This window comes from Arthrobacter sp. YD4 (assembly GCF_030410515.1).
Lineage (GTDB): Bacteria > Actinomycetota > Actinomycetes > Actinomycetales > Micrococcaceae > Arthrobacter.
On record NZ_JAUHHD010000004.1, the window covers coordinates 1 to 57,671 of the forward strand.

The 57,671-nt window shown below is 69.3% G+C and carries 50 protein-coding genes (1 of these 50 running past the window's edge); 17 read left to right on the plus strand and 33 right to left on the minus strand.

Annotation, left to right across the window (positions count from 1 at the left end; genetic code table 11):
• Positions 1-189: 189 nt before the first annotated feature.
• From QWJ39_RS11195 to QWJ39_RS11220, 6 genes are all read right to left on the minus strand, one after another.
• Positions 190-522 carry a metal-sulfur cluster assembly factor gene (locus tag QWJ39_RS11195; RefSeq protein WP_290257901.1) on the minus strand — a complete coding sequence of 111 codons (333 nt, stop codon included), beginning with the start codon at positions 520-522 and terminating at the stop codon, positions 190-192.
• A 13-nt stretch (positions 523-535) separates the two neighbouring features.
• Complete coding sequence (sufC, locus tag QWJ39_RS11200) at positions 536-1,330, minus strand: Fe-S cluster assembly ATPase SufC (RefSeq protein WP_290257902.1); 795 nt, start codon at positions 1,328-1,330, stop codon at positions 536-538.
• Between the two features lie 106 nt (positions 1,331-1,436).
• On the minus strand, positions 1,437-1,796 hold the full coding sequence (locus QWJ39_RS11205; protein ID WP_290257903.1) for a non-heme iron oxygenase ferredoxin subunit: 360 nt from the start codon (positions 1,794-1,796) through the stop codon (positions 1,437-1,439).
• A 36-nt stretch (positions 1,797-1,832) separates the two neighbouring features.
• A complete protein-coding gene (sufD, locus tag QWJ39_RS11210; protein ID WP_290257904.1) occupies positions 1,833-3,119 on the minus strand; it encodes a Fe-S cluster assembly protein SufD in 1,287 nt (428 codons plus the stop codon).
• A complete protein-coding gene (sufB, locus tag QWJ39_RS11215; protein ID WP_290257905.1) occupies positions 3,119-4,582 on the minus strand; it encodes a Fe-S cluster assembly protein SufB in 1,464 nt (487 codons plus the stop codon). The genes sufD and sufB overlap by 1 nt, the downstream gene beginning before the upstream one ends.
• The gene (locus QWJ39_RS11220; RefSeq protein ID WP_290257906.1) at positions 4,582-5,424 is read right to left on the minus strand and encodes a helix-turn-helix domain-containing protein; all 843 of its coding nucleotides are present in this window, start codon (positions 5,422-5,424) and stop codon (positions 4,582-4,584) included. Before QWJ39_RS11220 ends, sufB begins: the two co-directional genes overlap by 1 nt.
• Before the next feature lie 150 nt (positions 5,425-5,574).
• Here QWJ39_RS11220 and QWJ39_RS11225 point away from each other — a divergent pair, with 150 nt between their 5' ends.
• From QWJ39_RS11225 to QWJ39_RS11240, 4 genes are read left to right on the plus strand one after another with little or no spacing between them, the layout of a single operon-like run.
• Complete coding sequence (locus QWJ39_RS11225) at positions 5,575-6,543, plus strand: ABC transporter ATP-binding protein (RefSeq protein ID WP_290257907.1); 969 nt, start codon at positions 5,575-5,577, stop codon at positions 6,541-6,543.
• Positions 6,540-7,331 (plus strand): ABC transporter permease, encoded by a 792-nt coding sequence (locus QWJ39_RS11230; RefSeq protein ID WP_290257908.1) that lies wholly within the window; start codon positions 6,540-6,542, stop codon positions 7,329-7,331. The genes QWJ39_RS11225 and QWJ39_RS11230 overlap by 4 nt, the downstream gene beginning before the upstream one ends.
• A 7-nt stretch (positions 7,332-7,338) precedes the next feature.
• Positions 7,339-8,283, plus strand: coding sequence for a COX15/CtaA family protein (locus QWJ39_RS11235; RefSeq protein WP_290257909.1), 945 nt, complete (start codon positions 7,339-7,341; stop codon positions 8,281-8,283).
• A gap of 54 nt (positions 8,284-8,337) precedes the next feature.
• On the plus strand, positions 8,338-8,976 hold the full coding sequence (locus QWJ39_RS11240; RefSeq protein WP_290257910.1) for a DedA family protein: 639 nt from the start codon (positions 8,338-8,340) through the stop codon (positions 8,974-8,976).
• Between the two features lie 36 nt (positions 8,977-9,012).
• Here QWJ39_RS11240 and QWJ39_RS11245 read toward each other — a convergent pair whose 3' ends face one another.
• Positions 9,013-9,966, minus strand: a complete 954-nt coding sequence (locus QWJ39_RS11245) for a heme o synthase (protein ID WP_290257911.1) — start codon at positions 9,964-9,966, stop codon at positions 9,013-9,015.
• Between the two features lie 527 nt (positions 9,967-10,493).
• Between QWJ39_RS11245 and tkt the strand changes: the two genes are divergently transcribed.
• From tkt to pgl, 6 genes are all read left to right on the plus strand, one after another.
• Entirely contained in the window at positions 10,494-12,611 is a 2,118-nt protein-coding gene (gene tkt, locus QWJ39_RS11250) for a transketolase (RefSeq protein WP_290257912.1), read from the plus strand.
• Between the two features lie 62 nt (positions 12,612-12,673).
• On the plus strand, positions 12,674-13,792 hold the full coding sequence (gene tal, locus QWJ39_RS11255) for a transaldolase (protein ID WP_290257913.1): 1,119 nt from the start codon (positions 12,674-12,676) through the stop codon (positions 13,790-13,792).
• 5 nt (positions 13,793-13,797) lie between these two features.
• Entirely contained in the window at positions 13,798-15,447 is a 1,650-nt protein-coding gene (locus QWJ39_RS11260; protein WP_290257914.1) for a glucose-6-phosphate isomerase, read from the plus strand.
• A 15-nt stretch (positions 15,448-15,462) separates the two neighbouring features.
• The gene (zwf, locus tag QWJ39_RS11265) at positions 15,463-17,025 is read left to right on the plus strand and encodes a glucose-6-phosphate dehydrogenase (protein ID WP_290257915.1); all 1,563 of its coding nucleotides are present in this window, start codon (positions 15,463-15,465) and stop codon (positions 17,023-17,025) included.
• Positions 17,022-17,963, plus strand: a complete 942-nt coding sequence (locus QWJ39_RS11270; RefSeq protein WP_290257916.1) for a glucose-6-phosphate dehydrogenase assembly protein OpcA — start codon at positions 17,022-17,024, stop codon at positions 17,961-17,963. The genes zwf and QWJ39_RS11270 overlap by 4 nt, the downstream gene beginning before the upstream one ends.
• Entirely contained in the window at positions 17,953-18,771 is an 819-nt protein-coding gene (gene pgl / locus QWJ39_RS11275) for a 6-phosphogluconolactonase (protein WP_290257917.1), read from the plus strand. The genes QWJ39_RS11270 and pgl overlap by 11 nt, the downstream gene beginning before the upstream one ends.
• Here the strand turns inward: pgl and QWJ39_RS11280 are convergent.
• From QWJ39_RS11280 to QWJ39_RS11370, 19 genes are all read right to left on the minus strand, one after another.
• Entirely contained in the window at positions 18,724-19,116 is a 393-nt protein-coding gene (locus QWJ39_RS11280) for an RNA polymerase-binding protein RbpA (RefSeq protein WP_290257918.1), read from the minus strand. The two genes, pgl and QWJ39_RS11280, sit on opposite strands and share 48 nt — an antisense overlap.
• 136 nt (positions 19,117-19,252) lie before the next feature.
• Complete coding sequence (secG, locus tag QWJ39_RS11285) at positions 19,253-19,510, minus strand: preprotein translocase subunit SecG (RefSeq protein WP_290257919.1); 258 nt, start codon at positions 19,508-19,510, stop codon at positions 19,253-19,255.
• A gap of 48 nt (positions 19,511-19,558) precedes the next feature.
• Complete coding sequence (tpiA, locus tag QWJ39_RS11290; protein ID WP_290257920.1) at positions 19,559-20,374, minus strand: triose-phosphate isomerase; 816 nt, start codon at positions 20,372-20,374, stop codon at positions 19,559-19,561.
• A gap of 74 nt (positions 20,375-20,448) precedes the next feature.
• Positions 20,449-21,675, minus strand: coding sequence for a phosphoglycerate kinase (locus tag QWJ39_RS11295; RefSeq protein ID WP_290257921.1), 1,227 nt, complete (start codon positions 21,673-21,675; stop codon positions 20,449-20,451).
• 10 nt (positions 21,676-21,685) lie between these two features.
• Complete coding sequence (gene gap, locus QWJ39_RS11300) at positions 21,686-22,696, minus strand: type I glyceraldehyde-3-phosphate dehydrogenase (protein ID WP_290257922.1); 1,011 nt, start codon at positions 22,694-22,696, stop codon at positions 21,686-21,688.
• Positions 22,697-22,963: 267 nt separating this feature from the next.
• Positions 22,964-23,587 carry a superoxide dismutase gene (locus QWJ39_RS11305; RefSeq protein ID WP_290257923.1) on the minus strand — a complete coding sequence of 208 codons (624 nt, stop codon included), beginning with the start codon at positions 23,585-23,587 and terminating at the stop codon, positions 22,964-22,966.
• Positions 23,588-23,760: 173 nt separating this feature from the next.
• Positions 23,761-24,741 carry a DNA-binding protein WhiA gene (gene whiA / locus QWJ39_RS11310; RefSeq protein WP_290257924.1) on the minus strand — a complete coding sequence of 327 codons (981 nt, stop codon included), beginning with the start codon at positions 24,739-24,741 and terminating at the stop codon, positions 23,761-23,763.
• 9 nt (positions 24,742-24,750) lie between these two features.
• Complete coding sequence (gene yvcK / locus QWJ39_RS11315; RefSeq protein ID WP_290257925.1) at positions 24,751-25,770, minus strand: uridine diphosphate-N-acetylglucosamine-binding protein YvcK; 1,020 nt, start codon at positions 25,768-25,770, stop codon at positions 24,751-24,753.
• On the minus strand, positions 25,770-26,690 hold the full coding sequence (gene rapZ / locus QWJ39_RS11320; RefSeq protein ID WP_290257926.1) for an RNase adapter RapZ: 921 nt from the start codon (positions 26,688-26,690) through the stop codon (positions 25,770-25,772). The genes yvcK and rapZ overlap by 1 nt, the downstream gene beginning before the upstream one ends.
• A gap of 115 nt (positions 26,691-26,805) precedes the next feature.
• Positions 26,806-28,854: an excinuclease ABC subunit UvrC gene (gene uvrC, locus QWJ39_RS11325; protein WP_290257927.1), complete on the minus strand. Its 2,049-nt coding sequence runs from the start codon at positions 28,852-28,854 to the stop codon at positions 26,806-26,808.
• A 74-nt stretch (positions 28,855-28,928) separates the two neighbouring features.
• Positions 28,929-29,597 carry a lysophospholipid acyltransferase family protein gene (locus QWJ39_RS11330; protein WP_290257928.1) on the minus strand — a complete coding sequence of 223 codons (669 nt, stop codon included), beginning with the start codon at positions 29,595-29,597 and terminating at the stop codon, positions 28,929-28,931.
• Complete coding sequence (locus QWJ39_RS11335) at positions 29,584-30,306, minus strand: HAD hydrolase-like protein (protein WP_290257929.1); 723 nt, start codon at positions 30,304-30,306, stop codon at positions 29,584-29,586. The genes QWJ39_RS11330 and QWJ39_RS11335 overlap by 14 nt, the downstream gene beginning before the upstream one ends.
• 191 nt (positions 30,307-30,497) lie before the next feature.
• A complete protein-coding gene (gene uvrA / locus QWJ39_RS11340) occupies positions 30,498-33,398 on the minus strand; it encodes an excinuclease ABC subunit UvrA (RefSeq protein WP_290258249.1) in 2,901 nt (966 codons plus the stop codon).
• Between the two features lie 163 nt (positions 33,399-33,561).
• On the minus strand, positions 33,562-33,954 hold the full coding sequence (locus QWJ39_RS11345) for a GntR family transcriptional regulator (protein ID WP_290257930.1): 393 nt from the start codon (positions 33,952-33,954) through the stop codon (positions 33,562-33,564).
• On the minus strand, positions 33,951-35,690 hold the full coding sequence (locus QWJ39_RS11350; protein ID WP_290258250.1) for an ABC transporter ATP-binding protein: 1,740 nt from the start codon (positions 35,688-35,690) through the stop codon (positions 33,951-33,953). Before QWJ39_RS11350 ends, QWJ39_RS11345 begins: the two co-directional genes overlap by 4 nt.
• A gap of 116 nt (positions 35,691-35,806) precedes the next feature.
• Entirely contained in the window at positions 35,807-37,564 is a 1,758-nt protein-coding gene (locus QWJ39_RS11355; RefSeq protein WP_290257931.1) for an ABC transporter ATP-binding protein, read from the minus strand.
• A gap of 190 nt (positions 37,565-37,754) precedes the next feature.
• Positions 37,755-38,543, minus strand: coding sequence for a trans-aconitate 2-methyltransferase (locus QWJ39_RS11360; RefSeq protein ID WP_290257932.1), 789 nt, complete (start codon positions 38,541-38,543; stop codon positions 37,755-37,757).
• 70 nt (positions 38,544-38,613) lie between these two features.
• Positions 38,614-39,294, minus strand: coding sequence for a serine esterase (locus tag QWJ39_RS11365; RefSeq protein WP_290257933.1), 681 nt, complete (start codon positions 39,292-39,294; stop codon positions 38,614-38,616).
• Positions 39,295-39,936, minus strand: coding sequence for an NAD(P)-binding domain-containing protein (locus QWJ39_RS11370; RefSeq protein ID WP_290257934.1), 642 nt, complete (start codon positions 39,934-39,936; stop codon positions 39,295-39,297).
• Positions 39,937-40,114: 178 nt separating this feature from the next.
• Here QWJ39_RS11370 and QWJ39_RS11375 point away from each other — a divergent pair, with 178 nt between their 5' ends.
• The 3 genes from QWJ39_RS11375 to QWJ39_RS11385 all read left to right on the plus strand — a co-directional run bounded on the left by QWJ39_RS11375 (position 40,115) and on the right by QWJ39_RS11385 (position 44,542).
• A complete protein-coding gene (locus QWJ39_RS11375) occupies positions 40,115-42,661 on the plus strand; it encodes a DEAD/DEAH box helicase (RefSeq protein WP_290257935.1) in 2,547 nt (848 codons plus the stop codon).
• Positions 42,662-42,681: 20 nt separating this feature from the next.
• Positions 42,682-43,179: a GNAT family N-acetyltransferase gene (locus QWJ39_RS11380; protein WP_290257936.1), complete on the plus strand. Its 498-nt coding sequence runs from the start codon at positions 42,682-42,684 to the stop codon at positions 43,177-43,179.
• A gap of 97 nt (positions 43,180-43,276) precedes the next feature.
• A complete protein-coding gene (locus QWJ39_RS11385; RefSeq protein WP_290258251.1) occupies positions 43,277-44,542 on the plus strand; it encodes an alpha/beta fold hydrolase in 1,266 nt (421 codons plus the stop codon).
• Positions 44,543-44,642: 100 nt separating this feature from the next.
• On the opposite strand, the gene QWJ39_RS11390 is transcribed toward QWJ39_RS11385, so the two are convergent.
• The 3 genes from QWJ39_RS11390 to coaE all read right to left on the minus strand — a co-directional run bounded on the left by QWJ39_RS11390 (position 44,643) and on the right by coaE (position 49,217).
• A complete protein-coding gene (locus QWJ39_RS11390; RefSeq protein ID WP_290257937.1) occupies positions 44,643-45,671 on the minus strand; it encodes a TerC family protein in 1,029 nt (342 codons plus the stop codon).
• 176 nt (positions 45,672-45,847) lie between these two features.
• A complete protein-coding gene (gene uvrB / locus QWJ39_RS11395; protein ID WP_290257938.1) occupies positions 45,848-47,935 on the minus strand; it encodes an excinuclease ABC subunit UvrB in 2,088 nt (695 codons plus the stop codon).
• A 40-nt stretch (positions 47,936-47,975) separates the two neighbouring features.
• On the minus strand, positions 47,976-49,217 hold the full coding sequence (gene coaE, locus QWJ39_RS11400; RefSeq protein WP_290257939.1) for a dephospho-CoA kinase: 1,242 nt from the start codon (positions 49,215-49,217) through the stop codon (positions 47,976-47,978).
• A gap of 22 nt (positions 49,218-49,239) precedes the next feature.
• Between coaE and QWJ39_RS11405 the strand changes: the two genes are divergently transcribed.
• From QWJ39_RS11405 to QWJ39_RS11415, 3 genes are all read left to right on the plus strand, one after another.
• Positions 49,240-49,938, plus strand: coding sequence for a YigZ family protein (locus tag QWJ39_RS11405; RefSeq protein ID WP_290257940.1), 699 nt, complete (start codon positions 49,240-49,242; stop codon positions 49,936-49,938).
• Entirely contained in the window at positions 49,922-50,485 is a 564-nt protein-coding gene (locus tag QWJ39_RS11410; RefSeq protein WP_290257941.1) for a GNAT family N-acetyltransferase, read from the plus strand. Before QWJ39_RS11405 ends, QWJ39_RS11410 begins: the two co-directional genes overlap by 17 nt.
• Before the next feature lie 124 nt (positions 50,486-50,609).
• Positions 50,610-51,041: a DUF1810 domain-containing protein gene (locus QWJ39_RS11415; protein WP_290257942.1), complete on the plus strand. Its 432-nt coding sequence runs from the start codon at positions 50,610-50,612 to the stop codon at positions 51,039-51,041.
• Between the two features lie 82 nt (positions 51,042-51,123).
• On the opposite strand, the gene rpsA is transcribed toward QWJ39_RS11415, so the two are convergent.
• The 3 genes from rpsA to polA form a co-directional block, all read right to left on the minus strand.
• The gene (gene rpsA, locus QWJ39_RS11420; protein WP_290257943.1) at positions 51,124-52,605 is read right to left on the minus strand and encodes a 30S ribosomal protein S1; all 1,482 of its coding nucleotides are present in this window, start codon (positions 52,603-52,605) and stop codon (positions 51,124-51,126) included.
• 270 nt (positions 52,606-52,875) lie between these two features.
• Positions 52,876-54,174, minus strand: coding sequence for a GNAT family N-acetyltransferase (locus QWJ39_RS11425; RefSeq protein ID WP_290257944.1), 1,299 nt, complete (start codon positions 54,172-54,174; stop codon positions 52,876-52,878).
• A gap of 88 nt (positions 54,175-54,262) precedes the next feature.
• Complete coding sequence (gene polA / locus QWJ39_RS11430; protein WP_290257945.1) at positions 54,263-57,124, minus strand: DNA polymerase I; 2,862 nt, start codon at positions 57,122-57,124, stop codon at positions 54,263-54,265.
• Between polA and QWJ39_RS11435 the strand changes: the two genes are divergently transcribed.
• On the plus strand, positions 57,123-57,611 hold the full coding sequence (locus QWJ39_RS11435; RefSeq protein ID WP_290257946.1) for a hotdog fold thioesterase: 489 nt from the start codon (positions 57,123-57,125) through the stop codon (positions 57,609-57,611). The two genes, polA and QWJ39_RS11435, sit on opposite strands and share 2 nt — an antisense overlap.
• A gap of 30 nt (positions 57,612-57,641) precedes the next feature.
• Here the strand turns inward: QWJ39_RS11435 and QWJ39_RS11440 are convergent, their stop codons facing one another.
• On the minus strand, positions 57,642-57,671 hold the end of the coding sequence (locus QWJ39_RS11440) for a dihydrofolate reductase family protein (protein ID WP_290257947.1). 519 nt of this gene lie beyond the right edge of the window; 30 of the gene's 549 nt are visible here — the last part of the coding sequence; its start codon lies beyond the right edge, outside the window — the gene reads right to left on this strand; its stop codon occupies positions 57,642-57,644.

A 57,671-nucleotide genomic window follows, 5' to 3' on the forward strand; every position in this document is an offset into this window, starting at 1 on the left:
CCCAGGAACTCAACGGCCGCCCACGCAAAACGCTCGGCTGGGATACCCCGGCCGAGCGTCTGCGTGATTTACTACTAGCTACCTAGCCACCAGCAGTGTTGCAACGACCACTAGAAACCGCCCCTTCGCAGTGAAGGTGGGCGGCCGCCGTCGTGGTTAAGCCGTTGCCCGGAGGCGGTGGGGACGGACCTAGATGTTGAACCCGAGGGCGCGCATCTGGTCGCGGCCGTCCTCGGTGATCCGTTCCGGACCCCACGGCGGCATCCAGACCCAGTTCAGCCGCCAGTCGTCGACGATCCCGTCGAGGGCCTGGCCGACCTGCTCCTCGATCACGTCGGTGAGTGGGCACGCGGCCGTCGTCAGCGTCATGTCGATCAGCAGGGCGCCGTCGTCGTCGGAGTACTTCAGACCGTAGAGCAGGCCAAGGTCCACGATGTTAACCCCGAGTTCGGGGTCGATCACGTCCTTGAGCGCCTCCTCGACGTCCTCGAGGCCCGTGCGGGCCGTATTCGTTTCGGTCATGGCGTAGTCCTTACTAGGCCTGAGCTGCCGCGTCGGCAGCGATGGTTGCGGCTCCGGCACCCTGGACATAGCGGTCGTAGCCTTCTTCTTCGAGGCGGTCGGCCAGCTCCGGGCCGCCCTCCTCGACGACCTTGCCGTCAACGAACACGTGCACGAATTCCGGCTTGATGTAGCGCAGGATCCGGGTGTAGTGGGTGATCAGCAGGGTGCCCATGTTGCCGCCGGACTGGGCGCGGTTGACGCCCTCGGAGACGACCTTCAGGGCGTCGACGTCCAGGCCGGAGTCGGTCTCGTCGAGGATGGCGAACTTCGGCTTGAAGAGCTCGAGCTGGAGGATCTCCACCCGCTTCTTCTCACCGCCGGAGAAGCCCTCGTTGACGTTGCGCTGGGTGAAGTCGGCGTCGATGCGCAGCTGCTCCATGGCGGCCTTGACGTCCTTGGTCCAGGTGCGGAGCTTGGGAGCCTCGCCGTCGATGGCGGTCTTGGCGGTGCGCAGGAAGTTGGTCATGCTCACGCCGGGGACCTCCACCGGGTACTGCATGGCCAGGAAGAGGCCGGCGCGGGCGCGCTCGTCGACGCTCATCTCCAGGACGTCTTCGCCGTCGAGGGTGATGGAGCCGCTGGTGACGTTGTAGCGCGGGTGGCCGGCGATGGTGGAGGCCAGGGTGGACTTGCCGGAGCCGTTGGGGCCCATGATGGCGTGGATCTCGCCGGTCCGGATGGTCAGGCTGACGCCCTTCAGGATTTCCTTGGTGCCCTGCTCGGTGTCAATGCTGACGTGCAGGTCCTTGATCTCAAGAGTGGACATGTGTCGTGTTCTCCTCTGTCCGGCTGCCTCTGCGGCCGGATGGTTCTCGTCGAAAAAGTGTGGGTAGTTGCCGGGTGCGGTGCGATGGACTGCGGTGCGGCGGCGGTCAGCCGGCGTTGGGCGCCTCAGCGCCGTTGAGCACGGTGCTGACGTCAACGTAGACGTTGCCGTCAGCGATGGTGACGGCGAAGACGGGCACCGGGTCATAGGCGGGCAGCTGCAGCGGCTGGCCGGAGCGCAGGTCGAACTGGGAGCCGTGGCCCCAGCACTCGATCGCGCAACCTTCCACCTCGCCCTCGGAGAGGGAGATGTCCGCGTGCGAGCAGGTGTCCCCGATCGCGTGGATCTCCCCCATCGAGTCCTTGACCACGGCTACCGGGTAGTCGTCGATCAGGATCCGCAGGGCCTGCTTGACCTGGATGTCGCTGGCAGTGCATACCAGCTCGCCCTTGGGCTGTTCCGTCATGTGTCCGTCCTGTTCCGTGTCCGCCGCTGCCGCGCCCTAGTTGTCCGTCGCGGCGAGCTCGCGCTCGACGGCGGCCGTGAGGCGTTCCTCGATGGCGGGGACCTTGATCTGCTGGATGATCTCGTTCAGGAAGCCGCGGACCACCAGACGGCGGGCCACCTTCTCCGGAATGCCGCGGGCCATCAGGTAGAACAGGTGCTCGTCGTCGAAACGACCGGTGGCGCTGGCGTGGCCGGCGCCGGCGATCAGGCCGGTCTCGATTTCCAGGTTCGGCACGGAGTCGGCGCGGGCGCCGTCGGTGAGGACCAGGTTGCGGTTGGCCTCGTACGTGTCGGTGCCTTCGGCTTCCTTGCGGATCAGGACGTCACCCACCCAGACGGTGTGCGCGTTCTTGCCCTGCAGCGCGCCCTTGTAGAGCACGTTGGACTTGCAGTTGGCGACGGCGTGGTCGACGAAGAGCCGCTGCTCCAGGTGCTGGCCGGCGTCGGCGAAGTACAGGCCGTACATTTCGGCTTCGGCGCCGGGGGCGGTGAAGCGGGCCGACGGCGTGACGCGGACCAGGTCGCCGCCGAGGCTGACGACGATGTGCTTGAACTTGGCGTCGCGGCCGAGCTTGGCCTGCTGGGAGGAGGCGTGGACGGAGTCGTCCGACCATTCCTGCAGCGAGATGACGGTCAGTTCGGCGCCGTCCTCGACCAGGATTTCGACGTTCTCGGAGACGACGGCGCTGCCCTGGTGGTCCAGGACGACGACGGCCTTGGAGAACTTCTCCGCGGTGATGACGATGTGCTGCGCGGCTGGGGCGTCGCCCTGGCCGGTGAGCACGAGGGTGATCTCGCCCTCGGCCTGGACCTCGGCCGGGATGGTGACGGCGGTCGCGCCGGCGAAGTTCTCCCAGGCGTTGGCGGAGACCCGGTCCTCCGGGATCGCGGCGGAGCCGATGCGGGCATCGCCGCGGTCCACGGACTCAACCCGGACGCTGTCAGGTGCGGTCACGGTAACGGCCGGGGCCGCGCCGTTCAGGACCTCGGTGTGCAGGCCGCGGAGGCGCTTGAGCGGGGTGAACCGCCAGTCCTCCTCCATGCCGGTCAGCGGCTTGAAGTCCGCCAGGGCGTAGGAGGTCAGGCGGCCGGCGCGCGAGCTGTCCGGGACGCCGACGCCGCCGCCGTGCGAGTGGGCCTTGACGGCGTCCCCGCCCAGCGGCGCCTTGGAATCGACGGTGTTCAGCGGGGAGAGGTTTTCGCCCTCCTCGGTGAAGCCGTCGATCAGCGGCTGGGTCGAGGGCGCGCCGATGCGGGCCTTTTCAGTAGTGATGTCAGTCATTAACCGACCGATCCTTCCATCTGCAGTTCAATCAGGCGGTTCAGCTCCAGCGCGTACTCCATGGGAAGCTCACGGGCGATCGGCTCGATGAAGCCGCGCACGATCATGGCCATGGCCTCGTCCTCGCGCATGCCGCGGGACATCAGGTAGAAGAGCTGCTCTTCGCTGACGCGGGAGACGGTCGCCTCGTGCCCCATCACGACGTCGTCCTCGCGGATGTCGATGTAGGGGTAGGTGTCGGAGCGGCTGATGGTGTCCACCAGCAGGGCGTCACAGCGCACGGTGTTGGCCGAGTGCTTGGCGCCCTCGCGGACCTGGACCAGGCCGCGGTAGGCGGCACGGCCGCCGCCGCGGGCCACGGACTTGGAGATGATCGAGCTCTTGGTGTTCGGCGCGATGTGGACCATCTTGGAGCCGGTGTCCTGGTGCTGGCCCTCGCCGGCGAACGCGATCGAGAGGGTCTCGCCCTTGGCGCCCTCGCCGACCAGGTAGACGGCCGGGTACTTCATGGTGACCTTGGAGCCGATGTTGCCGTCGACCCACTCCATGGTGGCGCCCTCTTCGCAGATGGCGCGCTTGGTGACCAGGTTGTACACGTTGTTGGACCAGTTCTGGATGGTCGTGTAGCGGACGCGGGCGCCCTTCTTCACGACGATCTCGACGACGGCCGAGTGCAGCGAGTCCGAGGTGTAGATCGGCGCGGTGCAGCCTTCGATGTAGTGGACGTAGGAGTCCTCGTCGGCGATGATCAGGGTCCGCTCGAACTGGCCCATGTTCTCGGTGTTGATCCGGAAGTAGGCCTGCAGCGGGATGTCCACGTGGACGCCCTTGGGCACGTACACGAAGGAACCGCCGGACCAGACGGCCGTGTTCAGCGAGGCGAACTTGTTGTCGCCCACCGGGATGATGGTGCCGAAGTACTCCTGGAAGATCTCCGGGTGCTCGCGCAGGGCGGTGTCGGTGTCCAGGAAGATGACGCCCTGAGCCTCGAGGTCCTCGCGGATCTGGTGGTAGACCACCTCGGACTCGTACTGGGCGGCGACGCCGGAGACCAGGCGGCTGCGCTCGGCTTCCGGGATGCCCAGCTTCTCGTAGGTGTTCCGGATGTCCTCGGGCAGGTCTTCCCAGCTCGCGGCCTGCTTCTCGGTGGACCGCACGAAGTACTTGATGTTGTCGAAGTCGATGCCGGAGAGGTCCGCGCCCCAGGTGGGCATGGGCTTGCGGTCGAAGTACTTCAGGCCCTTGAGGCGAAGGTCGAGCATCCATTCGGGCTCGTTCTTCTTGGCCGAGATATCGCGGACGACCTCCTCATCGATGCCACGGCGGGCGTTGGCGCCGACGTCGTTCTTGTCGGCCCAGCCGTACTCGTAGGTGCCAATTCCGTGCAGCTCGGGGTTCTTTTCCAGAATCTCCGAGATCACAGTGGATTCAGCAACCTTCTTCTCTGATAGTTGGTCCGTCATCACGGCCTTTCTTGCAGATGGTTGGATACTTCGTCCGGGTTGCCCGGAGCGTCGGGACCGGTGGTCCCGACGGCGGCCGGACGGCCCGTAGGTATGTGGGTGGTGCAGACGTGGCCGCCGCGCGCCAGGGTGGAGAGCCGGCGGACGTCGACGCCGACCAGCCGGGAGAACACCTCGGTCTCCACGTCGCAGAACACGGGGAACTGGGCGGCGAGCTGCTGGATCGGGCAGTGGCCCTGGCACAGCTGCACGCTGGAGAGCGCAGCCGGCAGGGGCGCCTTGGCCTCGATCGTCTGGGCGGAGGCGACAAAACCGTCCCGGCTCAGGGCGTCGGAGAGCGCCTGGGCGCGGGCGGTGATGTCGCTGCCCGCGGCCTCGATCGCGGGGGCGTAGCGTCGCTCCATTGCCTCGAAGCGTTCGACGGCGAACTCCCGGACGGCGTCATCCCCGGCGGCCGCGCCGAGGCGGCGCAGGGCGGACGCGGCGATGTCCAGGTAGTCGTTGCCGAGGCTGGACTGGCCCTGGGAGCTCAGCACGTAGCGACGGGCGGGACGGCCGGCTCCGGCGCCCGCGCGCGCGACGCGCTTGACTTCGATGACACCGCGGCGGGACAGGTGGTCCAGGTGCCGGCGGACGGCGGCCGGGGTGAAGCCCAGCAGTTCGCCGAGCTCGGCGGCGCTGATCGGGCCGTGTTCCAGCACCGCGCTGAGCACGCGGTCCCGGGTGCGCTCCTCGGCGTCCGCGGCGGTGACCGGCGGCGCTGGAGTCTCCCGCGCCCCGATGGCCGGGCGCGCCTGATCCGCGCGCGCTGGGGGCGCGGCGGAAGCAGTCACAGAACTCATGGAATACACAACACAATCATGTCGTAATTTAGTCCGGCGTTCCAGTAAGGCATGGCTTCCCCGGCGGAGGCCGGCGCCGGGGAACATCCCCACCCGGGCCCCCGGCCCGCTCCCAGCTTGGCGCCCTACTACATCCCGTAGAATGTTCCGGTGCGATCTCCCGAATCCCCCGCCCTGGCCATTCAGGGTCTCATCAAGGATGTTGGCCCCGTCCCCAGCCTGGACGGCAAGATGCTGCGGGTGGTCAGCGACGTGTCCCTGGTGGCCGAGCGCGGCCAGGTGACGGCCCTGCTGGGCGCTAACGGCGCGGGCAAGACCACCACCATCGAGTGCGCCCAGGGGATGCAGAAGCGCACCGGGGGCAGCATCAGCCTGCTGGGACAGGACCCGGACACCGCGGGCGCCGAGCTGCGCTCCCGGGTAGGGGTGATGCTGCAGGACGGCGGCCTCCCGCCGTCGGCCCGTCCCATCCCCCTGCTCCACCACATCGCCGGCATGTACAAGGATCCGTGGCCGGTTGAGGACCTGGTGGCCCGGCTGGGCATCGAAAGTTTCAGCCGTACCGGCGTGCGGCGCCTCTCCGGCGGGCAGAAGCAGCGGCTGGCCCTCGCCGCCGCCCTGGCCGGCCGGCCCGAGGTCCTGTTCCTCGACGAGCCCAGCGCGGGCCTGGACCCCCAGTCCCGCCAGCTGGTTTTCGACCTGATCGGCGAACTCCGCGACAGCGGCATGGCCATCATCCTCACCACCCACCTGATGGATGATGCGCAGCGGCTGGCCGACTACGTCTACATCATCGACAACGGCCGCAACGTCGCCGAGGGCACTGTCGCCCAGCTGCTGCGCCACGAACTGACCCCCGACGCCCCCGGCGGCAACGTCCGCACCCTGCTCTTCGAGGCCGAGCCCGGCTTGGACCTGACCGGCGTGCTGCCCGCCGCCGTCGACGTCCGCGAGACCCGGGCCGGCAGCTACAGCGTCTCCGGTGCCCTGACCCCGGCCGACCTTGCCGCGGTCACCGCCTGGTGGGCAGCCCGCGGCATCATGCCGGCCTCGATGAGCCTGGCCGCCCGCAGCCTGGAGGACGTGTTCCTCGACATCTCCGGAAGGGAGACCCGATGAGCTCCGCCCCCGCACCGCAGGCCGCCGCCGCGCCCGCCCCGCTGGGCAGCGAACCCGCGCCGCTGGTCCGCCGCATCCTGCTCCAGGGCCGCTACGAGACGGTCACCATGCTGCGCAACGGCGAACAGCTGATCCTGGCCGTCATCCTGCCGCTGATGGCCCTGATCGGCCTGGCCGTCACTCCCCTGCTGGACGGCCTCGGCCACAGCCGGGTCAACATCGCCGTGCCCGGCATCCTGGCCCTGTGCGCCATGTCGACGGCGTTCACCGGGCAGGGCATCGCCACCGGCTTCGACCGCCGGTACGGGGTGCTCCGCTTCCTCTCCAGCACACCCCTGGGCCGCACCGGCCTGATCGTCGGCAAGATCCTGGCCGTCCTGGCCGTGCTGGTGGTCCAGGTACTGGTGGTCACCGCCGTCGCCCTGCCGATGGGCTGGCGTCCCGAAGCCGCCGGACTGCTGCCCGCCCTGCTTCTGCTGGTCCTGGGCGCCGCCGCGTTCACCTCGCTGGGCCTGCTGGTGGCCGGAACGGTGCGGCCGGAGGCCACGCTGGCCATCACCAACCTGCTCTGGATCCTCCTCGGCGCACTCGGCGGCATCGTCCTGCCCGCCGAACGGCTCCCCGCCCTGGCCCAGGCGGTGGTGCACTTCCTGCCCTCCGGCGCGCTGGGCCAGGCGCTGCGCGACGCGCTCCTGACCGGCACCGTCAATGGTTTTGCCGTCCTTATCCTGCTGCTGTGGACGGCCCTCGCCGGCGCCGCGGCGGCCCGTTGGTTCAAGTGGAATTGAGAATGATGTGAGCACGGTATCCCGCCCCGCCCGGATCCTGTCCCGGATGTCCTCCCGGCTGCCCACCACCGTCAACCCGGCGATCCGCCGGCTGGCGCTGCTGTCGCTGATCGGCCAGACCGTCCTGGTCGTCACCGGCGGCGCCGTCCGCCTCACCGCCTCCGGCCTCGGCTGCCCCACCTGGCCGCGCTGCACCAGCGACTCCCTGGTCAACACCCCGGAGATGGGAATCCACGGCTTCATCGAGTTCGGCAACCGGCTCCTGACCTTCGCCCTCGCCGCCGTGGCCGTCGCCATGCTGGTCTACCTGTGGAACCTCCGCAAGGAGCGCCGCGACCTGTTCCTGCTGGCCCTGGGCCTGCTGGCCAGCATCCCCGCGCAGGCCATCATCGGCGGCATCACCGTCCTGACCCGCCTGAACCCCTGGGTGGTGGGCCTGCACTTCCTGGTCTCGATGGCCCTGGTGGTCCTCGCGACCCTGCTGGTCAACCGCGCCTACGGCCGGACCGGCCGGGCCCGCAACCGCACCCTCCCGGCCCTGCCGGGCGCCGCGCGGCCGGTGCTGACCGCCGCCGCCCTGTTCTCCGCCGTCGCCGTCTGCCTCGGCGTCGTGGTGACCGGTGCCGGACCGCACGCCGGCGACGCCGACGCCCCGCGCAACAACCTCGACTGGGACTTCGTCTCCCACATCCACGCCGTCCCGGCCTACCTGGTCACCGCCGGCGCCCTGTTTGGCGTCTACCTGGTGCTCCACGGCCGGATCACCGGACCGTTCCGGACCGCCGCGTTCCTGCTCCTGGGCGTCACGGTCCTGCAGGCGGTCATCGGCTTCACGCAGTACTACAACGGCATCCCCGCGCTCCTGGTGGCCGCGCACACGCTTGGCGCCGCCCTGCTGATGGCCGCCTCCACCAACGCCGCGGACCTGGCTCACAGCAGCCCCCGGGCCTGACCCGGTAACCTGACCCTGTAACCGCCGGAATCACGGCGGAGGAGGGCAGGGAATGTGGGCGCGGTTGTCGAGGGAATCCTGAACATCAGCCCGGCACTGGCCTTCACCATCGTGGCGTGCCTGGTCTTTGCCGAGGACGCCATCTTCGTGGGCTTCGTCATCCCGGGTGAGACCGCGGCGGTCCTCGGCGGCGTCATCTCCAGCCGCGGCGAGGTTCCGCTCTGGGGCATGGCCGCCGTCGTGGTCGCCGCCGCGATCGCCGGGGACACCGTGGGCTACGAGATCGGGAAGCACGTGGGACCGCGGCTGCTGGACATCCGGATCATGAAGCGGCGCCGCCGCGGCCTGGCCAAAGCCCAGGCGTTCCTGCGCCGGCGCGGCGGCTCGGCGGTGTTCCTGGGCCGGTTCGTGGCCTTCTTCCGCGCCGTGATGCCCGCGCTGGCCGGGGCCTCGCGGATGCACTACCCCCGGTTCCTGGCCTTCAACGCCGCCGGCGGCCTGGTCTGGGGCACCGGATTCGTGCTGCTGGGCTTCTTCGCGGGCAATTCCTACGACGCCGTCGCCAAGGCTGCCGGGCAGGACATCACCGCAGTCATCGTGGTGCTGGGCATTGTCGGCCTGGTCGTCTGGCACCTGCGGCGCTCCCGCAGGGCACGCCGGGAACCGGAACCGGCAGCCTCCGAAGAGGCCTAGCGGAGGTCTCCCAGCCGGGTGTTCTTCCTGGGAGTCCTAACCGACGAGCGCGGAACCCACGAACGGGTCAACGGCGAGGGCGATGAAGAGTAGGGTCAGGTAGCTGATGGAGCCGTGGAAGACCTTCATGGCGCCCTTGTTGGACACGTCCCCGCCCTGGGCGCGGGCGTAGAGGGCGTGCGACTCGTAGAGGAACCAGGCGCCCGCGGCGACGGCGGTGATGGTGTAGACCCAGCCGGCGCCGCCGACCGGGATCAGGAGCAGCGAGCAGGCCACCATGGCCCAGGCGTAGAGCACCACCTGGACGGAGACCACCCGGGCGCCGGCGATCGCACCGAGCATCGGGACGTTGGCGTTGCGGTAGTCCTCGCCGTAGCGCATGGACAGCGGCCAGTAGTGCGGCGGGGTCCAGAGGAAGATCACCATGAACAGCACGACGGCGGGCCACTGAACGGTGTTCGTCACCGCGGCCCAGGCGATCAGCACGGGGAAGCAGCCGGCGGCCCCGCCCCAGACGATGTTCTGCGCGGTCCGGCGCTTGAGGATCATGGTGTAGATCACCACGTAGAAGACGATGGCGCCCAGGCCCAGCCAGGCGGAGAGCGGGTTCGCGCCGAACCAGAGGATCACGATCGCGGCGGCACCCAGCAGCCACGAGAAGACCAGCGCCTCGCGGGGCGTCACCTCGCCGGTGACCAGCGGGCGGTTCTCGGTCCGGTGCATCAGCTTGTCGATGTCCCGGTCGATGTAGCAGTTGAAGGACCCTGCGCTGCCGGCGGCGAAGGCGCCGCCCACCAGGGTTGCGAGGATCAGGCCCAGCGACGGGAAGCCGCGCTCGGCGTAAATCATGGTGGGGAGGGTGCTGACCAGCAGGAGCTCGATGACCCGCGGTTTCGTGAGTGCCAGGTAGGCCTTGGCCTTGCGGCGGAAGCCGATCCGGGCCTGGGGGACGCTCAACGGCGTTTCTGTTGTGCTCACGGTGGCAGTCACTCTGTTCTGTCTGCTGTTCTGTCTGCTGGATCAGTCGGCCAGGCCCGCAGGGTCGCGGACCTAAGGAAAAGCCACGGACCGGACGGCGGCCGACGGTGCCCGGGCGGGGCTCGGTTCCCGCCGGGAACCGCGCGGCGCGCAGGCCGAATAGCGCCCCTTCCGGAGCCTCCGACCATCATACCGTGGCGGCGCGCCGGTCCCCGACCCGGCGGCCGTGGCCCCCGCTCCGGCCGGTCGGGAAGCGGCTCGAATTCAGCTACGCGGGAAACCCGTCCAAATCCCGACACATACGCCTCAGGGCCGCCGGAATGGGACTAAGCTGGCTGACAGATCGGCTCGCGCGGGCATACCGCCCCGGCGGCATTCCACGCCCCTGCGCTTGCGACTGAGTGATAGATCAACGTTTCGATGGTGAACGGCTGGTACACCCACGCGGGCACCTCGTGTGCCCCGGCGGACGCCTCTCGAGGCCATGCCCCGTACCTCCGGCCGTCAGCACAGAGAGGGGCCCGGTTTACGTGCCACATTTGGAAGAGCAAGAACTGTCATGGACCAGCCTGGACCAGAAGGCCGTGGATACCATCCGGGTCCTGGCCGCGGACGCGGTGGAGAAGGTCGGTAACGGCCACCCGGGCACGGCCATGAGCCTGGCCCCGGCCGCGTACCTGCTCTTCCAGAAGCTGATGCGGCACGACCCGTCGGATCCGCAGTGGCTGGGCCGCGACCGGTTCATCCTCTCCCCCGGGCACACCTCCCTCACGCTGTACATCCAGCTCTTCCTCTCCGGCTACGGTTTGGAACTGAAGGACCTTGAGGCGCTGCGCACCTGGGGTTCGCTGACCCCGGGCCACCCGGAGTACAAGCACACCAAGGGCGTGGAGATCACCACCGGCCCGCTGGGCCAGGGCCTGGCCTCCGCCGTCGGGTTCGCCTACTCCCAGCGCCGCATGCGCGGCCTGTTCGACGCCGAGGCTCCCGCCGGCGAGAGCCCCTTCGACCACACCGTCTGGGTCATCGCCTCCGACGGCGACCTCCAGGAAGGCGTGACCTCCGAGGCGTCCTCGCTGGCCGGACACCAGGAACTGGGCAACCTCGTAGTGATCTACGACGAGAACCACATCTCCATCGAGGACGACACGGACGTGGCGTTCACCGAGAATGTCCTGGCCCGCTACGAGGCGTACGGCTGGCACACCCAGCGCGTCGACTGGACCCGCACCGGTGAGTACAAGGAGGACGTGGCCGAACTCCACGCCGCCCTCCTCGCGGCCAAGGCCGAGACGAACAAGCCCTCCATCATCTCGTTGCGCACCATCATCGGCTGGCCCGCACCGAAGAAGCAGAACACCGGCAAGATCCACGGCTCCGCCCTCGGCGCCGACGAGGTCGCCGGCCTGAAGCAGTTCCTGGGCTTTGACCCGGAGAAGTCCTTCCAGGTCGACGAGGAGGTCCTGGCCCACACCCGCGCCGTGGCCGACCGCGGCGCCGCGGAGCGCAAGACCTGGCAGGAAGGCTTCGACGCCTGGCAGGCCGCCTACCCGGAGTCCGCCGCCCTGCTGCAGCGCGTCGAGTCCCACACGCTGCCCGAGGACTTCGACGCCGCCCTGCCGGTGTTCGAGGCCGGCAAGGACGTCTCCACCCGTGCCGCGTCCGGCAAGGTGCTGAACGCGATCGGCCCGGTCATGCCCGAACTCTGGGGCGGCTCCGCCGACCTCGCCGAGTCGAACAACACCACGATCGAGGGTTCGCCCTCCTTCATCCCCGCGTCCCGGCAGACCGAGGCGTGGAAGGGCAACCCCTACGGCCGCGTCCTGCACTTCGGCATCCGCGAACACGCCGCCGCGTCGATCGTGAACGGCATCACACTCGCCGGGCCCACCCGGGCGTTCTCCGGCACGTTCCTGATCTTCTCCGACTACCAGCGCCCCGCGATCCGGCTCGGCGCCCTGATGGGCGTGCCGTCGCTGTATGTCTGGACGCACGACTCGATCGGCCTCGGCGAGGACGGCCCTACCCACCAGCCGGTGGAGCAGCTGGCGTCCCTGCGCGCCATCCCGGGCCTGGACGTCGTCCGCCCCGGCGACGCCAACGAGGTCTCAGCGGCGTGGCAGGCGATGCTGACCAACCACGCCAACCCGGCCGGCATCGTGCTAACCCGGCAGAACATCCCCACCTGGGACCGTGGCACCGGTGAGGCCGAGGGCGACACCTTCGCCTCCACCGCCGGGGTCGCCAAGGGCGGCTACGTCCTGGCCGAAGCGTCCAAGGACGGCGCCACCGCCGAGGCGAAGGTCATCCTGATCGGCACCGGCTCCGAGGTCCAGCTGGCCGTCGCGGCCCGCGAGGCGCTGCAGGCCGAGGGCATCCCCACCCGCGTGGTCTCGATGCCCTGCGTCGAGTGGTTCGAACGCCAGGACGCCTCCTACCGTGAAGCCGTGCTGCCCGCCGCCGTCAAGGCCCGCGTCTCCGTCGAGGCCGGCCTGGCCCTGACCTGGCGGAACTACGTCGGCGACGCCGGCCGGTCCGTCAGCCTGGAGCACTTCGGTGCCTCGGCCGACTACAAGCGCCTCTTCCAGGAGTTCGGGATCACCGCCGAAGCCGTCACCGCCGCCGCCAAGGAATCCCTGGCCGGCCTCACGGCCTAACACTCTTCATCCCCTGGGCCGCCGCCCACCGGCGGCGGCCCCAGATTTTTCAGGAGTAACCCATGAACACCACCCCCACGCAGCAACTCTCCGACGCCGGCGTCTCCATCTGGCTGGACGACCTCTCCCGCGGCCGCCTCACCACGGGCACCCTGCGCAAGCTCATCGAAGAGAAGAACGTCGTTGGCGTCACCACCAACCCCAGCATCTTCCAGGCCGCCATCACCTCCGGCCACGACTACGACGAAATCATCAAGGAGAAGGCCGCCGCCGGCGCGAACGTCGAGGACACGATCTTCTCGATCACCACCTCCGACGTCGCCGACGCCTGCGATCTCTTCGCCCCCGTCGCCGCGGCCACCCACGGCGTCGACGGCCGCGTCTCGATCGAGGTGGACCCGCGCCTGGCCTGGGACACCCAGGGCACCATCACCGAGGCCAAGGAACTCTACGAGCGGGTCAACAAGGACAACGTCCTGATCAAGATCCCTGCCACCCTCGAGGGCCTCGAGGCCATCACCGCCACGCTCGCGGCCGGCATCAGCGTCAACGTCACCCTGATCTTCTCCCTCGAACGCTACCGCGCCGTGATCAACGCCTTCCAGAGCGGCCTCGAGCAGGCCAAGGAGAACGGCCACGACCTCTCGAAGATCCACTCCGTGGCGTCCTTCTTCGTCTCCCGCGTCGACTCCGAGATCGACAAGCGACTCGACGCGATCGGCACGGACGAGGCCAAGGCACTCAAGGGCAAGGCCGGCCTGGCCAACGCCCGCCTGGCCTACCAGGTCTACCAGGAACTGTTCTCCACCGAACGCTGGGAACTCCTCGCCGACGCCGGGGCCCGCCCGCAGCGTCCACTCTGGGCCTCCACCGGTGTGAAGGACCCCGCCTACCCGGACACCCTGTACGTCACCGAACTGGTGGCCCCCGGCGTCGTGAACACCATGCCGGAGAAGACCCTGGACGCGACCTTCGACCACGCCGCCGTCACCGGCGACACCGTCACCCGCGGCTACGACGACGCCAACGCCACCCTCAACGCCCTCGATGAGCTGGGGATCTCCTACAACGAGGTCGTCGCCCAGCTCGAGTCCGAGGGCCTGGAGAAGTTTGTGGCAAGCTGGAAGGAACTGCTGGCCGACGTCGAGGGCGCCCTCGCCGCTGCACGGAAGGACGCCTAGTCCCCATGACCACTCTCAGCTACGACGCCGCGGGAGCAGCCCGCTCGGCCCACGAACAGCACCTGCCCGCCCTGCTGGAGGACCGGGTCGCCACCCGGATCTTCGCCAAGGACCCCACGCTCTGGGGCGCCGACGCCGAGTCCGAGGCCTCGGTCCGGCTCGGCTGGGTGGAGGCCGCCACGGTCTCCCAGCCGCTGGTCCAGGACATCCTGGCCCTTCGTGACGAGCTCCACGCCGACGGGGTGACGCGCATCGTCCTCTGCGGCATGGGCGGTTCCTCGCTGGCCCCCGAGGTCATCGCGGGCACCGCCGGCGTCGAGCTGACGGTCCTGGACAGCACCGACCCCGAACAGGTCTCCGCCGCCCTCGCGGACCGCCTGGCCGAGACCGCAATCGTGGTCTCCTCCAAGTCCGGCTCCACGCTGGAGACCGACTCGCAACGCCGGGTGTTCGAGCACGCCTTCACCGAGGCCGGCCTGGACGCCAAGAGCCGCATCATCATCGTCACGGATCCCGGCTCGCCGCTGGACAAGTCCGCCCGCGAGGCCGGCTACCGTGCCGTGTTCAACGCCGACCCCAACGTCGGCGGCCGCTACTCCGCACTGACCGCGTTCGGCCTCGTCCCCTCGGGCCTGGCCGGCGTCGACATCCAGGCGTTCCTGGACGAGGCCGAGGAGACCGCGGAGATCCTCAACGAGGACAGCGAGGACAACATCGGGCTGGCCCTCGGCGCCGCCCTGGGCGGCACCAGCCCGCTGCGGAACAAGATTGTCATCGCCGAGGACGGCTCCGGGATCAAGGGTTTCGCCGACTGGGCCGAGCAGCTGATCGCCGAATCCACCGGCAAGCTGGGCACCGGCGTGCTGCCCGTCGTCGCCGGCCCCCACGCCCCGGAGGTCACCTCCGGCGCCGCCGACGTGCTCGTCGTCCGGCTCGTGGCGGCCGACGCCGACGTCGAACTCTCCGGCGACCAGGCGGCCATCGCCGGCGGCCTCGCCGCCCAGATGATGACCTGGGAATTCGCCACCGCCGTCGCCGGACGGCTGCTGGGCATCAACCCGTTCGACCAGCCCGACGTGGAGGCCGCCAAAGTGGCCGCCCGCGGCCTGCTGGACGCCCAGCCCGAACCCACGCCCGCCAACTTCACCGACGGCGCCATCGAGGTCCGCGGCGGCGACTGGCTGGGCGGGGCCGGGACGGCCGCCGAGGCCGTCACCGCGCTGCTAGGCCAGCTCGGTTCGGACGGCTACCTCAGCGTCCAGGCCTACTTCGACCGGCTCAGCTACGCGCCGCTGGAGGGCGTCCGCGACGAGCTCGCCGCGGCCACCGGCCGGCCGGTGACCTTCGGCTGGGGCCCGCGCTTCCTGCACTCCACCGGGCAGTTCCACAAGGGCGGCCCCGCGATCGGCGTGTTCCTGCAGGTCACCGCGGCCTCCGCGACGGACCTGTCCATCCCGGACCGGCCGTTCAGCTTCGGCGAACTCATCTCCGCGCAGGCCGCAGGCGACGCCCAGGTGCTCTCCGAGCACGGCCGTCCCGTCCTGCGGCTGCACCTGACCGACCGGGCCGCCGGCGTCGCCCAGCTGCAGCAGCTGGTCCGCTCGCTGCCCGGCGCGGCAGGCACCGGCCACTCCCCCTCGTCCCCCGAAAGCTAAGGCACCAGACCAACCATGCCATCCACGCACAACGGCGGTCAGAAGGCCGCGGGCCGGGGGCGCAATCCGCTCCGCGACCCGCGGGACCGCCGACTTAACCGCATCGCCGGCCCCTCATCCCTGGTGCTCTTCGGCGTCACCGGTGACCTGGCCCGCAAGAAACTCATGCCGGCCGTGTACGACCTGGCCAACCGCGGACTGCTGCCGCCCAGCTTCGCCCTGGTGGGCTTCGCGCGGCGGCAGTGGGAGGACGAGGACTTCGCCGCCGAGGTGAAGGAGTCGGTCAAGAGCTACGCCCGAACCCCGTTCGACGAGACCGTCTGGGAGCAGCTGTCCGAGGGCATCCGCTTCGTCCAGGGCGAATTCGACGACGACGAGGCGTTCGAACGGCTGAGCGAGACGATCAACGAGCTCGACGAACGGCGCGGCACCCAGGGCAACCACGCCTTCTACCTCTCGATCCCGCCGAAGGCCTTCGAGCTGGTCTGCCGGCAGCTGTCCAAGCACGGCCTGGCCCAGGCCGAGGGCGACAAGTGGCGCCGCGTGGTGATCGAGAAGCCCTTCGGCCACGACCTGGAGTCCGCCCGGCAGCTCAACGACATCGTCGAGTCCGTTTTCCCGCCGGACGCCGTCTTCCGCATCGACCACTACCTCGGCAAGGAAACGGTCCAGAACATCCTGGCGCTGCGCTTCGCCAACCAGCTGTTCGAGCCGCTCTGGAACGCCAACTACGTCGACCACGTGCAGATCACCATGGCCGAGGACATCGGCACCGGCGGCCGCGCGGGCTACTATGACGGCGTGGGCGCGGCCCGCGACGTCATCCAGAACCACCTGCTGCAGCTGCTGGCGCTGACGGCCATGGAGGAACCCATTTCCTTCAATGCCGACGACCTGCGCGCGGAGAAGGAAAAGGTCCTCGCCGCCGTCCGGCTGCCAGAGGACCTGTCCGCCCACTCGGCGCGCGGCCAGTTCGCCGGCGGCTGGCAGGGTGGCGAGGAGGTGCTCGGCTACCTGGAGGAAGAGGGCATCCCCAAGGACTCCAACACCGAGACCTTCGCCGCCATCCGGGTGGACATCAACACCCGCCGCTGGTCCGGGGTGCCGTTCTACCTGCGCGCCGGCAAGCGCTTGGGCCGCCGGGTGACCGAAATCGCCGTCGTCTTCAAACGCGCCCCCAACCTGCTGTTCCGCGACCACGGCGAGGACACCTTCGGGCAGAACGCCGTCGTCATCCGCGTCCAGCCGGACGAGGGCGCGACCATCCGCTTCGGGTCCAAGGTTCCCGGCACGCAGATGGAAGTCCGCGACGTGACCATGGACTTCGGCTACGGCCACTCGTTCACCGAGTCCAGCCCGGAGGCCTACGAGCGTCTGATCCTGGACGTGCTCCTGGGTGAGCCGCCGCTCTTCCCGCGGCACCAGGAGGTGGAGCTGTCCTGGAAGATCCTCGACCCGTTCGAGGAACACTGGGCCGCGAAGAAGGAACAACCGGAGCCGTACGCGCCCGGCAGCTGGGGCCCCGCCTCCGCCGATGAACTGCTTGCCCGCGACGGGCGGACCTGGAGAAGGCCATGATCGTCAATCTTCCCGATACCACCACGTCCAAGATCTCCAAGGAGATCATGTCGCTGCGCGAACGCGGCGGGGTGATCGCCCTGGGCCGAGTGCTGACCCTGGTGGTGGTCACCAAGTCCGGCCTGGAGGAGGAAGCCATCCAGGCGGCCAACGAGGCCAGCCGGGAGCACCCCTGCCGGATCATCGTCCTCGCCGACGCCGGGGCCTCCGCCCCCACCCGGCTGGACGCCCAGATCCGGGTGGGCGGCGACGCCGGTGCCTCCGAGGTGATCGTGCTGCGCGGCTACGGCGAACTGGCCGAGGAGAGCGAGTCCCTGGTGGCCGCGCTCCTGCTGCCGGACGCTCCGATCGTGGCCTGGTGGCCGCACGGTGCCCCGCGCAACGCCTGCGAGACCTCCATCGGACGGATCGCGCACCGCCGCATCACGGACTCGGCCAACGAGCCTGACCCGTATGCGGCGCTCGAGAACATCCGCAGCACCTACAAGGCCGGCGACACGGACCTGGCCTGGACCCGCCTGACCAACTGGCGGATCCAGCTGGCCGCCGTGCTGGACCAGGTGGATGCCTCCCCGGTGACCGCCGTCGCCGTCGAGGGCGCCTCCGACTCCCCCAGCACGCTGCTGCTCGCGGCCTGGCTCACACTGGCACTCGACGCACCCGTGACGATCGTCGCCGACCCGGCAGGCACCGGCATCCGCCGGGTGCGGCTCTGCCGGACCGGCGGGGACGTGCAGTTGTTCCGGCCGGGCCTGGACGTGGCCGAGCTGAGCCAGCCGGGACAGCCTGTGCAGCGGATCTCGTTGCCGCGGCGCAGCCTCAAGGACTGCCTGGCCGAGGAACTCCGGCGCCTGGACCCGGACGAGGTCTTCGGCGAAGTGATTACCATTGGACTGCCGCGTACCAACCTAAGGAGTGTCCGTCCCAGTGAGCGTTGAGCCCAGAGTTAGCATCCACCCCGACTCCAAGGTCCTGATGGCGGCGATCGCCGCCCGGCTGATCACCAAGCTGGTGGACATCCAGGACAAGCACGGCCAGGCCACGGTGGTCCTGACCGGCGGCACCATGGGCATCGGATCGCTCAAGGCCGTGGCCGAATCCCCCGCGGTCCGCGCGGTGGACTGGTCCAAGGTCAACTTCTGGTGGGGCGACGAGCGCTTCGTCGGCCGCGACGACGCCGACCGGAACGCCCGCCAGGCGCAGGAGGCCCTGCTCGCGCACATCGACGTCGACCCCGCCCGGGTGCACGTTCCTGGCTCCTCGGACGAATTCGACACCCCGGAGGAGGCGGCCGCGGACTACGCGCGCCGGCTGGCCGAGGCCGCCACCGCGGAACACGCGGCGGACACGTCCGATGACCGTCCGGAGGAGCCGGGCACGCTCCCGCGGCTGGACATCGTTCTCCTCGGCGTCGGCCCCGACGCCCACGTGGCCTCGCTGTTCCCCGAGCAGGCGGGCATCCGGGAAAAGCAGCTGACGGTGGTGGGGGTCCGCAACTCTCCCAAGCCGCCGCCGCTGCGCGTCTCGCTGACGATGCCGACAATCAATACCGCCGACGAGGTGTGGATGGTGGTGGCCGGTGACGACAAGGCGGGCGCCGTGGGCCTGGCCCTGGCCGGCGCCAACCCCGTGCAGGTCCCGGCGGCGGGGCCGCGCGGCCGGCTGGAGACGCTCTGGCTGATCGACGAGGAAGCGGCCTCACGCGTCCCGGAGCAGTTGGTCCGCAAGAGCGCGTCGGGCGCGTAGTTTTTCCAGCGCTCCGGCCAGGACGTCTTCGGCGTCCTGGCTGGAGCGCCGCTCTTTAACGTATTCGAGGTGGGTCTTGTAGCTGTCCCCCGGCTCGTCCTCGAGGGCGAAGCGGGCCTCGTCCCGCGTGGCCGGGCAACCGCAGCGGCGGCAGTCCCAAACCCCCGGGATCTGGTCCTCGGGCAGCCGGGCGAAGACGACGGATGTCTCGTGGCCCTTGGCGCAGCGGAAACACACGCTGACCCGGGGCGGGGTGGCGCCGCCGTCGAACGGCTCGTGGCGGGCGGACGCGCCGGCGACCGCGCCGACGCGGATACCCCTGAAACCTGTCGCAGAATGCAGCATCGGGAACTCCTGGCTACTGTCATGGTCCGTTGGCGGTTGCCAGCGACAGTGTAAGCAGGAAGTTCCCGATGCGGTCAGGGCCGGAGGGCCCGTATGAAATTGTCTGCACCGGCCCGTGAGGGGCCCGCGGTCAGCGCTAGGAGTCTGCGCCGGTGCTGAAGCGCATCAGCAGGCCGAGGGCGATGATGACCACGCCCCAGGTGACGCCGAGGACGATCGTGAAACGGTTCAGGTTCCGCTCGGCCACGCCGGAGGAGCTGAGCCCGGAGCTCATGCCGCCGCCGAACATGTCGGACAGACCGCCGCCGCGACCCTTGTGCAGCAGGATGAGCAGGGTCAGCAGGAGGCTGGTGATACCCAGCAGCACCTGCAGGATGACATGAAGAACGTCCACGACGGCCTTTCGAAAGAGGGGATTGCGGGAACCGGTGCCTGCGGCGGACTACTCCGCCGTGAGGTGGCTCTCGAACCTGACAATATTAGCAAACTCGGCCGCGTCCAGGCTGGCGCCGCCTACCAGCAGCCCGTCCACGTCGCGTTCCTTCAGGATAGCGGCAGCGTTGTTGGCCTTCACGGAACCGCCGTAGAGCAGGCGCGTCTTCGCGGCCACGGAACCGTCAAAGAGCTTTTCGAGCTCGGCGCGGATCGCGGCGCACATTTCCTGCGCGTCCTCCGGTCCGGCGACCTCGCCGGTGCCGATGGCCCAGACGGGCTCGTAGGCCACGACCAGTTCGGCGGCCTGCTCGGCGGTGAGGCCCTCGACGCCGGCGCGGAGCTGGGCGAGGGTGTGCTCGACGTGGGTTCCGGCCTGGCGGACCTCGAGGCCCTCGCCGACGCACAGCACCGGGGTGAGGCCGTGGCTGAAGGCGGCCTTGGTCTTGGCGTTGAGGACCTCGTCGGTCTCCTGGTGGATGGTGCGGCGTTCGCTGTGGCCGACGAGGACGTAGCTGCAGCCCAGCTTGGCGAGGAACGCGCCGGAGATGTCGCCGGTGTAGGCGCCGGAGTCGAACTGGCTCAGGTCCTGGCCGCCGTAGGCCACCTGCAGGTCGTCGCCCTGGACCAGGGTCTGGACGCCGCGGAGGTCGGTGAACGGCGGGAAGACGGCCACCTCCACGCGGTTGTAGTCGTGCTTGGCGTCCGAGAGCGTCCAGGCGAGCTTCTGCAGCAGGGTGATGCCCTGGACATGGTCCATGTTCATCTTCCAGTTGCCCGCGATGAAGGGTTTCCGGTCGAACTTGCCGTTGGTTGACGTGGTCACGAGGTCTCCAAAAGTCGTTGCGGTGAAAAAGGGGCCGGCCGGGCACCGGTGGGCGCCCGGCCGGCCGGAAGGGTCTAGCGGTCCAGCACGCTCAGGCCGGGGAGGTCCTTGCCTTCGAGGTACTCGAGGCTGGCGCCGCCGCCGGTGGAGATGTGCCCGAACTGGTCGTCGGCGAAGCCGAGGGTCCGGACCGCGGCGGCGGAGTCGCCGCCGCCCACCACGGTGAAGGCACCGGTCTTCGTCAGCGCCTCGGCGACGGCACGGGTGCCGCCGGCGAAGGCCGGGAATTCGAAGACGCCCATGGGGCCGTTCCAGAACACGGTCTTCGCCTCGGCGATCTTCGCGGCAAAGGCTGCAGCGGAGTCGGGGCCGATGTCCAGGCCGATGCCGGAGGTGCCGAAGCGGCTCTCCTCGATCGCGTCCGCCTGCACGGTCTCGTGCTCGGCGTCGGCGGCGAACTTGGCGGCCACGACGACGTCGGTGGGGATGACGAAGGTGGTGCCGGCGTCGGCCGCGCGCTTCAGGTAGTCCTGGACGACGGGGATCTGGTCCACTTCGAGCAGGCTGCCGGCGACCTTGTGGCCCGCAGCCGCGAGGAAGGTGAACAGCATGCCGCCACCCACCAGGATGGTGTCGGCCTTGCCGATGAGGTTCTCGATCACGGCGAGCTTGTCCGAGACCTTGGAACCGCCGAGCACCACCACGTAGGGCCGCTGGGTGTCCGTGGTGAGCTTCCGCAGCACCTCGACCTCGGTCCGGACCAGGTCGCCCTGGTAGGACGGCAGGCGGGTGGCGACGTCGTAGACGCTGGCGTGCTTGCGGTGCACGGCGCCGAAGGCGTCGTCCACGAAGGCGCCGTTGCCGCCGGTGAGGGCGACCAGCTCGTCCGCGAAGGCGCCGCGGTCGGCGTCGTCCTTGGAGGTCTCCCGCGCGTCAAAACGCACGTTCTCGAGCACCAGAGCCGCACCGTCGGACAGCGCGGAGGCGGCCGCCGTGGCGGACTCCCCCACGGTGTCGTCGGCGAGGGTGACCGGGAAGGAGGCGAGCTCGGCCAGGCGCGCGACGGCGGGCTTGAGCGAGTACTTCTCCTCCGGGGCGCCCTTGGGGCGGCCCAGGTGCGCCGTGACCAGCACGCGCGCACCGGCGTCGGTGAGCTTCGTGAGGACCGGCAGGGAGGCCTTGATCCGGCCGTCATCAGTCACTGTAGAGCCGTCGAGCGGCACGTTCAGGTCACTTCGGACCAGAACGTACCGCCCGCGGACACCTTCAGCGATCAGTTCGTCGAGGGTGTGGAATGTCATGGCTCTTACCCTAGCCCAGCTTGGATGCGACGAGCTCCGTGAGGTCGACGAGGCGGTTGGAGTAGCCCCATTCGTTGTCGTACCAGGACACAACCTTGACCTGGTTGCCGATGACCTTGGTCAGACCGGAGTCGAAGATCGACGAGGCCGGGTCACCGACGATGTCGGAGGAGACGATCGGCTCGTCGGTGTAGGTCAGCAGGCCCTTGAGTTCCGGGGTCTCGGAGGCGGCCTTGAGGGCGGCGTTGACTTCCTCGACGGTGGTCTCGCGGGAGACGGTGACGGTCAGGTCGGTGGCGGAGCCGGTGGGGACGGGAACGCGGATGGCGTAGCCGTCCAGCTTGCCCTTGAGCTCCGGGAGGACCAGGCCGATGGCCTTGGCGGCACCGGTGGAGGTGGGGACCATGTTGATGGCCGCGGCGCGGGCGCGGCGGAGGTCCTTGTGCGGGCCGTCCTGCAGGTTCTGGTCGGCGGTGTAGGCGTGCACGGTGGTCATCAGGCCACGCTCGATGCCGAACGCGTCGTTGACGACCTTGGCCAGCGGGCCGAGGCAGTTGGTGGTGCAGGAGGCGTTGGAGATGATGTGGTGCGCATCGTTGTCGTACAGGCCGTCGTTGACGCCCATGACGATGGTGATGTCCTCGTCCGAGGCGGGTGCGGAGATCAGGACCTTCTTGGCGCCGGCGTCGATGTGCTTCTTGGCATCGGCAGCCTTGGTGAAGAAACCGGTGGATTCGATCACGATGTCCACGCCGAGCTCGCCCCAGGGCAGGTTCGCGGGATCGCGCTCGGCCAAGACCTTGATGGTCTTGCCGTCGACGACGATGTTGCCGTCCTTGACCTCGATCGACTCGGCCAGGCGGCCGCCGACGGAGTCGTACTTGAAGAGGTGGGCCAGGGCTTCCGGGCTGGTGAGGTCGTTGACGGCAACGATCTCGAGGTCGGCGCCCTGTGCGAGGGCGGCGCGGAAGTAGTTGCGGCCAATGCGGCCGAAGCCGTTGATACCAATACGTGTCGTCACGTTTTCAGTCTCCTTGGTGCTCTCTCAAGCACGATTAGTTGAGTAGGCGTTCAAGCCAACTAACAGATCCCGCACGCCATTGGGCAGAGATGATTACCAGATCGGAGGGCGACCAGCCACGTTGCTGAAGGCTAACCGCCTTCCGTGATCCATCTTACGTTTAAGGTGGCCCGCCCCTGCAACAAAAGGGGCGGGCCTTCCGTGATTCGGCCCCTTGCGCAACAAAATGTGAGGTTTGTTACACGCGGGTTTCCGCCGGAGGTCCGGCTAGAGGGTGATGAGGCCGGTCGCGTTGCTGCGGGCGGCGTCGAAACGCTTGGCGACGTCGGCCCAGTTCACGATGTTCCAGAACGCCTTGACGTAGTCGGCCTTGACGTTGACGTAGTCCAGGTAGAAGGCGTGCTCCCACATGTCCAGCATCAGCAGCGGGGTGGTGCCGAGAGCCACGTTGCCCTGCTGATCGTAGAGCTGCTCGATGACCAGGTTGCCGCCGATCGGCTCGTAGGCCAGGAAGCCCCAGCCGGAGCCCTGCAGGCCCAGCGCCGCGGCGCTGAACTGGGCGCGGAAGGCGTCGAAGGAACCGAACGCGTCATCGATCGCGGCGGCCAGCTCGCCCTCGGGCTTGTCGCCGCCGTCCGGGGAGAGGTTCTTCCAGAAGACGGAGTGGTTGATGTGGCCGCCGGTGTGGAACGCGAGGTCCTTGGAGAGGCGGTTGATGTTGGCGAAGTCGCCCTTTTCGCGGGCCTCGGCCAGCTGTGCCAGCGCGGTGTTGGCGCCGGCGACGTAGGTGGCGTGGTGCTTGCTGTGGTGCAGCTCCATGATTTTCGCGGAGATGTGGGGCTCCAGCGCGGCGTAGTCATAGTCGAGTTCTGGCAGTACGTACTCGGTCACAAAATCCTCCAATGTCGTGGACCCGACGGTCCGGTTTTGCTAACTCTCGGATTGTGCCTCCGGATGCTTGGACATCCGGAAGATTGTGGGTGGACCCGGTGGGCATAGCCTCCGCTGCCGGCGAGGTATTCCCGTGCCCTGGATCCGATTCTGTCGCTGATCCCCGGGTGCCGCTACTCGTCCAGCATCTCGGGGGTCACATTGGCCTCGGTGCCCGGGACGCCGAGGTCCTGGGCGCGCTTGTCCGCCATGGCCAGGAGGCGGCGGATGCGGCCCGCGATCGCGTCCTTGGTCATCACCGGGTCGGCCAGGCGGCCCAGCTCGTCCAGGCTGGCCTGCTTGTGCGCCACGCGGAGTTCGCCGGCGTACTTCAGGTGGTCCGGGACGTCGTCGCCGAGGATTTCCAGGGCACGGTCCACGCGGGCGCCGGCGGCGACGGCGGCCTGGGCGGAGCGGCGCAGGTTGGCGTCGTCGAAGTTGGCCAGGCGGTTGGCGGTGGCGCGGACCTCCTTGCGCATCCGGCGCTCCTCCCAGACCATGAGCGCGTCGTGCGCGCCCATCCGGGTCAGCAGCGCGGCGATGGTGTCGCCGTCGCGGATCACCACGCGGTCCACTCCCCTGACCTCGCGGGCCTTGGCCTGGATGCCGAGCCGGCGGGCGGCGCCGACCAGGGCCAGCGCCGATTCGGGGCCGGGGCAGGTGACCTCGAGCGCGGAGGACCGGCCCGGTTCGGTCAGTGAGCCGTGGGCCAGGAACGCGCCGCGCCAGACGGCCTCCGCGTCGGCGGCCGAGCCGTTGACGACGACGGAGGGAAGGCCGCGGACGGGCCGGCCGCGGGCGTCGAGCAGGCCGGTCTGGCGGGCCAGCGCCTCGCCGTCGCGCACCACGCGGACCACGTAACGGCTGCCGCGGCGCAGGCCGCCGCCGGAGACGACGATGATCTCGCTCTGGTGGCCGTAGACCTCGGCGATCGCGGCGCGGAGCCGGCGGGCGGTGGACGCCAGATCCACCTCCGCCTCGATCACGATCCGGCCGGAGATGATGTGCAGGCCGCCCGCGAAGCGCAGCATGGCGGAGACCTCGGCCTTGCGGACCGAGGATTTCTTGATGTCCAGCCGGGAAAGTTCTTCCTTGACCGATGCTGTCAGTGCCATGGCACCTTCCTACCTGTTTCCAAAAATGTCGTGGTACGCCGTCGCCAGGCGCAGCGGATCATGCACGGGCCGGCGGCTCGACGCCCTAACCTTACCCAAGACCACCTCGGCCCCGAGCATCGCGGCGGCCCGTTCGAAGTCGGCGACATCCGGCACGGAGGCGGGGTCGGCGAGGACGACGTCGACGGTGAAGTCGGGAGCGTAGTCCCGGAGCACCCGGAGGTGGTCCGCGGCGGACATGCCGGCGGTTTCCTTGGTGTTGGTTGCCAGGTTCATGGTCAGGCAGCGCCGGGCCTCGGTGTTGCAGAGCGCGCTGCGCATCTCCGGCAGCAGCAGGTGCGGCAGCACGGAGGTGTACCAGGACCCGGGGCCGAGGACCACCCAGTCCGCGAGTTCGATCGCGGTGAGCGCCTCGACGCAGGCGGGGGCCGCCTCCGGCAGCAGCTTCACGGCCTCGAGGGTGCCGGCGACGGCGCAGCGGGCCTGGCCGCGGATGGTTTCCAGGACGGGGGTGCCGTCCGGTCCGGGGACCAGGGCCTGGCCCTCGATGGTCAGCGGGGTGGTGGACATCGGCAGCACCTGGCCGCGGGCGCCGAGCAGGGCGCCGGCCCACTGCAGCCCGGCCACCGTGTCGCCGAGAAGTTCCCAGAGGGTCACGATCAGCAGGTTGCCCATCGCGTGTTCGTCGAGCGAGCCGCCCGTGCCGCGGCCGGGCTTGAAGCGGTGCTGCATGACATCGCGCCAGGTCCGGCCCCAGTCGGTGTCGTCGCACAGGGCGGAGAGGGCCATCCGCAGGTCGCCGGGGGGCAGCACGCCGTACTCCTCGCGCAGCCGCCCGGAGGAGCCGCCGTCGTCCGCGACCGTGACGATCGCGGTAAGTTCGGAGGTCAGCAGGCGCAGCGCGGAGAGCGAGGCGGCGAGCCCGTGGCCGCCGCCGAGCGCAACGACGGAGGGGCCCTTGTCCTGCTGGCCGGCGGAGGCGGCGCTGGCGGCCGGGACCAGGGGCAGGGGGCCGGTGAGGAGCGCCATTATTCGCGGCCCAGATCCCGGTGGGTCGTGGTGACCGTGACCCGGGGGTACTGGGCCAGCCGACGGGAGAGTTCGACGGCAACGGCGACGGAGCGGTGCTTGCCGCCGGTGCAGCCGACGGCGATCGTGGCGTAGTGCTTGTTCTCGCGCCGGTAGCCGTCCAGGACCGGTTCGAGGGCCAGCACGTAGCGTTCCACGAAGTTGCTGACGCCCTCGGCCTCCAGCACGTAGTCGCTGACGTCCTTGTCCAGCCCGGTGTGCGGGCGCAGCTGCGGGACCCAGTGCGGGTTGGGGATGAAGCGGGCGTCGGCGACGAAGTTCGCGTCCACCGGCAGGCCATACTTGAAGCCGAAGCTCATGACGTTCAGGCGGAGCGCCACGGGTCCGGTCTCGCTGAAGAGTTCGGTGATGGCGGTGGCGAGGCCGTGGACGTTCAGCGGGGAGGTGTCCAGGACGATGTCGGAGGACTCGCGCAGCTCGCGGAGCAGTTCCCGTTCGGCGGAGATGCCGTCGAGGATCCGGCCGCCGCCCTGCAGCGGGTGCGGCCTGCGGCCCTGCTCGAAGCGGCGGACCAGGACGTCGTCGCTGGCGTCGAGGAACAGCACCCGGAAGGTCACGCCGCTGGCCTCGAGGTTGCGCAGCGCGGCGCGGATGTCCGCGAACAGGTCCTTGCTGCGGACGTCCACCACGACGGCGAGCTTGGAGATGGAGCCCGGGGCGTGCGAGACCAGCTCCGCGAGGGTGCCCAGCATCTGCGGCGGGAGGTTTTCCACCACGTACCAGCCATGGTCCTCGAGCGCGTCGGAGGCGGTGCTGCGCCCGGCGCCGGACATGCCGGTGACCACCAGCAGCTCCCCCTCGACGGGTTTCACCGGGGTCAGGTCGTCCTCTGCTCCGGTTCCCGCAGGTGACTCTGTCATCGGTCGTGCCCCATCTCTGCTGTCTGCTCTGCCGTCGGCACGGCGCGCGGGGCAAGTGCTGCCGGCCGCGCGTCGTGCATCAGCCTCTAACCCTAGCCAAATTTGCCGGCCCGGGCTAAGTTTCCAGGATTTCTCCGGTGGTCATGTTGATCGCGGGCGCGGCGGGCTCGTCCCCGCCGTCGCCGGCGTCGAAATGCTTCACGATCGCGGCGGCCAGCGCGGGACCGATGCCCTTGGCCGCGGTGAGCTCCTCGACGCTGGCGGCCTTGATGCTCTTGACCGAGCCGAACTGGTTCAGCAGGGCCTTGCGTTTGGATTCGCCGAGGCCGGGCACGCCGTCGAGCACGGAGACGGTCATGGCCTTGCCGCGCTTTTGCCGGTGGAAGGTGATGGCGAAGCGGTGGGCCTCGTCGCGGATCCGCTGCAGCAGGTAGAGCCCGGCGGAGGCGCGGGGCAGGATGACCGGGAAGTCGCTGTCCGGCAGCCACACCTCCTCGAGCCGCTTGGCCAGGCCGACGACGTAGACGTCCTGGATGCCGAGGTCGGCGAGGGCCTTGGCTGCGGCGTTGACCTGGGGCTTGCCGCCGTCGACGACGACGAGGTTCGGCGGGTAGGCGAACTTCGCCTTGGGCGCCGGCGTCGTGGTGTCGGTGACCGGGCCGGAGCCGGGCGCGGCGGACAGGGGCGCGGCGGCGGGGGCGACGGCGGCGGCCTGGGCCGCGGCCAGCGGGCCGGAGCCCGGCTCCGAGCCGGGGGTGACAGCCTGCTCCTGCAGGTAGTTGCGGAAGCGGCGGGTCAGGACGTCGTGCATGGCCGCGGTGTCGTCGTTGGCGGCGGGGCCGGTGACGGAGAACTTGCGGTAGTCCGACTTCTTCGGCAGGCCGTCCTCGACCACCACCATGGAACCGACCACATTGGTGCCCTGGACGTGCGAGATGTCGAAGCATTCGATCCGCAGCAGGGCCACCGGCAGGTCCAGGGCCTCCTGGAGTTCGTTCAGCGCCTGGGACCGCATGGTCAGGTCGCCGGCGCGGCGGGACTTGTGCAGCTTGAGGGCGTGTTCGGCGTTATCCCGGACGGTGGAGAGCAGTGTGGCCTTGTCCCCGCGCTGCGGGACCCGGATGTCCACCCGGGCGCCGCGCAGGCCGCTGAGCCACTGGGCCAGCTCCTCGGCGTTGCTGGGTTCGGCGGGGACCAGTACCTCGCGCGGAAGCCGGCCCTGAACCTCGCCCTCTGCGCCGTAGACCTGCTGCAGGAGGTGTTCGACGAGGTCCGGGGTGGTGGAGTCCTCGACCTTTTCCACCACCCAGCCGCGCTGGCCGCGGATCCGGCCGCCGCGGACGTGGAAGACCTGAACCGCCGCCTCCAGCTCGTCCTCGTAGAGCGCGAAGACGTCGGCGTCGGTGTCCTCGGCGAGGACGACGGCGTTGCGTTCGAATACTTTTTTCAGGGCGGTGATGTCGTCGCGCACCCGGGCGGCCAGCTCGTAGTCCAGTTCGGCCACGGCGGCGGCCATGTCCTTTTCCAGCCGGGAGACGAAACGCTTGGCTTCGCCGCCCATGAAGGCGCAGAAGTCCTCGGCCAGGACCCGGTGGTCCTCCGGGGAGATGCGGCCGACGCAGGGGGCGGAGCACTTGTCGATGTAGCCGAGCAGGCAGGGCCGGCCGCTGGCCTCGGCGCGTTTGAATACCCCGGGGCTGCAGCTGCGGACCGGGAAGACGCGCAGCAGCGTGTCCATGGTGTCGCGGATGGCGCCGGCCGTGTAGGGGCCGAAGTAGCGGGTGCCCTTGCGCCGGTCGCCGCGCATCACCTGCACGCGCGGATACTTTTCCGACATGGTGACCGCGAGGTAGGGGTAGCTCTTGTCGTCGCGGAACATCACGTTGAACCGCGGCTTGAATTCCTTGATCCAGGTGTATTCGAGCTGCAGGGATTCCAGCTCGCTGCCGACGACCGTCCACTCCACGCTGCTGGCGGTGTGCACCATGGCGTGGGTCTTGGGCAGAAGTCCCGCGGGGTTGGCGAAGTACGAGTTCAGCCGGGAGCGGAGGTTCTTGGCCTTGCCGACGTAGATGACCCGGCCGTGCGGGTCCCGGAAACGGTAGACGCCCGGATTGGTGGGGATTTCCCCGGTCTTGGGGCGGTAACTCGCTGGATGTGCCACTAGTTCATTCTACTGAGCGGTACGCCCCGCTCCCGCACACCGTCTTCCGCAAGCCGTCTTCCCGCAGGCGGGCGCTACTCGACGGTTTTGCTCTGGTTGTAGGTGGTCGCGCGTTCCTGGCCGCTCAGCTCCGCGATGGCGTCCATGATCTTGTCGGTGACCTGGCGCCGGGCCGGGAGCGAGTGGTCCGGGCCGGTCTTCTCGAAGTAGAGCGGCTCCCCCACCTTCATGGTGAAGTGCTGCGGGCGGACCTTGTTGCTGTCCGCCGGCTGCAGGTTCTCGGTGCCGATCAGGCCCACCGGGATGACCGGGGCCCCGGTGGTCAGGGCGAGCCAGCCGACGCCGGTGCGGCCGCGGTAAAGGATGCCGTCGCGGGAGCGGGTGCCCTCGGGGTAGATGCCGATGCCCTTGCCGGCTTCGAGAATGTCCAGCAGCGTCTTGAGTGCCTGCACGCTGGCGGCCTGCTCGCCGCGCTCCACCGGGATGGAACCGACGGCCTCGAAGAAGCCCTTCATCAGGCGGCCCTTGACGCCGCTGGTGGTGAAGTATTCGGCCTTGGCGAAGAACGCCACCGGCCGCGGCATGAGGGCCTGGACGATCACGCTGTCCAGGAAGGACAGATGGTTCGGCGCCACGATAAACGGTCCCGTGGTGGGGACGTTCTCGAGTCCGATGACCGTGGGGCGGCAGGTCGAGCTGACCAGCCCCCGCGTGGTCCAGCGGATCGCGTCAAACATTGCCATCGGTGTGCACCTCGTTCAGGGCCTGCAGGGCACCGGTCCGGACGGCGTCCAGCCGGGTAATCGTGTCGGTTAGGTCGGAGGTGCTGTGCACGACCGCCACCGCGCCCGCCCCGGCGAGTTCGCCGTCGAGCGCAAAACCCCACCCTACCCCGATGCACTCCAGACCGTTGGCAGCCGCTCCGGCGACGTCCTGGGCCCGGTCCCCCACCATGACGGCGTGCCCGGTGCCGAGGTCGGCGAGGGCGGCGGCGACGATCCCGGCCTTCCCGGCCGGTCCGTGCGCGGAGGCGGACTCGTCCGCGGCGGAGCCCCGGATGGTGTGGAACAAACCGGTCAGGCCGTGGTGGTCCAGGACGATCCGGGCCAGGTGCTCGGGTTTTTGGGTGGCGACGGCGGCGGGCCGGCCGTCGGCGGCGAAGGACTCCAGCAGTTCGCGGATCCCGTCGTAGACCCGGCTCCGGGCGATGCCCTCGGCGAGGTAGTGCGCCCGGTAGAGCCGGATGACGTCCTCGAGCCGGTCGGCGGGGACGCCGGCGATCTCCAGCAGGGAGTGGCTGAGCTTGGGCCCCACCATCGCGTCCAGGTCGGGGGGGCCCGGGACGGGCATCCCGAGCTGCCGCAGGGCGGCGGCGATGCCCCCGGTGATGCCGCCGGCCGGATCGACCAGGGTGCCGTCCAGGTCGAAGATCACGGGCACGGGGGTAGGCATCACGGGCCTTAGTTTCTCACGAGGGCCGGGAAGGCCGAAATTCGTCCAAACGAACGGCTAACCGGAGGCCGGCTCCCGTGCGGCACGCTGCCACGGTTGTCGCTCGACGCACACATGCCCTGCCGCACCAGGAATTTCGGGTGCGGCAGGGCATATGCGCGTCGACAGCCTCTTGATGCGTCGAGAAGGGGCTAGCCGAGGATTTCGGCGAGGAACGCCGCCGTGTGGCTGTCCTTGGACTTGGCGACCTGTTCCGGGGTGCCGGAGGCGACGATCCGCCCGCCCCCGGAGCCGCCGTCGGGGCCCAGGTCCACGATCCAGTCCGCACTCTTGATCACGTCAAGGTTGTGCTCGATGGTGATCACGGTGTTGCCCTTGTCCACGAGGCCCTGCAGCACCATGAGGAGCTTGCGGATGTCCTCGAAGTGCAGGCCGGTGGTCGGCTCGTCCAGGACGTAGACGCTGCGGCCGTTGGAGCGCTTCTGCAGTTCCGCCGCGAGCTTGACGCGCTGCGCCTCGCCGCCGGAGAGGGTGGTGGCGGGCTGGCCCAACCGCACGTAACCGAGGCCGACGTCGACCAGGGTGCGCAGGTGCCGGGCGATCGGCGAGAACGCGGCAAAGAACTCCGCGCCCTCCTCGATCGGCATGTTCAGCACGTCCGCGATGGTCTTGCCCTTGTAGTGGACCTCGAGCGTTTCCCGGTTGTAGCGGGCGCCGTGGCAGACCTCGCACGGGACGTAGACGTCCGGCAGGAAGTTCATCTCGATCTTCAGGGTGCCGTCGCCGGAGCACGCCTCGCAGCGGCCGCCCTTGACGTTGAAGGAGAACCGGCCGGGCAGGTAGCCGCGTACCTTGGCCTCCGTCGTCTCGGCGAAGAGCTTCCGGATGTGGTCGAAGACGCCGGTGTAGGTGGCCGGGTTGGACCGGGGCGTGCGGCCGATGGGGCTCTGGTCGACGTGGACCACCTTGTCCAGGTGCTCGAGGCCCTGCACGGTCTTGTGCCGGCCGGCCACCTGCTTGGCGCCGTTGAGCTTGGTTGCGAGGACCTTGTAGAGGATCTCGTTGACCAGCGTGGACTTGCCGGAGCCGCTGACGCCGGTGACTGCGGTGAAGAGCCCCAGCGGGAAGGAGGCGTCTACGTTGAGGAGGTTGTTTTCCTTGGCCCCGACGACCTTCAGCTCGCGCTTCTTGTCGTACTTGCGGCGCTTCTTCGGCACCGCGATGGCCTTCCGGCCGGACAGGTAGTCGCCGGTGAGGGACTCGGTGTTCTTCAGCAGGTCCTGGTAGGAGCCGGAGTGGACCACCTTTCCGCCGTGCTCGCCGGCGCCCGGTCCGATGTCCACCACCCAGTCGGCCTCGTGGATGGTGTCCTCGTCGTGTTCGACCACGATCAGGGTGTTGCCGAGGTCCCGGAGCCGGGTGAGGGTTTCGATGAGGCGGCGGTTGTCGCGCTGGTGCAGGCCGATCGAGGGCTCGTCGAGGACGTAGAGCACGCCCACCAGGCCGGAGCCGATCTGGGTGGCCAGGCGGATGCGCTGGGCCTCGCCGCCGGAGAGGGTGCCGGAGGACCGTTCCAGGTTCAGGTATTCGAGGCCGACGTCCAGCAGGAAGGTCAGGCGGGCCTGGATCTCCTTGAGCACCTGGTTGGCGATCTGGGCCTCGCGGCCGGTGAGCACCAGGGTGTCCAGGAAGTGGGCGCACTCGCGCATCGGCAGGGCGGCGACCTCGGCGATGGATTTGCCGTTGATCAGCACGGACAGCGACGCCGGGTTCAGGCGGGCGCCGTTGCAGGCCGGGCACGGGACCTGCCGCATGTATTCCTCGTAGCGGTCGCGGGCCGAGTCGGAGTCCGTCTCGGTGTGCTTGCGGTGCACGTACTGCACGACGCCCTCGAAGCCGGTGCTGTACTTGCGTTCCCGGCCGAAGCGGTTGCGGTACTGCACGACCACCTTGTGGTCCTTGCCGTGCAGGACGGTCTGGCGGGCGTCCTTGGAGAGTTTCTCCCAGGGCGTGGTCATGGAGAAGCCGACGTCCTTGGCGAGGCCGCTGAGGAGACGAATCCAGTATTCGGTCGTGGCGGCGCCCATCGACCAGGGGGCGATGGCTCCCTCGGCCAGGGACAGCTCGGGATTGGGGACGATGAGTTCCTCGTCCACCTCGAGCCGGGTGCCGATACCGCTGCAGACCGAGCAGGCGCCGAACGGGTTGTTGAAGGAGAAGGAGCGGGGCTCGATCTCGTCCAGCGCGAGGGGGTGCTCGTTGGGGCAGGCGAGGTGCTCGGAGAACGCGCGGATCCGCTCGGGATCATCGGCGTCGAGGTCCACGAACTCTGCCAGGACGCGGCCCTCGGCGAGCCCCAGGGCGGTCTCCACCGAGTCGGTCAGGCGCTGGCGGATGCCTTCCTTCACCACCAGGCGGTCCACCACCACCTCGATGGTGTGCTTGAACTGCTTGCCCAGCTTGGGCGGGTCGCTGAGCTGGACCAGCTTGTCGTCCACCCGGGCGCGGGAGTAGCCCTTGGCGCTGAGCTCCTTGAAGAGCTCGACGAATTCGCCCTTGCGGCCGCGGACCACGGGCGCAAGGACCTGGAACCGGGTGCCCTCGGGCAGTTCCTGCAGCTGGTCGACGATCTGCTGCGGGGTCTGCTTGGTGACGGGCTCGCCGCAGACCGGGCAGTGCGGGCGCCCCACACGGGCCCAGAGCAGGCGCATGTAGTCGTAGATCTCGGTGATGGTGCCTACGGTGGAGCGGGGGTTCTTGCTGGTGGACTTCTGGTCGATCGAGACCGCGGGCGAGAGGCCCTCGATGAAGTCGACGTCGGGCTTGTCCACCTGGCCCAGGAACTGCCGGGCGTAGGCGGAGAGCGACTCGACATAGCGGCGCTGGCCCTCGGCGAAGATGGTGTCGAACGCCAGGGAGGACTTGCCGGAGCCGGAGAGGCCGGTGAAGACGATCATCGCGTCGCGCGGCAGGTCCAGGTCAACGTTGCGCAAGTTGTGCTCGCGGGCGCCCTTCACCACCAGGCGGGACAGGTCGGGCCGTTCCGGCACCGCGGTGGCCACCCGGGCCGTCTTTCCTTCGGTCCGGGACACGGCTTTTCCGGGCTCCGGCGCGGTGGCGTCAGGCTGGACAACGACGGCGGGTTCTTCAGCTACGGCTTTAGGCACGCTTACCATGCTAATCGAAAACTTCTTCGAATCGCTATTCGGGCGGTGCGTGTGCTAGGGCACCCCGGTCAGGGGCGCTCAACGCCGCTCAGTGGCGGTCGTACGCGGCGGCGAGCAGCTGGACCGCCTCGGCGAAGCTGGCGCCCTTGGCCCGCGCGGCGGCGGCGTAGTCGGCGGCGGACTCGGCGAGGGACCCCCAGGCCTCGTCCCGCGCGCAGACCACCGTGCCGTTGCGGCCCTGGGTGCTGACGACGCCGGCGGCCTCGAGTTCCTTGTAGGCGCGGGCCACGGTGTGCGGCGCGACGCCCAGCTCGGCGGCCAGGCTGCGGACGGCGGGGAGCCGGGTTCCGGGGGCGAGCGTGCCGTCGTCGGCCCGTTCGATGATGTTCAGCCGCAGCTGCTCGAACAGCGGGACGGAGCTGGCGGTGCTGGGCTTCCAGGTGCCCGGAAAGGCGGCCGTGCCGGCGGCGGGAGGCGTCACCGGCCGGACTCCAGGGCGTCCGCGGCGGCCGGCAGCCCGGCGAACTGGGCGCGGCACAGCGCGGCGTAGTGGCCTCCCCGTCCGGTCAGTTCCTGGTGGGTGCCCTGCTCAACGATGCGTCCTTGGTCCATGACGAGAATTAGATCAGCGTCCCGGACGGTGGACAAGCGGTGGGCAATCACGAAGCTGGTCCGGTCCTCCCGGAGCCGTGCCATCGCTTCCCGGATCTGCAGCTCGGTCCTGCTGTCCACGGAGCTGGTGGCCTCGTCCAGGACCAGGATGCTGCCGCCGGCCAGGTGGGTGCGGGCGATCGAGATCAACTGGCGCTGGCCGCGGCTGAGCGAGCCGCCGTCGTTGCCGAGGACGGTGGCGTACCCGTCCGGGAGGGCGCGGACGAACGGGTCGACGTGGCTGGCCTGCGCGGCGGCGATGATGTCCGCGTCGGGGGCGCCGGGCCGGCCGTACTCGATGTTGTCCCGGATGGTGCCGGTGAAGAGCCAGGCGTCCTGCAGGACGGTTCCGATGCCCGCCCGGAGGACGTCCCTGGGCAGCTCCGCGATGTCGACGCCGTCGATGGTGATGCGGCCGGCGTCGGGCTCGTAGAAGCGCATCAGGAGGTTGACCACCGTGGTCTTCCCGGCGCCGGTGTGGCCGACGATCGCCACCGTTTGGCCGGGTTCGGCCGTGAAGCTGAGGTCGCGGACCACCGGTGCGTCCGGGCGGTAGCCGAAGCTGACCCCCTCGAAGCGGATCCGTCCGGCCGGAAGGGCGGCGTTGCCGGTGCCGGCTGGCACGGCGACTTCTCCGGTGTCGGCGGGGATTTCGTCCGCGTCGAGCAGGGCGAAGACGCGCCCGGCGGACGCCAGGCAGGACTGGATCAGGGTGAGCATGCCGCCGATCTGCCCCATCGGCTGGCTGAAGAGCCTGCTGAACTGGATGAAGGCCTGGACACCGCCGATGCTCATGGTTCCCGCGGCCACCTGGAGTGCCCCGATGACGGCGACGGCGATGTAGTTGAGGTTGGCGACGAACAGCATCAGCGGCTGCACCATCCCGGAGAGGTATTGGGCGCTGGAGGCGGCCCGGTAGAGCCGCTCGTTCCCGGCGCGGAAGACCGTGGCGGCGGCCTCCTGGCGGCCGAAGGCCTTGACCACCTCGTGCCCGGAGAAGAATTCCTCGAGGTGGGCCTGGACGGCGCCGGTGCTGCTCCACTGTTCGCCGAAGTGCGCCTGCGACCGGCGTGCCACCAGGACGGTGACCAGGGTGGACACCGGCACGGAAACGAGCGCTATGAGCGCCAGCAGCGGCGAGAGCCAGATCATCATGGTCAGCGCCCCGGTGAGCATCAGGACGGACATGATCAACTGGTTGAGCAGTTGGTTCAGGGACTGGGAGACGTTGTCGACGTCGTTGGTGGCCCGGCTCAGCACGTCGCCGCGGTGCTGGCCCTCGAAGTGGGCGGACGGCAGGACGTGGACCTTGCGTTCGACGGCGGCCCGGAGGCCGTAGCTGAGCCGCTGCACGGCGGTGGCGGTGAGGGCGCCCTGGATCCAGCTGAAGACGGAGGCGCCGAGGTACATCAGCGACACCGCCAGCAGCAGCCGGCCCAGGTGCGCCTCGTCGAAGCCCCGGCCCATGACGCCGCGGACCACGATGTCGGTGGCGTCGCCCAGGTACTTCGGTGCGGCGACGTTCAGGGCGGCGAAGCCGCAGGTTGCCGCGACGACGCCTGCCATCCTGAGCCGCACGGGCCGGAGCAGTCCGAGCAGCCGGGCTGCCGTCCGCCGCCGCGGCGGGGGCGGCGGGGTGACGGCTGTGTCGGTTTCGGCCGTGTCGGCGGCGCCGTCGGCGGTCACAGGCTGTCCGCCAGGATCAGCTGGGAGGCGGCGATGTCCCGGTACGCCGGGGAGCCGGCCAGCAGCGCGTCGTGGCTGCCCTGCGCGCTGACCCGCCCCTCCTCCAGCACGAGAATGGTGTCCGCGTCCGCGATGCTGGCCACCCGTTCGGCCACCACCAGCACGGTGGCGTCCGCCAGCAGGGGTTGCAGGGCGCGGCGCAGCCGGTGGTCGGTGCCGTAGTCCAGGGCCGAGAAGCTGTCGTCGAAGAGGTAGACGTCGGCGTGGCGGAGCAGGGCCCGGGCGATGCAGAGCCGCTGCCGCTGGCCGCCGGAGAGGTTGCCGCCGCCCTGGCTGAGCGGGGCGTCGAGCCCGCCGTCGAGTTCGCGGACGAAGACGTCGGCCTGCGCAGCCTCCAGCGCCTCCCACAGTTCGGCGTCGGTGGCGTCGGGCCCGCCCACCCGGAGGTTCCGCGCCACGGTCCCGCCGAAAAGGTGGGAGTGCTGCGGCACCAGCGAAATCCTGCCGCGCAGCTGGTCCAGGGGCAGCGTGGCGATGTCGGCCCCGCCCAGGAAGACGGTGCCGTGCGTCGGATCCAGGAAGCGTGGCAGGAGGTTCACCAGCGTGGTCTTCCCGCTGCCGGTGGCGCCGATGACCGCGGTCGTGGTGCCGGGGCGGGCCGTGAAGCTGATCCCGGAGAGCACGGGCTTCTCGGCCCCCGGATAGGCGAAGCCGACGTCGCGGAACTCGACCGTCCCGGCGGCGGCGCGGGGTTCGACCGTCCGGACTGCAGCGCCGACGACGGCGGTGCGGGGGTCGGCGATGGACGGCTCGGTGTCCAGCACCGCCCGGATCCGTTCGGCGCAGACGGCAGCCCGGGGCGCCGTAGTGAACACATACATGGCCATGACGATCGCGATCATGATCTGCAGGATGTAGGCGATGAACGCGGCCAGGGTGCCCACCTTCATCTGCCCGGCGGCAATCCGGTGCCCGCCGAACCAGACGACCGCCACGGATGACAGGTTCACCACGATCATGATCAGGGGATTCATCCCGGCCACCAACAGCGCCGAATCCAGGTTGTTCCGGGTGAGGTCCCGGTTGACCGCGCCGAAGCGCCGCATCTCGTGCTCCTGTCGCACGAAGCTGCGGATCACGTTGGCACCGATGATTTGCTCCCGCAGCGTCCGGCCGGCGCGGTCGATGAGCTGCTGGCCCGCCCGGTAGAGCGGGATCAGCCGGCGGACGATCAGGAACATGATCGCTGCCAGGAGCGGGATGACGGCGACCACGATGCCGGAAAGCGCCACGTCCTGGTGAACCGCCAGCACGATGCCGCCGACGAAGCTGGCGGGCGCCGCCACCAGCATTGTCAGGACCAGCAGGGTGAGGTTCTGGATCTGGACGACGTCGTTGGTGGCCCGGGTGACCAGGCTGGACGCGCCGAAGCCGGCGATGTCCTGCGAGGAGAAGGTCTGCACGGTGGCGAAGAGGTCGCTGCGCAGGTCCCGGGCGACCCGCATGGCGACGACGGCGCCGAGGTAGCCTGCGGCGAGGGCCGTGACCACCTGCACCGCGGCGACGGCGGCCATGACGGCCCCCAGGCGCGGGATGGCCGGGGTGTCGCCGGCGACGATCCCCTGGTCGATGATCGCCGCATTCAGGGTGGGAAGGAGCAGGTTGGCGGTGGTCTGGAGCAGCTGAAGCCCGATGATGGCCGCGACCGCGCCCCGATGCGCGGCCAGCGCCCGTCTGATCAGGGCAAACAGCATAGAACCTCCAACGTCGGGTCACGCAGCGTGATGGCGGACGTCGTAGCCGTCGCCCGCCGGGCCGGTACCGTCCCCCGGCCTGGCGGCGGAAAGGTACCCGGAAGCGGAGAGTCGCGCGGCCGCCCCCAGACCGCTTTGTCATTGTATGCCTACGACTCAGCGGAAGTTGTCACACGGCGTGTCACATCAGTCAATCGAGGAGGGAACCGCCGCGCTTGCGGGCGACGGCGAAGACCCTGCGGAACTCGAAGACCGTCCCGTGCGGCCCCCGCGGGTAGGCCTCCCGGAGCATCGCACCGTACTGCGCCTCGAAGCGTTCGGCGTCCGTGCCGTCGAGTGCGTCGAGGACCGGCCGCAGTCCGGTGCCGCGAACCCACTCCAGGACGGCGTCCGGACCCTGAAGCACCTGCAGGTAGGTGGTCTCCCAGACGTCCGCGTCGCAGCCGGCATCGAGCATCAGCTTCAGGTAGTCGGCGGGCTGGCCCACGACGTCGTCGTGCCGGAGGACTCCGGCGAGCGGCACGGCCCACTCCCCCGTCCCGGCCAGGGAGCGCATCAGCGCGTGCGAGGGGGCATCGAAGTTGCCCGGGACCTGGAGGGCGAACCACGCGCCGGGGCGGAGCGCGGCCAGCCAGCCCTCCAGCAGCCCGCGGTGGCCCGGGACCCATTGCAGGGCCGCGTTGGTGACCACGACGTCGGTTTCCGGACCGGGCTGCCAGCCGGCGATGTCGGCCCGTTCGAAGCTGAGGCCGCCGCCGGCCAGCGCCGCCGCACGTTCCAGCATCTCCGGTGAGGAGTCGATACCCACCACGTCGGCACCGGGCCAGCGGGCGGCGAGGGCAGCCGTCAGGTTGCCCGGTCCGCAGCCGAGGTCCACCACCTGCCGCGGCGCTTCGGCCCGGATCCGCCCGGTCAGGTCGAAGAAGGGCCGGTCCCGGTGGTCGCCGAACTGTGCATACTTGGCCGCATCCCACTTCATGAGTTCCCCCGCCTCGCAATGCTCTTTAACCGCAGTGTTCTTTCACCCGCAGCGTTCTTCCAGGGGAAGCCTAAGCCCGGGCGGGGGCCGCCGGGGCGTCACGGTCCGTGGTCCGCGCGGCGCCCGCCGCGAGGTCCGCGATCCAGGAGCCCAGCTCCGCCAGGGTGCGGGCCGAGATGGCGTGGCCGCCCGGGTCGCGCCGGGAGCGGGTGGCCGCGGATGATTCGCCCCGCAGGTACCGCCAGGTGCGGTCGAGCAGTTCGGCGGGGATCACCCGGTCCTGCTCGCCCTGGGCCACGAAGACGGGCGTCCCGTCGAGCAGGCCAGGGGTCACGGGGACTCCGGCGTCGAAGGGCAGCGTCCCGTAGAGGATGGCCGCGCCGGCGTAGCGGCCCGGGTCGGAGAGCAGCAGCCCGCCGGCGAAGGCGGCGCCGCCGCTGAAGCCCACCAGCACCACGGGGCGGCCGGCCGGGGCGGCCCCGTCCAACCATGTCCGGAACCAGGCCATGGTCCCGGCCAGGGATTCGGCCACGGGCCGTCCGATGCCGCGGTTGGCAAACCAGGCATAGCCGCCGCCCTCGACGATGGGGGCCCGCACGGCGGCATAGGCGGCGCCCTCGGGCAGCGCGCCGGCCAGGCCCAGGATGTCGCGTTCGTTCGATCCCCGGCCGTGCAGCAGGACCACGAGTGGTGCCTCCGGGTCTTCGGACCCTGCGGTCGCCACCACCGGCGCCGGATAGGTGTCCGTCATTTACTTCGTCACCTTCAGGCCGGTGTCCCAGGTGAAGTCGGGGAACGCGGGGCTGGCCTGCATGGTCATGAGGACGAACTGGAAGCCTTCGAGTTCGCGTGCGCGCTTGAGCGGTCCGACGGCGAGGGGCCGCATGCCGGCGTCGCCGACGAAGCGGGCGACGGCGGCGGTGGCCGCCTCGTCGTCGCCGGCGATGAAGACGTCCAGCGGCTGCCCGGCGGACTGGCCGGTCATGAGGGTTCCGGCGAAGGTGGTGTTGAAGGCCTTGACGACGGGCGCACCGGCGGGGGCCAGGGCGGTAATTTCCTCGGCCGCGGAGCTGCCCGGGGCGACCACGAGGGAGTCGAAGGTCTCGAAGTTGACGGGGTTCGTGATGTCAACGATGACCTTGCCGGCCAGGGCGGCGCCATAGCTCTCCACCACGTCCCTGGCGGCGTCGAACGGAACCGCGAGGACGAGGAGGCCGCCGGCGGGGGTGCTCCCGATGCTGCCGTGGCCGACGCCTGCGCCGAGTTCACCAGCCAGCGTCCGGGCCTTGTCCGCGTCCCGGCCAAGGATTTCGACGGTGCGGCCGGCGGCGAGGGCGCGGGTAGCAATGCCACGGGCCATGGAGCCGTTGCCGATGATGGTGATGTCAGTCATGGGGTTCTTCTTTCCAAAGAGGCGTGCCAGGAGGTTTTTCATGGGGTTCTGTTCTGCCGGGATCGAATTGATAAGTTGAAGCTACAACTAAAACTACGCCGCTGCAGTTGAATGTTCAAGTGTTTGCCGCGCCGGTGCGGAATCCTGCCCGACGGCCGCGGCACTAAGCTGGAAGGCAATGAAACTCGTAGATCAGCTCCCCGCCCCGGCCGCCCGCGTTTCAGGCGGCGCGGGTGTGGACCCGGACGAGCTGTACACCCGCTTCGTCGAGTGGACGGAGAGCCGCGGAATCGCCCTCTACCCGGCCCAGGACGAGGCCGTCATGGAACTGGCCTCCGGGGCCAACGTCATCCTCGCCACCCCCACCGGTTCGGGTAAATCGCTGGTAGCGATTGCCGCCCATTACCAGGCGATGGCCCGCGGACAGCGCAGCTACTACACCGCCCCGATCAAGGCCCTGGTCTCCGAGAAGTTCTTCGCGCTCTGCGACATCTTCGGCGCCGAGAACGTCGGCATGATCACCGGCGACTCCGGCGTCAACCAGGACGCCCCGATCATCTGCTGCACGGCCGAGATCCTGGCCAACATCGCCCTCCGGGAGGGCTCCGCCGCCGAACTCGGCTCCGTGATCATGGACGAGTTCCACTTCTATTCGGACCCCCAGCGCGGCTGGGCGTGGCAGGTGCCGCTGCTGGAACTGCCGCAGGCCCAGTTCCTGCTGATGTCCGCGACCCTCGGCGACGTCAGCCGCTTCGAAACCGGCATCACCGACCTGACCGGCCGCCCCACCACCACGGTCAGCTCCGCGGAGCGGCCCATCCCGCTGCACTTCTACTACCAGCAGACGCCGGTGCACGAAACCCTGGAGGAGTTGCTCTCCACGAAACAGGTCCCGGTGTACGTGGTGCACTTCAGCCAGCTGGAGGCGATCGACCGGGCCCAGACGCTGATGAGCATCAACGTCTGCACCCGGGAGGAAAAGGACCGGATCGCCGAACTCATCGCCGGCTTCCGGTTCGCGCCCGGGTTCGGCAAGACCCTGAACCGGCTGGTCCGGCACGGCATCGGCGTCCACCACGCGGGCATGCTGCCCAAGTACCGCCGCCTGGTGGAGCAGCTCGCGCAGGCGGGGCTGCTGAAGGTCATCTGCGGCACGGACACCCTGGGCGTGGGCATCAACGTTCCCATCCGCACCGTGCTGCTCACCGCCTTGAGCAAGTACGACGGCGTCCGCACCCGTCTGCTGAACTCGCGCGAATTCCATCAGATCGCCGGACGCGCGGGCCGCGCAGGCTACGACACCGCCGGCACCGTGGTGGTCCAGGCGCCCGAGCACGTGATCGAGAACGTCAAGGCGATGGCCAAGGCCACCGCCAAGTTCGGCGACGACCAGAAGAAGCTCCGCCAGGTGGTCAAGAAGAAGCCGCCCGAGGGCTTCGTGTCCTGGGGTGAGCCGACCTTCCAGCGGCTGGTCGAGTCCGTGCCGGATCCCCTGGTCTCCAGCTTCACCGTCACGCACGCGATGCTGATGAACCTGATGGAACGCCCCGGCGATCCCTTCCAGGCCGCCCGCCGGCTGCTGACCGAGAACCACGAAACGAGGCCCGCGCAGCTGAAGCTGATGAAGCGCGCTCTCGGCATCTACCGCGAGCTCCTGGCGGCGGGCGTCGTCGAGCGGATCCCGGCCGCCGAGCAGGGCCCGGACGGCCGGTCGGTCCGGCTGACCGTGCACCTGCAGGCCAACTTCGCACTGAACCAGCCGCTCTCCCCCTTCGCCCTGGCGGCGTTGGACCTGCTGGACCCGGAGTCGCCGTCGTACGCCCTGGACGTTGTCTCGGTGATCGAATCGACGCTGGAGAAGCCGCGGCAGATCCTCTCCGCGCAGCAGAAGAAGGCCCGCGGCGAGGCCGTCGCCGCGATGAAGGCGGACGGGATCGACTATGACCAGCGGATGGCCATGCTGGAGGAAGTCACCTACCCGCAGCCGCTGGCCGAAATCCTCGGCGAGGCGTTCGACGTCTACCGCAAGGCCGCGCCCTGGATCGGCGACTTCGAACTCGCACCCAAGTCCGTCATCCGCGACATGTACGAACGGGCCATGAACTTCGGCGAGTTCGTCCAGTTCTACGGCCTGGCCCGCTCCGAGGGGATCGTGCTCCGCTACCTGGCGGACGGCTTCAAGGCGCTCCGACAGACCGTGCCGCAGGACGCCCTGCGCGAGGACCTCGAGGACCTGATCGCCTGGCTCGGCGAGCTGGTCCGGCAGGTCGACTCCAGCCTGCTGGACGAATGGGAGGAACTCACCTCCGGCGCCGCGCCCACCCCGCACGACGCTCCCCCTCCCCCGCCGCCGTCGCTGACATCCAACGTCCGGGCCTTCCGGGTGATGGTGCGGAATGAGATGTTCCGCCGCGTTGAGCTCTTCGCGGACGAGGCCGCCACCGAACTCGGGGAGCTCGACGGCGCCGCCGGCTGGGACGCCGAGCGCTGGGAGGACGCCCTGGACGACTACTTCGACGAACACAACGACATCGGCACCGGGCCGGACGCGCGCGGACCCGGGCTGCTGATCATCACCGAGGAGCCGGGCCGCTGGAAGGTCCGGCAGATCTTCGACGATCCGGAGGGCAACCACGACTGGGGCATCTCCGCCGAGGTGGACCTCGCCGCCTCCGACGAGGCCGGCAGCGCGGTGGTGCGCGTGACCGACGTTAACCGTCTGTAGCCGCTAGTAAACTGCAGTCCATGAGTGTAATCCGGCCCGCGGCCGCCTCCGACGTCCCCGCCATCCTGCAGATGATCCACGACCTGGCCATCTACGAAAAGGAGCCGGACGCGGTCCGGAACACCCCTGACATGCTCACCGAAGTGCTGTTCGGGGAGAACCCACGGGTCTTCGCCAGCATGGCCGAGAACGAGGCGGGCGAGGTTCAGGGATTCGCTCTGTGGTTCCTGAACTACTCCACCTGGGAGGGCGTCCACGGGATCTACCTCGAGGACCTGTACGTCAAGCCGGAAGCCCGCGGTGCCGGGCACGGCAAGGCCCTGCTGCAGCACCTGGCCGCCACCGCCGTCGAACGCGGCTACGCCCGGGTGGAGTGGAGCGTCCTGGACTGGAACGAACCCTCCATCGCGTTCTACCGGAACCTCGGCGCGGCGCCGATGGACGAATGGTCCACCTTCCGGCTCACCGGCGACGCCCTGGCGGCGTTCGGTTCCCGCGCGGAGGCGGCCCGTGGCTGACACTGTGGCCCCGGCACCCGCCGCGCACGCCCCGCTGCCCGTCCTCGAGTCCGGCTCCGTCCCGCACGTAGTCAAGGGCCGGCACAGCTACCGGGGGATGCGCACCACCGAACACTACTTCGAGGTCCCCCTGGACCATGCGGATCCCGCGGGCGAGACCATCACGGTCTTCGCCCGCGAGTACGTCTCCGTCGACCACACCGAGGAGCAGGCGCAGGAGCTGCCCTGGCTGCTCTTCCTGCAGGGCGGCCCCGGCGGCCGCGGCAACCGGTTCCCGTCCCTGGGCGGCTGGGGCAAGGCCGCGGCCAAGGACTTCCGGATTCTCATGCTGGACCAGCGCGGCACCGGCCTGTCCTCCCCCGCGGACCGGCACACCCTGCCGCTCCGCGGCAGCGACCGGGACCAGGCCGACTACCTCACCCACTTCCGCGCCGACTCGATCGTGGCCGACGCCGAGGCCATCCGCCGGACCCTCGGCGCGGCGCCGTGGACCATTTACGGGCAGAGCTACGGCGGCTTCTGCGCCCTGACCTACCTGTCCTTCGCCCCGGAGGGTCTGCGCGAGGTGCTGATCACCGGGGGCCTCGCTCCCCTCACCGGCCCCGCGGACCGGGTCTACCAGGCCACGTTCCGCCGGGTCGCCGCCCGCAACGCCGAATACTTCGGCTGGTACCCGGAGGACCGGGAGACCGTGAACCGGATCGCCCGGCACCTCCGAGAGACGCCGGAAGTGCTGCCGGACGGCAGCCCGTTGACGGTGGAGCGGTTCCAGATGGTGGGTTCCTTCCTGGGCGGCAACACCCGCGTGGACGGCCTCCACCACCTGCTGGAGGACGCCTTCACCGCCACTCCCGACGGCGACCGGCTCTCCGACACCTTCCTGGAGCAGGTCCGCGGCCTGGTCACCCGTGCCGCCAACCCGCTCTACGCGCTGATGCACGAATCCATCTACGGCCAGGGCGAGGCGACGGACTGGGCGGCGCTGCGGGTGCTGCAGGACCACCCGGAGTTCCGCCCGGACGTGCCGGCCCCGCTGCTCACCGGCGAGATGGTCTACCCCTGGTACTTCGAGCAGGACCCGGCGCTGGAGCCGCTGCGCGCCGTCGCCGCCCTGCTGGCAGAGAAGGACGACTGGGCGCCGCTGTACGATCTGGACCGACTGGCCGCCACCACGGTGCCGGTCGCGGCCGCCGTCTATACCGACGACATCTACGTGGACCGCGACCTGTCGCTGGAAACCGCCCGCGCGGTGCGCGGGCTGCAGGTCTGGGAGACGGACGAGTTCCACCACGACGGCATTGCCGACGACGGCGAGGCGATCTTCGGCCGCCTGCTGGGGATGGCACGGGCCCACACGGCCTGACACCGCCCGGCACAGCCTGGGCACAACAATGCCCGGGGAAGCGCTGGCTTCCCCGGGCATTGTTGCCAGCGCGACCGGCGCTAGCCGGTACTGGCCGGCGCTACTCGGCGTCGGTGAGGCTCCTGCGGGAGTCTTCCTCGAGCCGGGCGTCCAGCTTGGCCGTGGTGGCCTTGGAGCTGTAGAGGCTGGCGACGACGGCGACGATGATGGTGCCGACGATGACGCCGAGGGAGACGAAGGTGGGGATCTCCGGGGCCCACTCGATGTGCCGCCCGCCGTTGATGAAGGGCAACTCGTTGACGTGCATGGCGTGCAGGACCAGCTTGACGCCGATGAAGGCCAGGATCACCGAGAGCGCGTGCTTGAGGTAGACCAGCCGGGTCATCAGGCCGCCCAGCAGGAAGTACAACTGCCGCAGGCCCATCAGGGCGAACAGGTTGGCGGTGAAGACGATGAACGCGCTCTGCGTCAGGCCGAAGATCGCCGGGATGGAATCCACCGCGAAGAGCAGGTCGGTCAGGCCGATGGTGACGAAGACGATCACCATGGGGGTGAAGACCTTCTTGCCGTCCACCACGGTGCGGATCTTGCCGCCGTCGAACTTCTCGGACATCGGCAGGACGCGGCGGATCCGGGCGATCAGCGGGTTCTCCCGGTCCTCTTCATCCTCGCCCTCGTCCTGGGCCTGCTTCCAGGCGGTCCAGAGCAGGAACGCGCCGAAGATGTAGAACACCCAGCTGAACTGCTCGATGACGATCGCGCCGAGCATGATGAAGATGCCGCGCAGGATCAGGGCGATGATGATGCCCACCATCAGGACTTCCTGCTGGTATTTCCGGGGCACCGAGAAGCGCGCCATGATGATGATGAACACGAACAGGTTGTCGATGCTCAGGCTGTACTCGGTGACCCAGCCGGCGACGAATTGGCCGCCGTGCTCGGGGCCGGTGAAGAGGAACATGGCGCCCGCGAACAGCAATGCCAGGCCGATGTAGAACGAGACCCAGAGGCCGGCTTCCTTCATCGACGGCTCGTGCGGCCGTTTGAGGACCAGCAGCAGGTCGATGGCAAGGATCAGGCCGAGGACGGCGAAGGAGCCGATCTCAAACCAGAGGGGAAGTTCAGGCACGTAGAAACCTTTCGGAGGGCACGACTCAACGGTGTAAGTCTCTCCGGCCCCACGGCGGCCAGGAACGCATTCCTGGATCTGGTGTGGTGCCCGCTACGTCCGGCATGGCGTCCGTGCCATGCGTGCTGACGATCGTAGCGCTTTGGGATACTCCCCTACGTGCCTCCCAGTTTACCTCAGGCGTGACCTGCCGACTGCATCTGCCGAAGCTCCTTCTTGAGGTCGCCGACCTCGTCGCGGAGCCGGGCGGCGAGCTCGAACTGCAGCTCGCTGGCCGCGGCGTGCATCTGCTCGGTGAGCTGTTCGATCAGGCCCACCAGGTCCTCCGCGGGTGCCGCGGCGAGGCCGTCGGCGCGGACCTTCGCTCCGCCCTTGCCGCCGTTCTTGCCCTTGCCCTTGCCGGCGCTGGCGAGCAGTTCGCGGGTGTCCGCGTCCTCCTTGGCCAGCTGGTCCGTGATGTCGGCGATCTTTTTCCGCAGCGGCTGCGGGTCGATGCCGTGTTCCTTGTTGTAGGCGACCTGGATGGCGCGGCGGCGGTTCGTCTCGTCGATGGCCTGCGCCATCGAGTCGGTGATCTTGTCCGCGTACATGTGCACCTCGCCGGAGACGTTACGCGCGGCACGTCCGATGGTCTGGATCAGTGAGGTGGCGGAGCGGAGGAAGCCTTCCTTGTCCGCGTCCAGGATGCTGACCAGGGACACCTCGGGCAGGTCGAGGCCCTCACGGAGCAGGTTGATGCCGACGAGGACGTCGAACACGCCCATCCGCAGCTCGCGCAGCAGCTCGACGCGGCGCAGCGTGTCGACGTCGGAGTGCAGGTACTCCACCTTCACGCCGTGGCCCACGAGGTAGTCGGTGAGGTCCTCGGCCATGCGCTTGGTCAGCGTGGTGACCAGGACGCGCTCGTTCTTGGCCGTGCGGGTCTTGATCTCGCCGAGCAGGTCGTCGATCTGGCCCTTGGTGGGCTTCACGATCACCTCGGGGTCGATGAGGCCCGTGGGGCGGATGATCTGTTGGACGAAGCCGTCCGCCTTGCCGAGTTCATACTTGCCCGGCGTGGCCGAGAGGTACACGGTCTGGCCGACGCGTTCGAGGAACTCGTCCCACTTCAGCGGCCGGTTGTCCATGGCGGAGGGCAGCCGGAAGCCGAAGTCCACCAGGTTCCGCTTGCGGGACATGTCGCCCTCGTACATGGCGCCGATCTGCGGCACCGTGACGTGGGATTCGTCGATGACCAGCAGGAAGTCGTCCGGGAAGTAGTCGAGGAGGCAGTGCGGGGCGGTGCCCGGTTCACGGCCGTCGATGTGGGCGGAGTAGTTCTCGATGCCGTTGCAGAATCCCATCTGCTGCATCATTTCCAGATCGTAGGTGGTGCGCATCCGGAGACGCTGGGCCTCGACGAGCTTGTTCTGGCTCTCCAGGACCTTGAGCCGGTCGGCGAGTTCGTCCTCGATCCGCTTGATGGCGCGGCCCATCCGCTCCGGCCCGGCGACGTAGTGCGAGGCGGGGAAGACGTACATCTCGTCCTCGTCGCGGAGCACCTCGCCGGTGAGCGGGTGCAGGGTCTGGATGTTCTCGATCTCGTCGCCGAAGAACTCGATCCGGATGGCCAGTTCCTCATACATCGGGATGATCTCGACGGTATCGCCGCGGACCCGGAAGGTGCCGCGGTGGAAGTCGATGTCGTTGCGGGCGTACTGCATCGAGACGAACTTCCGCAGCAAATCATCGCGGTTCATCTCGGCGCCCCGGCGGAGCGTGACCATCCCGGAGATGTACTCTTCCGGCGTGCCGAGGCCGTAGATGCAGGAGACGGTGGCGACCACGATGACGTCGCGCCGGGTCAGCAGCGCGTTGGTGGCCGAGTGCCGGAGCCGTTCGACCTCCTCGTTGATGGAGGAGTCCTTTTCGATGAAGGTATCCGTCTGTGCGACGTAGGCCTCGGGCTGGTAGTAGTCGTAGTAGGAGACGAAATACTCCACCGCGTTGTTGGGCAGCAGTTCGCGGAACTCGTTGGCCAGCTGGGCGGCGAGGGTCTTGTTCTGGACCAGCACCAGGGTGGGCCGCTGGACCTGCTCGATCAGCCAGGCAGTCGTCGCGCTCTTACCGGTACCGGTGGCGCCCAGGAGCACCACGTCCTTCTCGCCGTTGGTGATCCGTTCGGTGAGTTCGGCGATCGCCGCGGGCTGGTCACCGGCGGGCTTGAACTCGCTGATGACTTCGAAGGGCGCCACGACACGGTTGATTTCCTGGGCAAGGCTCATGAATCTAATTTACCGCCGGGCAGCGACAGGAACAGCGGATTCAGCTTTGGGCGGTACGGCCGCCCCCGGGGAGGCCGTACGACGGCGGCTGCCAGCCGGTGCGGGCCGCCCACTCCTCCATCCGGGGAACGGCGTACGCGGCCAGCCAGTTCTCCTTGTCCGCGGCGTACCCGGCGGTCGACCGGTCCACCTCGTGCAGCCGCGCGGCGCGGCGCTTCTCCGCGAGGTAGGCCGCGCGGGCGCCGTCGTCGTCGCGCAGCCAGTCGCGGAAGCACAGCGCGAACCGCCAGCCCGGGGAGCCGGCGGCCCGGAGGTGAAGGTTCACGGCCCGGCCGGGGTCGGCGCTGCCGTGCAGTCGCTTCCCCCACTGGCCGGGGTCCGCGTCCGCGGATTTGGGGTGGTCGGCGAGGACGCCCGGCCAGACCGGGAAACCCGCGCCGGTCAGGGCGGCTGCCAGCCGGTCGGCGGCGGCCATGTCCGCGACGCCCAGCTGCAGGTCCAGCACGTCCTTGGCCGCCAGACCGGGCACGGCGGTGGACCCCACGTGGTCCAGCGTCTGGGCCTCCTCCCCCGCCGCCACCCGGAGCCGGGCGATAATCCGGGCGGCCTGCGCCGGCCAGTCCGGGTTGGCAGGGGTCAGCGCGGGGCCACCGGTGCGGGCCGCCACGCGGCGCCGGTTGAGGTTGTCGGCGTAGGGGGTGAGGCGGAACTTCCAGAGCCGGTCCACGGCGTCCCGGAGTTCTTCCTTGGAGCCGGCGTTCTCGAGCACGACGTCGGCGGCGGCCAGGCGTTCCTCCCGGCCGGCCTGCGCGGCGATCCGGCTGAGGGCCTGATCCTCGGTCATCTTCCGGTGCTCCACCATCCGCCGGACCCGGACGGGTTCGGGCGCATCGACCACCACCACGAGGTGGAAGTGGGCGCCCTGTCCCGTCTCCACCAGCAGCGGGATGTCCTGGACCAGTACGGCGCCGGCGGGGGCCGCGGCGGTGAGGGCAGCCGCCCGTTCCCGCACCAGGGGGTGGATGATGCCGTTGAGCACGGCGAGCCGCTCCGGATCGCCGAACACGAGGCTGCCGAGGCGGGGCCGGTCCAGACGCCCGTCGGGTCCCAGCACCGCGGAGCTGAACGCCTCCACCACCTTCGCGAGCCCCGGCGTGCCCGGCTCCACCACTTCCCTGGCCAGCGCGTCGGCGTCGACCAGGACGGCGCCGAGCTCGCGCAGCCGTGAAGCCACCACTGACTTTCCCGAGGCGATCCCGCCGGTCAAACCGATCTTCAGCACACCTCAAGACTAAACTGAACGGGTGCCTGACGACGCCGAATTCCAGGAGAGCCGGGCCACCGCCTACACCGTCCCCGCCGGTCCGGAGTTCCGGCACGAGCTGGAGATCAAGCGCTCACGCTTCATCACGGTGATCGCCCGCACCGCCGACGAGGACCAGGCCCGGGCCGTGGTCGCCGGGCTGCGGCGGGAATTCCACGACGCGCGGCACCACTGCTCGGCGTTCGTGCTGGGCCCCGACCGGGACGTCCAGCGTTCCAGCGACGACGGCGAGCCGTCCGGCACCGCCGGAATCCCGATGCTGGAGGCGCTCCTGAAACGCGAAACCGTCCCGGGCGCCGCGGACCTCAGCGACGTCACCGCCGTCGTGGTCCGCTACTTCGGCGGTATCCTGCTGGGCGCCGGCGGCCTGGTCCGCGCCTACTCCGAATCGGTGTCCGCCGCCCTGGACCTGGCGCCAATGGTACGCCGGCAGCGGCTCAGGATCTGCTCCGTCGCTGCGCCGCACGCCACCGCCGGAAGGCTGGAGAACGACCTCCGCGCCGCCGGGTTCGTGATGACGGAGGCAGCCTACGAGCAGCACGCCACCGTCTTGCGGCTGGCGCTGCCGGACGATCCCGCCGGGCTGGACCGGGCCGCGGAGCGGGTGGCCGCCCTCACCGCCGGCGGGGCCTCCCTGCAACCGGGCGGGACGGAGTGGGTCGATGTCGCGCTCCACTGACGCCGCAGAGCCGACCGACGTGCCGCCCATTGACCTGGCACCCATCGACGTAGCACTTCTCGACGTTACGGAGGCCGTGCTGAAGCGGCTGCTGGCCGTCGCTCAGGACGATGCGGACGCCGACGAGGTAACCCCACCGGGGGGCGGGTCTCCGGGCTGGAATGCGGACCGCGTCCGATGGTTCCGCGCATACCATCGCGCCGCGGCAGCCGGGTTGGACGGCCCGGCCCGGGAGAAAACCTGGGCGGTGACGGCCGGCGGTAACCTCGCCGGCGCCGTGCGACTGAAGGCCATTTCGGTACCGGGGACCGCCGGGGGCTCCCTGGTGCTTGAAACCGGGATCTGGCTGCGCCGTAGCCTGCGCGGCCGGGGCATCGGCCGGGAGGCATTGCGGCTGGTCACGGTGCAGGCGGCGGCCACCGGGGCCGCGGTCCTCACGGCGGACACCGCCACCGGCAACGCTGCGGCCCAGTCCCTGCTGGCGGCCCAAGGTGCGACGCTCGCCGACGACGGTACCCGGGTCACGGCCCGGATCCCGCTCCCCTAGGATCTCAACCCAACTGACTGGCAGCCGAGGCCGTTGTGAGCACTGATAACAGCCCCAGCTGCGAGTCAGTTGGGTGTGCCACGATGGGAGGAAACAGCCGAGGGCAAAGGACGGGAGCAGCGGCATGAGCGGCAACTATGATTTGGAGCGGTTCGTGACGGCGCAGGAGTCCGGCGGCACCTACCGGCAGGCGCTGGCCGAGCTCAAGGCCGGGGCCAAGCGCAGCCACTGGATGTGGTTCATCTTCCCGCAGGTCGCCGGCCTGGGCATGAGCGCGACGTCGCGCATGTATGCCATCGCGTCGCTGGACGAGGCCCGCGCCTATCTGGCCCATCCGGTGCTCGGCCCCCGGCTGCTGGAGTGTGCCCGCGCCGTGCTCCAAGTGGACGGCCGCAGCGCCGTGCAGATCTTCGGCGGCATCGACGCCCGCAAGCTGCAGTCCTCGGCGACCCTGTTCCTCCGGGCCGATCCCGGGCAACCGGAATTCCAGCAACTGCTCGACCGGTATTTCGACGGCACGGCGGACGACGCCACGGACCGGATCCTCGCCGGCTGAAGACGCCACTTAAACCACCAAGGGCCCCTGCATGGTGCAGGGGCCCTCGGTGTGTGGCCCGGGAAACCCGGGCCGCTGGCAATTAGTTGCCGGTCAGCTTCTCACGCAGGGCGGCGAGAGCCTCGTCGGAAGCGAGCGTGCCGCCACCGGTGTTGGACTCGGACGCAGCCGGCTCCGAGGAGTAGCTGGTGGTGCCGGAATCGCTGTCACCGGACGTCGCAGCAGCGGCGTCGTCGGCAGCGTGCTGGGCAACCTGCTTCTTGTGGGCTTCCCAACGGGTCTGGGCGTCAGCGTACTGCTGCTCCCAGGCGGCGCGCTGGGTCTCGTAGCCCTCGAGCCACTCGTTGGACTCCGGGTCGAAGCCCTCCGGGTACTTGTAGTTGCCCTCTTCGTCGTACTCTGCGGCCATGCCGTACAGAGCCGGGTCGAATTCGGTGCTGTCGGCGTCGACGCCCTCGTTGGCCTGCTTGAGGGACAGCGAGATGCGGCGGCGCTCGAGGTCGATGTCGATGACCTTGACGAAGAGCTCGTCGCCAACGGAGACGACCTGCTCGGCCAGCTCAACGTGGCGCACGGCGAGCTCGGAGATGTGGACCAGGCCTTCGATGCCGTCTTCGACGCGAACGAACGCACCGAACGGAACGAGCTTGGTGACCTTACCCGGAACAACCTGGCCGAGGGCGTGGGTGCGGGCGAAGGTCTGCCACGGATCTTCCTGCGTAGCCTTGAGCGACAGGGAAACGCGCTCGCGGTCCAGGTCGACCTCGAGAACCTCGACGGTGACTTCCTGGCCGACTTCGACAACCTCGGACGGGTGGTCGATGTGCTTCCAGGACAGCTCGGAAACGTGAACCAGGCCGTCGACGCCGCCCAGGTCCACGAAGGCACCGAAGTTGACGATCGAGGAAACGACGCCGGGACGGACCTGGCCCTTTTCCAGCTTGTTGAGGAACGTGGAGCGGACCTCGGACTGGGTCTGCTCGAGCCATGCACGGCGGGACAGCACAACGTTGTTGCGGTTCTTGTCCAGCTCGATGATCTTGGCTTCGATCTGCTGACCGATGTACGGAGCGAGGTCGCGCACGCGGCGCATCTCGACGAGGGATGCGGGCAGGAAGCCGCGCAGACCGATGTCGAGGATAAGACCACCCTTGACAACTTCGATGACAGTACCGGTGACGACGCCGTCTTCTTCCTTGACCTTCTCGATGTCGCCCCAGGCACGCTCGTACTGAGCACGCTTCTTGGAGAGGATCAGACGGCCTTCTTTGTCTTCCTTGGTGAGCACCAGGGCTTCGACCTGATCGCCAACGGAGACAACGTCTCCGGGGTCAACGTCGTGCTTGATGGACAGCTCGCGGGAGGGAATGACACCTTCGGTCTTGTAACCGATGTCGAGCAGGACTTCGTCGCGGTCGACCTTGACGACGGTGCCTTCAACGAGGTCTCCGTCGTTGAAGTACTTGATGGTCGCGTCGACAGCTGCGAGGAAATCCTCAGCGGACCCGATGTCGTTGATCGCGACGACAGGGGTACCGGACTTCTCGGTAGAGGTGATGGTCATGTAGTAGGGGCTCCGTTGTGGATAGTGAGTCGGTCAGGCAGACCGTCCAGCCCGCATCGGCGACACGGGGAGAAAGCACGGCAGATCGCAGGCGATCTGCCGGGTCATCCTGATTCTGTGGATTTGGTTGCGCACACGTAGTACACGCCCGTTTAGTCTAGTGCCATCCGCCAAGCCCGGTCAAAGCGCGTGCGGGTGCGCAGCAGCCCGGCCCAGGGCGGGTGCCGGGCTGCGCGAGATCCTGAACAGCCCCTCCACGGGCGGCCCGCTTTAGAAGTGCGTGAAGCAGTGCGGGGGGCGTTCGACGGCGAACATCTGGGCGGCGCGGAACGCGGCCGACGGCGTAAGCTCCCGGATCCGGCCGGCGGCCGCGAGGGTGACCGGGTTGACGCCGCCGACGAACATCGAGGACAGGTCGGCGATGTCCAGTTCCAGGTCCGCGGGCAGGTCGGCGCCCTGCCCGGTGACGTCGGCGACCGTGGCGGTCCCGCCGTCGACGTCGAGGGCGAACGTGCCGCCGGCGATCCCAAGGCCGTCGGCGACCGTCAGCACCAGGCGGCCGTCGGCCGGGTAGTGCCGGGCCGCCAGTGCCCGGGGCACGTCCAGGATGCGCAGCCAGAGCATGTCGCGGGGTTCCGAGGCCTCCACGCAGCGGGGGTCCTTGAGCGCCCACGGCAGCGGGTCGTCCACGGGGGCCTCCTGCCAGGTGACGCGCTCCACGAGGTCGATGGCGCCGAGGTACTGCCACAGTTCCAGGTAGGCGTCCCGGGTGGCGGCCACCAGGTCCACGACCTCCATGGTGGCCGGCGTGCTGGACCAGCCGCCGAACTTGTACGTGACGTACCCGTCCACGGTCCCGTCCGGGCCATAGTGCAGCGCGGTCTTGATCTTCGGGTCCTCGTTGGCTTCCCGGCTGACCTCACCGGAGACGAACTGCCGGTAGAACTCATGCCGGCCCACGGAGCCGGGCGTCTGGCGGTGGACCCGGTCGAAGATCCGCGGGGCGAGCTCCAGGAGGACCTTGGGATCGGCCACCTCCACGCTGCCCACGGGCACGTGGTTGAGGACGAAGCGCGCGCTGGTGTCCACCTTGATGGACTGTTCCGCCGTGGCGACCCCGTAGCCGAAGCGGCCGTAGATGGACGCCTCCGAGGCGGTCAGCGCAGCCACGGCGAGGCCCTCCTTCCGGGCGAGCTCCATTTCCTGCACCATCATGCGGCGCAGCAGCCCGCGGCGGCGGTGCGAGGTCCGGACCGTCACGGCCGTCACCAACCGCGCGTCGAGCAGGCGCCCGAACCCGATGTTGAGCGTTTTGTTCATGGTGCCGAAGGTGGCCACCGGGATGTCGGCGTCGAGCGAGTGCGCGGCGACCCGGCCGGTCTGGTAGGCGCCGGTCATCACCCGGCCGTCGGTCCGCTGCATGGCGATGCCGCGGTCCACGCGCTCCTCCGTGCGGCGGTCGTCGTGGAAGCCGAAGGCGACGGCGCGCATCCAGGCAACCGCCTCCGGGTAGGCCGTCTCGCCCTTGGCCGCGGGCGTGAACCGCCGGATCTCATACTGTTCTGACACGTGTTACTCCCCCTGATGACTGTGTAAACGTAAACCCGGCGTGAAACCTAAACCCGGCCGCCGGTGCTTGGCGGGCCCGGCGCTCCGGCTAGTGTCCGGCCTCGTACCAGCTGGTGCCGATGCCGATCTGGACCTCCAGCGGCACGGACAGCTCCGCGGCGGCGCCCATCTGCTCGGTGACGAGCTTCTCGACGGCGTCGCGTTCGCCGGCGGCGACTTCCAGGACCAGTTCATCATGGACCTGCAGCAGCATCCGGGATTTCAGCCCCTGCTCCGCCAGGGCCCCGGAGACGCCCAGCATGGCGCGCTTGATGATGTCCGCCGCGGAACCCTGGATGGGCGAGTTCAGCGCGATGCGTTCGGCGTTCTCGCGCAGTTGCCGGTCCGTGCTGGTCAGGTCCGGCAGGTACCGGCGCCGGCCCTCGATGGTGGCCGTGTAGCCGTCCACCCGCGCCTTCTCCACCACGCCGCGGAGGTAGTCGCGGACGGCGCCGAACCGGTCGAAGTAGTCCTTCATCAGGGTCCGGGCCTCGTCCACGGAGATCTCCAGCTGCTTGGACAGGCCGAAGGAGGTCAGACCGTACGCCAGGCCGTAAGACATGGCCTTGACCTTGGAGCGCATGGCGCTGGTGACCTGGTCCGTGGGGACGTGGAAGATGTTGGAGCCGACGAAGCGGTGCAGGTCCTCGCCGTCCTTGTACGCCTGGATCAGGCCGGCGTCGCCGGAGAGGTGCGCCATGATGCGCATCTCGATCTGCGAGTAGTCGGCGGAGAGCAAGCACTCATACCCGTCGCTGACCACGAAGATGCCGCGCACGCGCCGGCCCTCTTCGCTGCGGATCGGGATGTTCTGCAGGTTCGGGTTGTTCGAGGAGATCCGGCCGGTGGCGGCAACGTTCTGCGCGTACGTGGTGTGGATCCGGCCGTCCTCCGCCACGGACTTCTTCAGCGACTCGAGCATCTGCCGGAGCTTGGAGGATTCGCGGTGCGCCATCAGCTGGACCAGGAACTCGTGCCCCGTCTTCTCCAGAAGGTTTTTCAGCGACGCGGCGTCCGTGGTGTACCCGGACTTGATCTTCTTGGTCTTGGGCAGGCCGAGTTCCTCGAACAGCACCGTCTGCAGCTGCTTGGGCGAGCCGAGGTTCACCTCGTGGCCGATCGCGGCGAAGGCCTGCTGCTGGGCGTTGTCGATCACCCGGGCCAGGTCGGAGAGCTGCTCGTCCATGCGCTGCATGTCGATGCCGATGCCCGCGAGTTCCATGTCCGCCAGGACGCGGCTGACCGGCAGTTCCAGGGTGGTCAGCAGGTCCAGGGCGCCGCGGTCCTTGAGTTCGTCTTCGAAGAATCGGCTTAGGGCCTGGACGACGGCGGCGACGTGCACCAACGCGCCAGCCGAGGCCTCGTCGTCGCCGTCGAACGCCAGCTCCAGCTGCCCCGCCTTCGCCTCTTCCTTAGAGACGGTCAGGTTGAGGTGGTGCTGGGCCAGTTCGGCGAGCTCGTAGCTGCGGCGGTCCGGCTGGATGAGGTAGCCGGAGATGGCCGTGTCATCGACCACGCCGTCCAGCTCCATGCCGCGGGCGGAGAGCGCCTTGAGGGCACCCTTGAACCCATGCATCACCTTCGCGGCAGAGGGGTCCCGGAGCCAGGCGGCGAGGATGTTCTCGGTGTCGGCGTCCTGGGTGGTGAGGTCGAGGTAGACGGCGGATTCGCCGTGGACGATCGCGACGGCGGCCGCGTCCTCGCCGATCCGGCCGGGAACCAGGTCCACGGCGACGGCGGCCCGCTTACCCTCCGTGCCGGCCAGGAACGTGGCGAGCTCTTCCGCTGTTGCGGGGACGGTGTAGTCCGGGGTGGCCAGGGTTTCGCGTTCGGCCTCCGTGACCTCGCTGCCGTAGAGGGCGAAGAGCCGGGTGCGGATGGTCTTGAATTCGAGGGTGTCGAAGAGGTCCTCGAGCGCGGCCTGGTCCGGCCTGGGGTCGGCCAGCTCCTCGAGCGTGACGGGCAGTTCCAGGTCGGTCCGCAGCCGGTTGAGCTTGCGGTTGCGCTTGACGGCGTCGACGTTCTCCCGGAGGGCGTCGCCGACCTTGCCGCCGATCGAGTCGATGTTCTCCAGCACGCCCTCGAGGCCGCCGTAAAGGTTGATCCACTTGGCCGCGGTCTTGGGTCCGACGCCGGGGACGCCGGGAAGGTTGTCGGCGGTTTCGCCCACCAGGGCGGCCAGGTCGGAGTACTGGGCGGGGCTGACGAAGTACTTCTCCTGGATGGCTTCCGCGTCCATCCGGGGGATGTCGCTGACGCCCTTGCGCGGGTAGAGGACGAAGACGTTGTCGGTGATGAGCTGGAACGCGTCACGGTCACCGGAGACCAGCAGGACCTCGAAGCCGGCCGCCTCGCCCTGGGCGGCGAGGGTGGCCAGGATGTCGTCCGCTTCCCAACCGGGGAGCTTGATGGTCTTGATGCCCCAGGCGCCCATGACCTTATCGATCAGGTCGATCTGCCCGCTCATTTCGCGCGGGGTCTCGTTGCGGCCGCCCTTGTAGCCGTCGTATTCGGCCTTCCGGTGGGTGGTGTCGTCGGAGACGTCGAAGGCGACGGCGATGTGCGTGGGCTTCTGCTCCTTGATCAGGTTGATCAGCATGGAGGTGAAGCCGTGAATGGCGTTGGTGTGCTGGCCGGTGGCCGTGGAGAACTTGTCCGCGGGCAGCGCGAAGAACGCGCGGAACGCCATGGAGTGGCCGTCGAGCACGAGGAGCCGGGGCTGGTCCGTGATCGGGATGACGGGGGCTTCGGTGGCCGAGGGGTGGTCGGCGAGGCTGTGGCCGGCCACCTTGGCCGGGGCCTTCCGGGCGGGGCTCTCCGCCGCCGGTGCGGCTGGCTGAAGGGTGTCCACTGCGGACGCGGAAGGGGCCGGTTTGGTAGTTTCGCTCACAGGTGCCAGCCTAGTTGGCATGATCGACAATTTCACGCCGGCCCCGTACGCCGCCGAACTGGAGGCCGCCGGCATTCCCGCGGAACTGCATGACTGGCTGGGCCGGATGGGCGTCGGGTCCCTGGTGGTGAAGATGGGTATCAAGTTCGTGGAGCTCAGCCCGGAACGCACCGTGGCCACCATGCCCGTGGAGGGCAACACCCAGGTGGCCGGGATCCTGCACGGCGGAGCCCATGTGGTGCTCGCCGAGACCCTGGGGTCGTTCGCCGCGGCGATGCACGCCGGCCCGGGCCGGCACGCCCTCGGCGTCGACGTCGGCGCGACGCACCACAGGTCGATCGCCTCCGGCACCGTGACGGGAACGTGCACGGCCATTCACCTGGGTCGCACCCTCACCACGCACGAGATTGTCATGACGGACGAGCAGGGCCGGCGGCTCTCCACCGCCCGCATCACCAACCTGTTGCGCGACAACGCCCCCGACACCGCCGTCGACCCGGCCCGGTAGCCGCCGGGCAGGTCGGCTCGGCCGGTCGGCTCAGGAACGGGCGGGCAGCCGGTAGCGCAG

Bases quoted from the DNA above. Each gene is read 5' to 3' on its own strand.
- sufB (WP_290257905.1), bottom strand. From the start codon at position 4,582: ATGACGGACCAACTATCAGAGAAGAAGGTTGCTGAATCCACTGTGATC.
- sufC (WP_290257902.1), bottom strand. From the start codon at position 1,330: ATGTCCACTCTTGAGATCAAGGACCTGCACGTCAGCATTGACACCGAG.
- QWJ39_RS11230 (WP_290257908.1), top strand. From the start codon at position 6,540: ATGAGCTCCGCCCCCGCACCGCAGGCCGCCGCCGCGCCCGCCCCGCTG.
- QWJ39_RS11370 (WP_290257934.1), bottom strand. From the start codon at position 39,936: ATGACTGACATCACCATCATCGGCAACGGCTCCATGGCCCGTGGCATT.
- uvrB (WP_290257938.1), bottom strand. From the start codon at position 47,935: ATGAGCCTTGCCCAGGAAATCAACCGTGTCGTGGCGCCCTTCGAAGTC.
- rapZ (WP_290257926.1), bottom strand. From the start codon at position 26,690: ATGACAGAGTCACCTGCGGGAACCGGAGCAGAGGACGACCTGACCCCG.
- whiA (WP_290257924.1), bottom strand. From the start codon at position 24,741: ATGGCACTGACAGCATCGGTCAAGGAAGAACTTTCCCGGCTGGACATC.
- yvcK (WP_290257925.1), bottom strand. From the start codon at position 25,770: ATGGCGCTCCTCACCGGCCCCCTGCCCCTGGTCCCGGCCGCCAGCGCC.
- QWJ39_RS11435 (WP_290257946.1), top strand. From the start codon at position 57,123: ATGATCGACAATTTCACGCCGGCCCCGTACGCCGCCGAACTGGAGGCC.
- QWJ39_RS11220 (WP_290257906.1), bottom strand. From the start codon at position 5,424: ATGAGTTCTGTGACTGCTTCCGCCGCGCCCCCAGCGCGCGCGGATCAG.
- QWJ39_RS11335 (WP_290257929.1), bottom strand. From the start codon at position 30,306: ATGCCTACCCCCGTGCCCGTGATCTTCGACCTGGACGGCACCCTGGTC.
- QWJ39_RS11295 (WP_290257921.1), bottom strand. From the start codon at position 21,675: ATGACATTCCACACCCTCGACGAACTGATCGCTGAAGGTGTCCGCGGG.
- QWJ39_RS11260 (WP_290257914.1), top strand. From the start codon at position 13,798: ATGACCACTCTCAGCTACGACGCCGCGGGAGCAGCCCGCTCGGCCCAC.
- QWJ39_RS11375 (WP_290257935.1), top strand. From the start codon at position 40,115: ATGAAACTCGTAGATCAGCTCCCCGCCCCGGCCGCCCGCGTTTCAGGC.
- QWJ39_RS11205 (WP_290257903.1), bottom strand. From the start codon at position 1,796: ATGACGGAACAGCCCAAGGGCGAGCTGGTATGCACTGCCAGCGACATC.
- QWJ39_RS11270 (WP_290257916.1), top strand. From the start codon at position 17,022: ATGATCGTCAATCTTCCCGATACCACCACGTCCAAGATCTCCAAGGAG.
- QWJ39_RS11365 (WP_290257933.1), bottom strand. From the start codon at position 39,294: ATGACGGACACCTATCCGGCGCCGGTGGTGGCGACCGCAGGGTCCGAA.
- zwf (WP_290257915.1), top strand. From the start codon at position 15,463: ATGCCATCCACGCACAACGGCGGTCAGAAGGCCGCGGGCCGGGGGCGC.
- QWJ39_RS11415 (WP_290257942.1), top strand. From the start codon at position 50,610: ATGAGCGGCAACTATGATTTGGAGCGGTTCGTGACGGCGCAGGAGTCC.
- QWJ39_RS11350 (WP_290258250.1), bottom strand. From the start codon at position 35,690: ATGGCAGGCGTCGTCGCGGCAACCTGCGGCTTCGCCGCCCTGAACGTC.
- rpsA (WP_290257943.1), bottom strand. From the start codon at position 52,605: ATGACCATCACCTCTACCGAGAAGTCCGGTACCCCTGTCGTCGCGATC.
- QWJ39_RS11380 (WP_290257936.1), top strand. From the start codon at position 42,682: ATGAGTGTAATCCGGCCCGCGGCCGCCTCCGACGTCCCCGCCATCCTG.
- QWJ39_RS11360 (WP_290257932.1), bottom strand. From the start codon at position 38,543: ATGAAGTGGGATGCGGCCAAGTATGCACAGTTCGGCGACCACCGGGAC.
- polA (WP_290257945.1), bottom strand. From the start codon at position 57,124: ATGCCAACTAGGCTGGCACCTGTGAGCGAAACTACCAAACCGGCCCCT.
- QWJ39_RS11355 (WP_290257931.1), bottom strand. From the start codon at position 37,564: ATGCTGTTTGCCCTGATCAGACGGGCGCTGGCCGCGCATCGGGGCGCG.
- QWJ39_RS11280 (WP_290257918.1), bottom strand. From the start codon at position 19,116: ATGCTGCATTCTGCGACAGGTTTCAGGGGTATCCGCGTCGGCGCGGTC.
- QWJ39_RS11410 (WP_290257941.1), top strand. From the start codon at position 49,922: ATGTCGCGCTCCACTGACGCCGCAGAGCCGACCGACGTGCCGCCCATT.
- sufD (WP_290257904.1), bottom strand. From the start codon at position 3,119: ATGACTGACATCACTACTGAAAAGGCCCGCATCGGCGCGCCCTCGACC.
- QWJ39_RS11330 (WP_290257928.1), bottom strand. From the start codon at position 29,597: ATGGCAATGTTTGACGCGATCCGCTGGACCACGCGGGGGCTGGTCAGC.
- QWJ39_RS11195 (WP_290257901.1), bottom strand. From the start codon at position 522: ATGACCGAAACGAATACGGCCCGCACGGGCCTCGAGGACGTCGAGGAG.
- QWJ39_RS11385 (WP_290258251.1), top strand. From the start codon at position 43,277: ATGCGCACCACCGAACACTACTTCGAGGTCCCCCTGGACCATGCGGAT.
- tal (WP_290257913.1), top strand. From the start codon at position 12,674: ATGAACACCACCCCCACGCAGCAACTCTCCGACGCCGGCGTCTCCATC.